Consider the following 57,263-nt stretch of genomic DNA (forward strand, 5'->3'; position numbering starts at 1 on the left):
GCCCCCCCCCCGGCCGGGGTGCCGCCCCCCCCCCCCCCCCCCCCCCCCCCCCCCCCCCCCCCCCCCCCCGCCCCCGCCCCCCCGGCCCCCCGGGGGCCCCCCCCCCCCGGGGGGGGGGGGGGCCCCCCCACCGCCGTACGTCCGCTCAATGCGCCGGGACCGCTTCCGGGGCCGCGGTCTGCGCCGCGCCCTGCCTGCTGCCCAGGTGATTGAAGGCCAGGTTGAGCGCGATCGCCACCACGCAGCCCGTGCTGATCCCGGAGTCGAGGACGACCAGCAGGTCCTTCGGGAAGGCGTGGTAGAAGGTCGGGGCCGCGATCGGGATCAGGCCGATCCCGAGGGAGGCGGCGACGATCAGGGCGTTCTCGCCCTTCTCCATGGCCGCGCCCGCCAGGGTCTGGATGCCGCTGGCCGCGACCGAACCGAAGAGGACGATGCCCGCGCCGCCGAGCACCGGCAGCGGGACCAGGGCGATCACGGACGCCGCCATCGGGCACAGGCCCAGCAGGATCAGGATGCCGCCGCCGGCCGCGACGACGAACCGGCTGCGCACCTTGGTCATGGCGACCAGCCCGATGTTCTGGGCGAAGGCGCTGCACATGAAGCCGTTGAAGAGCGGGCTGATGGCGCTGCCGAGGGTGTCGGCGCGCAGTCCGCCCTCGATGGTCCTCGCGTCCGCGGGGCGGCCCACGATCTTGCCCAGGGCCAGGATGTCGGCGGTGGACTCGGTCATGCAGACCAGCATGACGATGCACATCGAGATGATGGCGGCGACCTGGAACTGCGGGGCCCCGAAGTGGAACGGGGACGGGAAGCCGACCAGGTCGGCGTTCTTGATGGGGGCGAAGTCCGTCATGCCGAGCGGGATCGCGATCAGCGTGCCGACGACCAGACCGAGCAGGATCGCGATCTGCTGGAGGAAGCCGCGCAGGAACTTGCGCATCAGCAGGACGACGACGAGGGTGACGGCGGCCATCCCGATGTTCCGCATCGAGCCGTAGTCGGTGGCGGTGCGGTTGCCGCCCTGGGACCAGTTGAAGGCCACGGGCAGCAGCGATACGCCGATGAGGGTGATCACCGTACCGGTGACGACCGGCGGGAAGAAGCGGACCAGCCTGCCGAAGTAGGGGGCCGCGAAGAAGCCCAGCAGACCGGCGACCATGATCGCGCCGAATATGACGGGTATGGCGTCGGCGCCCTCGCCCTTGCCGATCGCGATCATCGGGGTCACACCGGCGAAGGAAACGCCGTTGACGAAGGGGAGTTTGGCGCCGATCTTCCAGAACCCGAGGGTCTGGAGGAGGGTGGCGAGTCCTGCGGTGAAGAGCGAGGCGCCCATCAGGAAGGCCGTCTCGGTCGGGGAGAGCCCGACGGCCGGACCGACGATCATCGGCGGGGCGACCACACCGGCGTACATGGCGGCCACGTGCTGGAGACCGCTCGTGAACATTTTCAGCGGAGGCAGGGTCTCGTCGACCGGGTGCTTCTCCTCCGCTACTGCGACTGCGTCTTTGCGAAACCTGGGCATTGCGGCCACGGCTTCCTCCGGTCGGTTAAACACGTCGGCAGGGACGTGGGTGTCTTGGAGGTGGTGCGAAAGCTGTGCGAGTCGAGCCTGTGAACCGTGTGGAGTTATGGGGGGGGTGGCGGAGGGCTGGAGGTGCCGTGGCAGTGGCGCGGGGTGCGCGCGGTGGGGAGAGCGGAGCGAGTGGCACGAGTCACCGTCCCCGGGGGCGCCGAAAAGAAGGCGGCACCACCCGGGAGCGGCTGCCGCGGACCCCGCTCGGGTCCGCGGCGACCGGTCGAGGGCCGTCCCCCCCGACCGGACTCCGTGGGTCAGGCCTGCGCGGAGATCCGCGCGAGGCGCTGCGCCTCTTCACGGGTGGACACCGCGATGGCGTCCTCGTCCGCGAAGAGCAGTCGGTTGTTCTCGACGATCTGCTTGCCGTTGACGAACGAAGCCGTCACGGGGGCCGCGGCGCCGAAGACCAGCGCGGTGACCGGGTCGGCGATCGAGGAGTGCAGGAAGGTGCTGAGGTTCCACATCACCAGGTCGGCGCACTTGCCGACCTCCAGCGAACCGATGTTGTCGGCCCGGCCGAGGACCTGGGCGCCGCCGTAGGTGCCCAGGCGCAGGGCCTGGCGCGCGTTGAGGGCGCGCTCGCGGTGGACGGTGTTCAGGCGGTTGATGAGGAGCGCGTTGCGCAGCTCGGTGTGCAGCTCGCCCGACTCGTTGGAGGCGGTGCCGTCCACGCCGAGGCCGACCGGAACACCGGCGGCGAGCATGTCCGGGACGCGGGCGATGCCCGCGGCCAGGCGCGCGTTGGAGGACGGGCAGTGCGCCACGCCGGTCTTGGTACGGGCGAAGGCGGCGATGTCGGAGTCGTTCATGTGGACGCTGTGCGCCATCCACACGTCCTCGCCGAGCCAGCCGGTCGACTCGAAGTAGTCGGTCGGGCCCATGCCGAACAGTTCCTTGCAGAACTGCTCCTCCTCGACGGTCTCCGAGCCGTGCGTGTGCATGCGCACGCCAAGGCGGCGGGCCAGCTCGGCGCCCTGCTTCAGCAGCTCGGTGGAGACCGAGAAGGGGGAGCAGGGGGCGACGGCGACCTGGGTCATCGCGTCGAAGGAGGCGTCGTGGTACTTCTTCACGGTCGCCTCGGTGTCGGCGAGCGCGCCTTCGAGGGTCTCGACCGCGTGGTCCGGCGGCAGGCCGCCGTCCTTCTCGCTGCGGTCCATCGAGCCGCGGGCGAGGGTGAAGCGGACGCCCATCTCGGACGCGGCGCGGATGATCGAGCCGGAGAGGTCGCCGGAGCCCTTGGGGAACACGTAGTGGTGGTCCATGGCGGTGGTGACGCCGCCCTTGGCCATCGCACCGAGGGAGCCCTGCGCGGCCGTGTACGTCATCTGCTCGTCGATGCGCGCCCAGGTCGGGTACAGCGCGACGAGCCAGTTGAAGAGGTTGTGGTCGGTGGCCAGACCACGCGTGATCCACTGGTAGAAGTGGTGGTGCGTGTTGACCAGACCGGGGGTCACGAGGTGCCCGGTGCCGTCGATCCGACGGACGACGTTCTCGAGGTTCTCGGGGGCCTTGCCCGCGCCGATGGACTCGATCTTGTTGCCGGCGACGACGACGTGGCCCGAGGCGTACTCGGTGTCCTTCGCGTCGACGGTCGCAATCGCACAGTTCTCGATGACGATGCGCTCTACCGCGCCGTCAATGGCTGCCGATGCTGCCATGGGACTTCCTCGTGCTTTCAGTGGCGGTACGGGCACGGCAAAGCCCAGGGTTTTGAGTGCCGGAGCCGGGGGCCTTGACAGCTGACAGTACTGCCGCCCCGTGTGGTGCGTCCGGGTGCCGATTCAGGAAGTTGAAGGGTGTCGCGCGGTCCCGGGGCCACTGCGGAGCCCCGGGACGCGCGTGCCGCGTCAGAGGTTGGTCATGTCCACGGGGATGCGGGCGTCGACGCCGTCCCGGAGGACCGTCGCCTCGATGAGACCGTACGGGCGGTCCGCGGCGAAGTAGACCTCGTTGTCGTTCTTGAGGCCGAAGGGCTCCAGGTCGACGAGGAAGTGGTGCTTGTTCGGGAGCGAGAAGCGGACCTCGTCGATCTCCGAACGGTGGTTGATGATGCGCGAACCCATCTGGTACAGGGTCTGCTGCAGCGACAGGGAGTAGGTCTCCGCGAAGGCCTGCAGCATGTGCTTGCGGGCCTCGGCGTAGGACTTCTCCCAGTTGGGCATCCGCTGCTCGTCGTCCGACCAGTTGAAGCGCCAGCGGGCGGAGACCTGGGTCGCCAGGATCCGGTCGTAGGCTTCCTTGAGGGTCGTGTACTTGTCCTTCACGTAACCCCAGAACTCGGAGTTCGTGGAGTTCATGACGGTCAGGTCCTTGAGGCCGGAGATGACCTCCCAGTTCTGACCGTCGTACGTGATCTGGGTGACCCGGGTCTCCTGGCCCTCACGGACGAAGGAGTGGTTCACCTCGTCGGAGCCGATGAACTTCGAGTTGGCGTCCGAGGTGGCGATCCGGCTCCAGGAGTACTCCTCGATCCGGATCCGGGCCTTCTTGATCGGCTCCTGGCTGTTCACGAACCAGCGCGCCAGGTGGATGCCGAACTGCTCGGCGGACTCGATGCCGTGCTCCTTGGCGAACGCGTACACCGTGTTCTTGGTGGTGTCCGTCGGAAGCACGTTGGCGTTCGAGCCGGAGTAGTGGACGTCGTCCATGTCGCCCGAGAGGGCGACCGAGACGTTCAGGTCCTTGATGTGGTGCGTGTCGCCGTCCCGCGTGATCTTGACGACGCGGTTCTCTGCTTTGCCGTACTGGTTCTGGCCCAGAATCGTGGCCATGACTAGCTCCCTCGGTAAACGGAGTAGCCGAACGGGTTGAGCAGCAGCGGTACGTGATAGTGCTCGCCCGGGTTGACCGCGAACGTGATGGTCACCTCGGGGAAGAACGCACCGCTGTCCCTTACGCGGGGGGCGTCCTGCTGCGCCTCGGCTTGCTTCTTTGCGAAGTACGTCTCGGTCTCGAAATCGAGGCGTACGTGGGTGGTGCCCTCCGGCAGAGCCGGCAGGTCCTTGCAGCGGCCGTCCACATCGGTGGCGGAGCCGCCCAGGGCGGTCCACGCGCCGTCGAGGCCCGTACGGGCCGACAGGGCGATGGCCACGCCTTCGGCGGGGCGGCCGATGCTCGTGTCCAGGATGTGCGTGGACACGGAAGCGGTGGTGTCGGTGCTCATGCGCTCTCTTCCTCGGCGAGTCGGGTCAGGCGGATCCGGTTGATCTTCACCAGTTCGCCGCGGGCGATCTCTCGCTCCTGCTCCGGCGAGTGGGCGATCCGGGTCTTGACCGCGTCCCGCATGAACTCACCGGTCGCACCGGTGGCGCAGATGAGGAAGACGTGTCCGAACTTCTCCTGGTAGGCCAGGTTCAGTTCGAGCAGCTCGGTCTTCAGCTCTTCGGAAGCTCCGGCCATCCCCCGCTGTTCGCGGGCGGAGGTCGGGTCACCAGGCTTCGGCCGGCCGATCGGCGCGTGTCCCCCCATCGCCTCGCCCAGGTCCTCGGCGGTCAGTTCCGCCATGGCGGACTCGTTGGCCGAGAAGAGGGTGTCGACGGTGGCGAAGGGGCGCTGGGCGAGCATCTTGCTCCCCCAGGCCGAGCTGGCGCACACCTCGTGCAGCTCAGCCGTGGCCGCGCTGTCGTCCAAGGTGTTGATCCGGGTGAGACCCGGGGTCGGACTCGAAGTCACGGTAGGCCTCCGTGGCCTTGTTGCTTAACGGGCTGGGCATAGCTAACGCCCTCGACAACACGGCGTCAACACTTTGTTGAAACTTCCCGTACACAAAAGCCGCCGCCCGGGTGAATAGGGCGGCGGCTCGTCACTGTGGGTCAAGCGACGTTCACTCCGGGGTCGGCTTGCCGGCCGCTTTGGGAGGGTTCGACTCCCTGTTCAAGTAGTTGTAGACGGTGAAGCGGCTGACCCCGAGGGCGCCCGCGACCGTCTCCACGCCGTGCCGGACCGAGAAGGCGCCGCGCGCCTCCAGTATCCGCACGACGTCCTGCTTGGTCTTGCGGTCCAGCTGCGACAACGGTACGCCGTGCCGGCGCTCCAGCGCCGACAGGATGTGGTCCAGCGAGTCGGACAGCTGCGGGAGCCGCACGGCGAGCAGGTCCTGGCCCTCCCAGGCGAGCACGACGTCGTCCGGCTGGGCCAGGGCGGGATCCATCAGCTCGCCGCCCATCGCGTCCACCAGCGGCTTGACCGCGGCGACGAACGGGTGGTCGCGGGGTTCGGTCACGGCGTTCCCTCCCCGATGACATTGACCTGGAGGGACACCCGCGTGGCGCCGGCGCCGAGCGCGTCGCGCAGCAGCGCAGTGACCGCGTCCAGCACGGCGTCCGACTCCCCCTCGGCGGTATTGCCGAAGGGACCGACGTCCATCGCGTCCAGGTGCGCCCGCCGCATGACCTCGCGAGCGGCCACGGCATGGGCAGGAGCCTCTTCGAGATCGAAGGGCTCGGTCGTGAACTCCACTCTCAATCGCACGCGGTCAAGCTACCCCGCACTCGGGATTTTTCGGGAGTCCGCACTTGACAGCCACGCGAACCTCGATGCAGTCTTCCATCAAGCAGAAAACAACTTCCGCGATACGGAAGGAGCGCACACCCCTCATGGGATACACGGACCAGCGCTTCGATGTGAACCTCTCGATCCTCTTCACGGAACTCCCGCTCCTGGAGCGTCCCGCGGCTGCCGCCGCGGCCGGCTTCACCGCGGTCGAGCTGTGGTGGCCCTGGATCGAAACCCCCACTCCCGCCCAGTCGGAGCTGGACGCCCTCAAGAAGGCTCTTGAGGACGCCGGCACCCAGCTGGTGGGCCTGAACTTCTACGCCGGCCAGCTGCCCGGACCGGACCGCGGTGCGGTATCCGTGCCGGGCGAGGAGTCGGACCGCTTCAACGCCAACATCAACGTGGCCGCGGACTTCGCCGCCTCGGTCGGCTGCAAGGCCCTGAACGCCCTCTACGGCAACCGCGTCGAGGGTGTGGACCCGGCGGTCCAGGACGAGCTGGCCCTGGAGAACCTGGTCGTGGCGGCCCGCGCCGCCGACCGGGTCGGAGCGATCCTCCTGATCGAGACGCTCAACAAGCCGGAGTCGCCGCTCTACCCGCTGGTGAGCGCCCCCGCCGGCATCGAGGTGGTGGACAAGGTGAACGAGGCCACCGGCCTCGGCAACGCCAAGTTCCTGCTCGACCTGTACCACCTGGCGATGAACGATGAGGACCTCTCCGAGGTCATCGAAAAGTACGCCGCCAAGACCGGGCACGTCCAGATCGCGGACAAGCCGGGACGCGGCGCCCCCGGCACCGGCGAGCTTCCCCTGGAGGAGCTCCTGGACCAGCTGAAGAAGGCCGGATACGAGGGCTACGTAGGCCTCGAGTACAAGGCCGCCGACGCCGCCGCGTCCTTCGAGTGGCTGGCCGCCGAGGCCCGCGCCGCGAAGTAGGCGGACAAAGTCCGGGCGATCGGCCAGGCACGCCACACACTTTTCGTACAAAGCATTAAGAGAAGGACCCTCATCATGAGCAACCTCCCCAAGCTCGCTTGGATCGGCCTCGGAATCATGGGCTCCCCCATGGCCGAGAACCTCCTGAAGGCCGGTTACTCGGTCACCGGCTTCACGCTGGAGCAGGACAAGCTGGACCGCCTGGCCGCCGCCGGCGGCAGCGCCGCCGGCTCGATCGCCGAGGCCGTCAAGGACGCCGACGTCATCATCACGATGGTGCCCGCCTCCCCGCAGGTCGAGGCCATCTCGTACGGCCCGAACGGCATCCTCGAGAACGCCAAGTCCGGCGCGCTGATCATCGACATGTCGTCGATCACCCCGCAGACCTCGGTCGACCTGGCGAAGAACGCTGCCGAGAAGGGCATCCGCGTCATCGACGCGCCCGTCTCCGGCGGCGAGGCCGGTGCCATCGAGGCCGTACTGTCGATCATGGTCGGCGGCGAGCAGGCCGACTTCGACGAGGCGCTCCCGGTCCTGGAGACCCTCGGCAAGACCATCGTGCTCTGCGGCCCGCACGGCTCCGGCCAGACGGTCAAGGCCGCGAACCAGCTCATCGTCGCGGTGAACATCCAGGCGTGCGCCGAGGCCGTCGTCTTCCTCGAGAAGTCCGGCGTGAACCTCCAGGCCGCCCTGGACGTCCTCAACGGCGGTCTGGCCGGCTCCACGGTCCTGACCCGCAAGAAGGACAACTTCCTGAACCGCGACTTCAAGCCCGGTTTCCGGATCGACCTGCACCACAAGGACATGGGCATCGTCACCGACGCCGCCCGCAACGTCGGTGCGGCCCTCCCGGTCGGCGCGGTCGTCGCCCAGCTGGTCGCCTCGCTGCGCGCCCAGGGTGACGGCGGCCTGGACCACTCCGCGCTGCTGCGCGCGGTCGAGCGCCTCTCCGGCGCCCAGATCTGAGCCCGCGGCCCGCACGCCGGGCCGCCGCTCCCTCCCCTTCGGGGGACCTGAGTTTCCGGATGGTGCCGGTGCTGACACCTGTCCTGTCGCGCCCAAGCGCCGGCACCGTCCGGATCACCTCACCTCCAGCCTTTCTTCATCTTTCTTCAACAAACTGTTGACGTTGAGTTCTTGCCGAAATTAGGCTCCTCCGCATGACGGAAGACTCTTTCCGCCAGCAGTTACCCGTACGGAAGGTCACCATGTCGAAGCGCACGCTGACGACCGAGTCCGGCGCCCCGGTCGCCGACAACCAGAACTCCGCCACCGCCGGCGTCGGTGGCCCGCTCCTGATTCAGGACCAGCAGCTCCTTGAGAAGCTCGCCCGCTTCAACCGCGAGCGCATCCCGGAGCGCGTGGTGCACGCCCGCGGCAGCGCCGCGTACGGCCACTTCGAGGTGACGGACGACGTCACCGCGTACACCAGCGCCGCGTTCCTGAACACGGTCGGCAAGAAGACCGAGACCTTCCTGCGGTTCTCCACCGTGGCCGACTCGCTCGGCGGCGCGGACGCCGTGCGCGACCCCCGCGGTTTCGCCCTGAAGTTCTACACCGAAGAGGGCAACTACGACCTCGTCGGCAACAACACCCCGGTGTTCTTCATCAAGGACCCGATCAAGTTCCCCGACTTCATCCACTCCCAGAAGCGCGACCCCTTCACGGGCAAGCAGGAGCCGGACAACGTCTGGGACTTCTGGGCGCACGCCCCCGAGGCGACGCACCAGATCACCTGGCTGATGGGTGACCGCGGCATCCCGGCGTCCTACCGCCACATGAACGGCTACGGCTCCCACACGTACCAGTGGACCAACGCCCAGGGCGAGTCCTTCTTCGTCAAGTACCACTTCAAGACGAACCAGGGCATCCGCTGCCTCTCGGGCGAGCAGGCCGCCGAGCTCGTCGGCTCGGACGCGAACTCGCACCAGACCGACCTGCTCCAGGCGATCGAGCGCGGCGTGAACCCGAGCTGGACGCTCTACGTCCAGATCATGCCGGCCGCCGAAGCCGCGGACTACCGCTTCAACCCCTTCGACCTCACCAAGGTGTGGCCGCACACCGACTACCCGCTGCAGCGCGTGGGTCGCCTGGTCCTCGACCGCAACCCGGACAACGTCTTCGCCGAGGTCGAGCAGTCGGCGTTCTCCCCGAACAACTTCGTCCCGGGCATCACCGCCTCGCCGGACAAGATGCTCCAGGGTCGCCTCTTCGCCTACGCCGACGCCCAGCGCTACCGCCTCGGTGTGAACCACACCCTGATCCCGGTGAACGCCCCGAAGGCGACGAAGGCCGACAACTACGGCCGCGACGGCGTCATGGCGCTGCGCAACGGCTCGCGCCACGACAAGAACTACGAGCCCAACTCGCACCAGGGTCCGGCCGAGACCGGCCTGGCGCTCGGCGCTCCGCTCGCGGTCAGCGGCTACACGGGCACGCACGAGGCCCCGGCCCACACCAAGGACGACGACTTCTTCCAGGCCGGCGAGCTCTACCGGCTGATGTCCGAGGACGCCAAGCAGCGTCTGGTGGCGAACATCGCCGGTGGCCTCTCGCAGGTCACCCTGGAGGACGTCATCGAGAAGAACCTGGCTCACTTCCACGCCGCGGACGCCGACTACGGCAAGCGCGTCGAGGAGGCCGTTCGCGCCCTGCGCGAAGGCTGAGAGCCCACAGGCTGCGTCCGGAATTTGACGGGAGGTCAGATTCCGGGTGCTGAGCCCGCACCGCGAAACCGGATGAGGGGTGGTACGCGGTGGGGGCAGGACGAGGACCGCGGTGGTGTCGAGCCAGTGCGGTGGTAAAGGCCCAGCGGCTTGTCTCTTGACCTGAGGGAGACGAAGCCAAGGTGTCCTGTCGCCACCACCGCGGTCCCAGCCACTCCTCTCCTTCTCCTTATATATAGGGGGCCACGCACAGAGCCCCCTGTGGACCAAGGAGAACGAGCAGGACCACCTCCCCCTAGACCCCGCCCGTCGGAGTCACAGCAGTGCCCCACATACCCCGCCCGGCGGGTGCGAATGTCCTGTCGCGCCAGCCTCGTCCCGTCGGGCGGTAACAGACCAGAGCGCCGAGTCACGGACGGTCCCGTGACTCGGCGCTTTGTCGTGTCCGCAGCGCCCGGTACCGGCTGTACGGGCTGTACGGGCTGTACGGGCTCTCAGCCGGTCCGCTCGGTGAGCTGGCCGTAGAGCTCCGGGCGCCGGGTCTGCATCAGGCCGAACTCCAACCAGTCCCGGCGCTGGTCGAGGTCGAGGTCGGCGACCAGGACGGCCGGGCGGTCGCGGGGGGCGCGGAGCACGACCCGGCCGTAGGGGTCGGAGATGAACGAGGACCCGTAGAAGGTCGAGCGGCCCTCGGTGCCGATCCGGTTCGGCACGATCATGAAGAGGGCGTTGGCCAGGCCGTTGGCGCTGATCGCGTGCTCCCACATGGGCCGGGTGTCGAAGTCCGGGAGGTCCACCTCCGAGCCGATGGCCGTGGGGTGCACCAGGATCTCCGCCCCGTGCAGACCGTAGGCCCGGGCCAGCTCGGGGAACCACTCGTCCCAGCAGGTCGGGAAGCCGAAGCGGGCCCCTTCGAGGCCGACCACCGGGAATCCGCTGTCGCCGGGGCGGAAGCACAGGTCCTCGCGGTAGCCGGGGAAGGCCGGGATGTGGTTCTTGCGGGTGCGGGCGATCAGCTTGCCGTCCGGGTCCACGCAGACGGCGGTGTTGTAGCCGAGGCCGCCGTCCTCGGCCCGCTCGTAGAGCGAGGCGTGCACGGTGATGCCGAGGCCGGTGGCCAGTTCGGTGATCAGCCGGACGGTCGGGCCGCTCTCCACGTCCTCCAGGTAGCGGGCGGCGCCGTCGGCCATGGGGTCGTCGGTGTTGCAGAAGTAGGGGCTGCGGGTCAGCTCGGGCAGGCAGACCACCTTCGCGCCCTCGGAGGCGGCCAGCGCCACGCCCTCGCGCAGCCGCTCGTCGTGCTCGGCCTCGTCGGCGTACCAGCGCATCTGGACCAGACCGACGCGCAGCGCGGGGCGCTCGGCGGGCTGGAACCGGGCCGGGGAGCCGAGCGGGGAGCCGTAGCAGGTGTGGAGCTCGTACCCGTCGGCCGACGCCGTGGCGGTGACGGTGCCCGTACCGGCGGCGGGGGCGGCGGTGCTCATGCGGTGAGGTCCTTCGGGATCTGCTGCGTGATGCAGTGGACGCCGCCACCGCCGTAGGCGAGGACCGGGGCCGGTACGCCGACCACCTTGCGGCCGGGCAGGGCCTCGGCGATGACGGCGAGGGCCGCCTCGTCCGCCGCGGTGCCGCCGACCGGGACCACGCAGCCGCCGTTGGCCAGGTAGAAGTTGAGGTAGCAGACCTCGACCGGGGCGCCGTCCACCTCGCCGTAGACGGTCTGCGGGACCTTGACGATCTCCAGGGCGCGGCCGCGGGCGTCCGTACTGGCCTCCAGGACGGCGAGGTTGGCGCGCATCCGGGCGTAGTCGGGGTGCGCCGGGTCCTCCGGGAGGGAGACGACCACCTTGGCGGGCGCGGCGAAGGCGGCGACGCCGTCGACGTGTCCGTCGGTCTCGGTGTCCTCCAGGCCCCCGTAGGGCAGCCAGATCACCTTCTCGACGCCGAGCCGGCGCTTCAGCTCGTCCTCGATCTCGGTGCGGCTCATCCGCGGATTCCGGTTGGGGTGGAGCAGGCACTGCTCGGTGGTGATCAGGGTGCCCTCGCCGTCCACGGTGAAGGCGCCGCCCTCCAGGATCATCGAGGAGTGCACGCGCGGGATGCCGAGGCGGTCCAGCAGCAGCGCCGAGAGCTTGTCGTCGGCGGCCCAGGGGTGGTGCTTCTCGCCCCACGCGTTGAACCGGAAGTCGACGCCGACGCGGGCGCCGTGCTCGTCGTAGGCGAAGATCGGGGCGGAGTCGCGGAGCCAGGAGTCGTCGAGGGGCAGCTCGGTGACCTCGATGCCGGGGTCGTCGCCGCAGAAGGCGCGGGCCTCGTCGGCGCGGCCGGGTGCGGCGATCATGATGACCGGCTCGAAGGCGGCGATGGCGCGGGCCACGGCGGCGTACTCGTGCTTGGCGGCCTCGAAGGCGGGGCCCCACAGGGACGGACGGGTCGGCCAGGCCATCAGGCAGGCTTCGTGCTCGGCCCACTCGGCGGGCATGCGCGGGTTCATCGGAGTACTCCCTCGGTGCGGCGGGCCCCGGCTCCTTTCGGCTGACTAAATTTTCAGTCAGAACGATTCGCCTGAAAGGCGGGTCAGGAAGGCCGGTGAGGGCTATCGTGATACCTGACTGAAAGGTCAGTCAAGGGGTAACCGACCGGAAGGTGCGATCCGCGTGGCAGATCGTCAAGTGCTGATCCTCGAAGCAGCGGTACGGGTCATCGCGCGCAGCGGCGTCAGGGGCCTGCGCGTCGAGGAGCTGGCGGCCGAGGCCGACGTCTCGACCGCGCTGATCTACTACCACTTCAAGGACCGCGCGGGCCTGATCCGGCGCACCCTCGACTTCATCAGCGCCCGTGCCACCGGCTACACCGACGAGGCCCACAGCAGCGCGCAGGACCCCCGCGCGCTCCTCCTCCAGCTCCTGCTCGGCGAGCTCCAGGACACCGCCCGGGTCCGCGAGAACAGCATCGCGTGGGGCGAGCTGCGGGCCAGCGCCATCTTCGACGACGACCTGCGCGAGACCCTGGCCCGATCCACGCGCACCTGGTGCCGCGACACCGCCGACTCGGTCGCCGATGCCCAGGCGGCCGGACTCGCCGACCTGCGGGCCGACCCGGAGGACGTCGCGGAGCGGCTCACGGCGCTGGTGGAGGGGTTGAGCGAGCGCTGGCTGAGCGGCTCGCTGACGGTCGAGCGGGCCCGCGCCCTGCTCTCCGGCGCGGTGGACGCGGAGCTGGGCCGGCGCCCCGCCGAGCCCCTCTAGGGCCCGGGCCCGCCCGTCGGGGGGCGGGCGGGACCGGGCCGTCCGGTGGAACGGGGGCGGGACCTGGGGCCCGGATGTGACGCGGAACGGCCCCCGTCCCTCCTGGAGGAGGGACGGGGGCCGTTCGGTGCTGCTAGACCGGCCTGGTGGAACCAGGCGTGGAACTAGGCGGAGATCGGGCGGATCGCGGTCGGGGCGTGACCCGGCTCGGTCGCGAGCTCTTCGAACTCGGTGACGTCGCTCATGTCGACCGTCTTGCTCATCGAGATGTTGGTGATGCGCTCCAGGATGGCCTCGACGACGACCGGGACGCTGAACTCGGCGGCCAGCTTCTTGGCCTCCTCCAGGGCGGCACCCAGCTCGTTCGGGTCCGTGACGCGGATGGCCTTGCAGCCGAGACCCTCGACGACCTTGACGTGGTCGACGCCGTAGACGCCCAGCTCGGGGGCGTTGATGTTCTCGAATTCGAGGTTGACCTCGAAGTTGATGCCGAGACCACCCTGCGCCTGACGGATCAGGCCCAGGTAGGCGTTGTTCACCAGGACGTGGACGTACGGGATCTTGTGCTGCGCACCGACGGCCAGCTCCTCCAGCATGAACTGGAAGTCGTAGTCGCCGGACAGGGCGACGACGGGGGTCTGCGGGTCGGCGGTGGCGACGCCCAGCGCGGCCGGGATGGTCCAGCCGAGCGGGCCGGCCTGGCCACAGTTGATCCAGTGGCGCGGCTTGAAGACGTGCAGCATCTGCGCACCGGCGATCTGGGACAGACCGATGGTGGTGACGTAGCGGGTCTCCGGGCCGAAGGCCTTGTTCATCTCCTCGTAGACGCGCTGCGGCTTCATGGGGATGTTGTCGAAGTGCGTGCGGCGCTGCAGCGAGCCCTTGCGCTCCAGGTGCGAGGCGACCCAGGCGCTGTAGTCGGGCAGCTTGCCCTCGGCCTTGAGCTCCTTGGCGACCTCGATGAAGATCGTCAGCGCGGCCTTGGCGTCGGAGACGATGCCCAGGTCCGGGGCGAAGATCTTGCCGATCTGGGTGGGCTCGATGTCGACGTGGACGAACTTGCGGTCGCCGCGGTAGGCGTCCAGGTTGTAACCGGTGTGGCGGTTGGCCCAGCGGTTGCCGATGCCCAGGACGAAGTCCGACTCCAGGAACGTCGCGTTGCCGTAGCGGTGCGAGGTCTGGACGCCGACCATGCCGGCGGCCAGCTCGTGGTCGTCCGGGATGGTGCCCCAGCCCATGAGGGTGGAGATGACCGGGACGCCGACGAGCTCGGCGAACTCGACCAGCAGGTCGGAGGCGTCGGCGTTGATGATGCCGCCACCGGCGACGATCAGCGGACGCTCGGAGGCGAGCAGGTACTGGATCGCGCGCTCGGCCTGCTTGCGGGTCGCGGCCGGCTTGTGCACCGGCAGCGGCTCGTACAGGTCGGGGTCGAACTCGATCTCGGTCAGCTGGACGTCGATCGGGAGGTCGATGAGGACCGGGCCCGGACGGCCGGAGCGCATCAGGTAGAAGGCCTCCTGGAACACGCCGGGGACCTGCGCGGCCTCCAGGACCGTGGTGGCCTTCTTGGTGACCGGCTTGGCGATCGACGCGATGTCGACGGCCTGGAAGTCTTCCTTGTGGAGCTTGGAGACCGGGGCCTGACCGGTGATGCACAGGATCGGGATCGAGTCCGCGATGGCCGAGTACAGGCCGGTGATCATGTCGGTACCGGCGGGGCCGGACGTACCGATGCAAAGGCCGATGTTGCCCGGGGTCGTGCGGGTGTAGCCCTCGGCCATGTGCGAGGCGCCCTCGACGTGGCGGGCGAGGGTGTGGGCGATGCCGCCCACGTTCTTGAGCTCGCGGTAGAACGGGTTGATCGCAGCGCCGGGCACGCCGAACGCTTGCGAAACGCCCTCGCGCTTGAGGATCTCCACTGCAGCGGCGGCGGCTGTCATACGAGGCATCGAGTTCTCCTGCGGGTCTGACGGTCAGGCTTTTCCGTAATCCGGAAGTTTTGTTCTACTATACGGAACAAGCTAAGCGGCGGCCTCCCGCACGTCAAGGCGGTGGGGAACCCCGGAAAGCACCAAAAGCCGCGATCTTCTCGGTGAGTTGTACTAATGACCGGGTCCGGGGGCACGGCGGTGGTGGAGCATGGACCCACCCGCGGGGGTGCGCGGCGACGGAGGGGGCACACGGCCATGGCGGAATCGGTCCCGGTGCGCTGCCCGGCGTGCCTGCGCGAGAACGGCTACACCGCCCCCGCCTTCCCCTGCGCCTGCGGGAGCCCGGTCACACCCCCGCTGGACCGCTCGGCGGCACCCCGGCCGCTGACCCGGCGCACCTGGTCGGAGGCCTGGGTCGCGGTGCGGTGCGGGGCCTGCGGGCGGGTGGGCGAGTGGCCGCACCCCGAGGTGGGCTGCGGGTCGTGCGGGACGGTGTGCCGGGTGCCGGTGCACCCGGTGGATTCCGTGGGCCCCGGGGATCCGGGACGTCCCCGGCACCAGGGGCACGCGGTGGATCCGGGGCACCTGGCGGATCCGCGGGCCGCGCACATCCCGCTGCCGCCGACCGCGCCCGCGCCGCGGCCCGCCTTCCGGCCGGTGACCATCCGTACGGCCCGGGACGCGGTGTCGACGGCCGCCCTGTACCTGCGCTGGCTGGGCTTCACGGACGTGCGCCAGCCCGACGGGCCTGCGCTGCCCGCCGCGGCGGTGGACCTGCGGGCGCCCGGACTGGTCGCCCAGGTGGATCCGACGACGGCGCCGACCGGGCTGCGCGCGGTGGAGTGCGTCTGGCTGAACGGCCTGACCGCGTCCTCGTCCTGCGCCTACTTCTCCCTGGCCGGGTACACGCAGGACGCCAGGGAGCGCGCGGACGACCTGGGCATACCGCTCTTCGTGATGGACCTGACCGGAATGCCACAGCCGGTCAACGACCCGGCGGACGAACTGGTGGGGACGGGGGCCCGGGGCTGAGCCCGGCGGGACGCCCTAGGGTCGGACGGAACGCGGAACGCGGAACGCGGCGGAACACGTCGTTCGCGCGCGTTGTTGCTCCCTCTGTCAGTCCTGCCCTTCCAAGGAGAGCGCCTTGAGCCTGTACGACATCCCCCTGAACACCCTGTCCGACGAGCCCACCAGCCTCGCGGCGCACAAGGGCAAGGCGATCCTGCTGGTGAACACCGCCTCCCAGTGCGGGCTGACCCCGCAGTACTCGGGACTGGCCCGCCTCCAGTCCAAGTACGCCGAGAAGGGCTTCACGGTCATCGGCGTGCCGTGCAACCAGTTCGGCGGCCAGGAGCCCGGCACGGCGGACGACATCCAGACGTTCTGCGCCACCGGTTTCGGCGTCACCTTCCCCATGCTGGAGAAGTCCGAGGTCAACGGTGAGAACCGGCACCCGCTGTACACGGAGCTGGTGAAGACCGCCGACGCCGAGGGCGAGGCGGGCGACATCCAGTGGAACTTCGAGAAGTTCCTGATCTCCCCCGCGGGCGAGGTCGTCGGCCGCTTCCGTCCGCGCACGGAGCCCGAGGCCCCCGAGGTCCTCGCCGCCATCGAGGCGCTGCTCCCCGCCTGACCCACCGCAGCCGGCCCGGCCGGGTCCGTCCCGGCCGGGCCCCGGCCTGCGGGCGGGGGCCGCGCGGGGCGTCGTAACCGGCTGAAACCCGCCCCTTCCCGGGCAGGACGGTCGTAGCCTCGCGCCATGACCACTCCTTTGCAGACCCCCGGCACCGACGGCGCGGCCTACGCGCTCCGGGCCGCCCGGCCCGAGGACGCCGAGGCCATCGAGGCGCTCGACGGGTCCTTCACCACCACGAGCGTCTTCCGGGTGGCCGTCACCGCCGACGGCTTCGCGCTGCGCGAGGTCCCGGTGGACCCGCCCCTGACCAAGGTCTTCCCCGAGGATGACGGCAGCGGCGGCGCGGACGGTGAGGACGGCGAGGAGGAGGACGGCGAGGAGGACGGCGACCACACCGTCGTGGCCGTCGGCGCCGACGGCGGGCTCGCCGGCTTCGTCACCGTCTCCTACAACCCGTGGAACCGCCGGCTGACCATCGAGGACATCGAGGTCGCCCCGGAGCACCGGGGCCGTGGCGTGGGCCGGGCTCTGATGGGGCGCGCGCGGGACGTGGCGCGCGAGCGCGGCGCCGGGCACGTCTGGCTGGAGGTCACCAACGTCAACGCCCCGGCAGTGCACGCCTACCGCCGGATGGGCTTCGCCTTCTGCGGCCTGGACACCACCCTCTACCAGGGCACCGAGTCGGAGGGCGAGCACGCCCTCTACATGAGCGCTCCCTGCCCCTGAGCCGCGAGCAGCCGGTGGACGCCGGGGGCGGCCCCGTCGCCCGGCGCCACCTCGACGGTCAGCAGCCAGGCGGCGGCGTCCGGGCCGGCGTCCGGCGCGTACCACTCGACGCGCGCGTCGAGCAGGCGGTCTCCGGCCTCGCGGCGCCGCGCGTACCACTGCCGGAACTCCGCGCTGCGCCACACCGCCAGCGGTACGGAGCGCTCACCGCCGGCCCGCTCCTCCCCCGGGCCGGCGACGCGCAGGGCCGCGGCGGCGGCGCCCCCGACGGTCCGTTCCACGGGCACGCCCAGCGCCTCGGCGAAGTGCAGCAGGTACGCCATGCGCTCGGCCCGCGGCGGCGCGCCGAGCACGGCGCGGCCGGAGGCGCACCAGGTGCCCCACTTGATGTTCGAGACCAGGCCGGGCAGCCGCTCCATGTCCCGGGGGATCCAGAAGAGGATCGCGTCCGAGCGGCGCATGGCCTCCTCCTCCCAGGCGATCTGGTCCGCGTACGGGGGGTAGCCGCCACCGGGTGCCGGCTCGGGCAGAAAGACCACCAGCCTGCCGGTGCCCGACCACGCGGCCCGCAGCGCGGCCACGGCGTCCGGGCGCCAGGAGGGCTCGGCGGGGTCGACGGGGGTGGGGCCGCACAGGTACACGGCCGCGGCCCAGGAGCCGGGCGCCTCCTGGCCGACGTACACGACGTCCACGCCGGGCGCGGTGGCGGGCGCGGTGGCGGGCGCGGTGGCGGGTTCGGTGGCGGGTTCGGTGGCGGGGGCCGTTTCAGTGGACACGGGCTGCTCCGGGGTCGGTCGGGGTCAGGGTGGCGAGGAAGTCCAGCAGGAGGGCGTTGAAGGCGGCGGGCCGTTCCAGGAAGCCGAGGTGGCCGGTGTCGGGCAGCACCGTCCAGCGGGCACCGGGGATCGCCCCCGCCACCTCCCGGCCCAGCGGCGCGGGCGCCAGCAGGTCGTCGGCGAAGCCCACGACCCGCACCGGTGCGGTGATCCGGGCGTAGTCGGCCAGCCGGTCGCGGTCCGGCGCGGCGGGGCCGTGGAGGGTCGCGGGGGCGGTCAGCGCGGCGATTTCGAACAGGTCGAGCCATTCCTCGACCGCGCCCCCGTCGGCCAGGGTCCGCGGCGAGAGGTTCTGTCCGAGGCGGACGAAGGCCTCGTACGCGGGCGGCAGCCGGCTGCCGCCCGCGTCGGCGAGGGCCGCTTCGGCGCGCGCCATCGCCCGACCGACCGGATCGGGCCGCCCCCGGGTCGCGGCGAGCAGCGCGCCACTGGCCAGCCGCGGCTCCTCCAGGAGCAGCTCCTGGACGGCGAGGGCGCCGAGGGAGTGGCCGACCAAGGGGCAGGGCGGCAGGCCCAGGACGCTCACCAGCTCGCTCACCGCGCGGGCGAGTCCGGCCGGTCCGCCCGCCCCGGGCGGGTGGTCGAAGGTCACCACCCGGTGCCCGGCCGCGGTCAGCGCGGGCACCTGGTGGTGCTCCCAGATCCGCCCGCTGCCGCCCGCCCCGGCGACCAGCACCACCGGTGCGCCCCCGGCACCGGCCGGGGCGTGGAGGGTGTACGCCGCTCCCCCGGGCGTGCGGCCCGTCGTACGGGCCGGCATGCGGTCCGGCATGCGGTCCGGCTCCGCACCGGCGGGCCCGGTCACGGCGCCATCCGGGTCAGCGCCGTGCGCACCCAGGCGGGGCGGCCGGTGTCCAGGCCGCGCAGGGCCACGTGCACCCACAGGAACGAGGCCCGTGCCAGGACGTGCGCCCGCATGCCGGCGCGGACCTCGCCGCCCGCCGCCCGGTAGGCGTCCAGGAGGCGGTCGAGGACCTCGGTCCCGCCCGCGTAGAGCATGTCGACGAAGTCGACCGCCGGGTCGCCCACGGCGGCGTTGGCCCAGTCCAGCAGCCCGGACAGGACCGGCGGCCCGGCCGGCGGGCGGACCACGAGGGTGTGCCCGGGGTGCACGTCACCGTGTACGAGCGTCAGCCGGCGCGGCCACAGGTCGTCGTCGTCGAGCCAGCTCTCCCAGCGCCGGATCCCCCGTGCGGGGAGCGGGAGTTCGGCCCGGGCCCGGGCGAGCCGGGCCGCGATCGCGGTGCGCACGGCATCGGGTCCGGCCGGGGCCGGGCCGGGCAGGAGCGGGGCGCCGTCGGCTCCTTCCAGCGCGGTGGCGTGCACCGCGACCAGGGTCCGGGCGAGCGGCTCCAGGTAGCCGGCCGGATGGGCGAGCGGGTCCGTCGACCAGCCGTAGACCAGAGTGTCGGGGTCCTCGCCGCCGGCCGGTTCGCCGGGCAGTCGGGGATAGGCGACCAGGTCCGGGGCGTGCAGGCGCCAGTCGGGCACCGGGACCGGAACGCGGTCGCGCACGGCGGCCAACACAGCTCCCTCCACGACGAGTTGGCGCGCGGCCTCGGGCCGCCGCGGGCTGCGCAGGATCCAGGGGGTTCCGTCGACGGCCCGGATGTGGGTGACCCGGAAGTCCCAGCCCGTGTCGTCGGGTCGGGCGCTCGCCGGGTCGAGTTCCACGCCGAGCTGCCGGGAGGCGCGGGCGGCGAGGGCGGCCGTGTCCTCGCCGGTGTCGGTGGGGGTGTTGGCGACTGTGTCGGTCATCGGTGCGCCCCCGCGGTCGGCACGTGCCGGTCACGGGTGGCGTCGCGGTCCACCTTGCCCGTGTGCGTGCGTTCCAGCTCCGCGACCGGGACGAGGAGGCTCGGCACCAGGTGCGGGGGCGCGGTGCGGGCCAGTCGGGCGCGGACCGCCGCCGCGACGGCGCCCGGGTCGTGGTCCGGCAGCGGCACGAAGAACGCCGCCAGCGTGCTGTGTTCGGCCCGTTCCACCCGGGCCGCGGCGACGGCCAGCACGCCCTCGCAGCCGCCGACGAGGGCCTCCACCGCGATCAGGTCCACCCGGTGGCCGCGGATCTTGACCTGGTGGTCGGAGCGGCCCCGGAAGACCACGGCGCCGTCGGCCGTCTCGGACACCAGGTCACCGGTGCGGTACCAGCGGGTTCCGTCGCGCTCGGCGAACCGGGCGGCGGTGCCCGCCGGGTCGCCGTGGTAGCCGAGGGCCAAACCCGGCCCGGACAGGTGCAGTTCACCGGTGGTGGCGTCGACGTACTGGCCGACGTGCGGCAGCGGTCGCCCGACGGGCAGGTCGCCGTCGGGGTCGGCGAGTGCCGGTGCGCCCGGCCCGGCCAACTGCACCGCGTGCGTCACCAGCGCGGTCTCGGTGGACCCGTAGGTGTTGAGCAGCCGCACGCCGGACGCGCCGAGGCGCTGCCAGCGCCGGAGCATGTCGGCGCGTACGGCCTCGCCGCCGATCACCACCGTGTGCAGGGACGGCGGGAGTTCGGCGCCCCGGTGGAGCAGGTCGCCGGTGAGGGCGTACCAGAAGCCGGTGGGCAGGACGGCGACGGAGACCTGCTGGTCCTCGACGACCTCGGCGAAGCGCTCGCGCGCCGCGTCGTCGATGACGAGGGTCGCGCCGGCGGTCAGGGTCGGGAGGATCTCCTCCAGGCTGGTGTCGCCGCCCGCGCCGTGGAAGTGCAGCACGCTCTCGCCCGGTCCGACGCCGTACAGGTCGCGCAGGAGCGGCACCACGGCGGCCGGCGCCCGGTGCGGCACCACCACGCCCTTGGGCTCGCCGGTGGAGCCCGAGGTGAACAGCACGTACGCGGGGTCCTCGGGGCCCGCGCCGGAGCGGGGGTGCGCGGCGGCCTGCGCGGGGGTCACCGGCGCGGGCGTCCAGCGCGGGCGGTGCACCACCGGGACGGGGGGCTGCCAGCCGGTGTCCGCGGTGGCGACGGCCTCGCGGACGCCGAGCCGGTCCAGGACCGCTTCCAGCCGGGCCGCGGGGTGGTCGGCCTCCAGCGGCACGTAGGCGCGGCCCGCCGCGAGTACGCCCAGGACGGCCGCCACGTCCCGGGCCGAGTGGTGCGCGACGATGCCCACGGGCGGCTGCGGCCGCCCGGTGCGCGGTGCGAGGGAGCCGGCCACCTCCAGCGCCCAGGCGGCGAGGGTGCCGTAGCCGACGGCGAGCCCGTTGTCGACGACGGCGGGGCGGGCCGGATCGGCGCGGGCCGTCGCGAAGAAGGGTTCCAGAAAAGCGATTCCGGCGGACTGCATTGTGATTGTCCTCGTCCTGTTGGAATATGAGCGGGTGCGAATATCGATAGAACACGACGTGAAAATACCCCTGCGGGACGGCACGTTATCGAGCGCCGACCTCTACCTCCCCGAATCGGCCGGCCCGGTCCCGGTCCTGATCCGCCGGACCCCCTACGGGAAATCCGGAGCACCCGGCGGCGCCTCCGTCGACGGGCTGCGCCTGGTGCGCTGCGGCTACGCGCTCCTGGTGCAGGACGTGCGCGGCCGGTTCGACTCCGGGGGCGCCTTCGAGCCGTACTGGAACGAGGCGGCGGACGGCGCGGACACCGTGGCCTGGGCGGTCGACCAGCCGTGGTGCGACGGCACCGCCGGGCTGTTCGGCCGCTCGTACGAGGCGATGGCGGCGCTGCTCGCGGCCGGCGAACGCCCGCCCGGCCTGGGCGCGGTCGTCCCGCACGTCGCCGGCTCCGGCTTCGACGAGGGCTGGACCCGCCAGGGCGGCGCCTTCCAGCTGGGGTTCCTCCTCTACTGGGTGCTGTACGACCTGCTGCTCGACGGAGCCGGTCTGGCGGCGGCCGACCTCGCCGAGGTGGCCGGGGCCGTGGACCGGATCGACGAGCTGTACCGCGACCCGGAGGCCGCCGCGGAGCTGCTGGACCGGCTGGCTCCGTACTGGCGGCAGTGGCGCGAGCACCCCGGCGGCGACCCGTACTGGCGGCGCGCCGCCCCCCGTGACGCGTACGCGGCGATCGAGATCCCCGCACTGCACCTGACGGGCTGGTACGACATTTTCCTGAACGGCGCCCTGGAGAATTACCGGGGAATTCGAGAATTCGGCGCGAATTCCCGACTGGTGGTCGGCCCGTGGTCCCACTGCGTGACCGACGGGATTTTCCCGCAGCGCCGCTACGGATTGGCCGCGGACGAAAGCCGGCTCGATGTCACCGGCCTCCACCTGGAGCATTTCGACCGGCACCTGCGGGGCCGGGGCGGCGCACCCGAACCGGAGCCCGTGCGGCTCTTCGTGACCGGCGCCGACGCGTGGCGCACCTTCCCCGACTGGCCGGTCCCGGGCACCGAGGACCTCGTCCTGCACCTCGCCGGCCGGACCCTGCGGCCGGGTCCCGCGCCGGTCCGCGCCGGCGCCGACCCGCTGCGCCACGATCCGGCCGACCCGGTGCCGACCACCGGCGGGGCGACCGCGCTGCCCGGTCAGTTCACCGGCGGCGACTGCGGGCCGCTGGACCAGCGGGAGGTGGAGCGGCGCGCCGACGTGCTGTGCTTCACCGGCGAGCCGCTCACCGCCGCGCTGACCGTGCTCGGGGACACGGTGTTGACCGTGTACGTCACCCCGGACGCCGCGGGGGCGGACGTGACGGGCAAGCTCGTCGACGTCCACCCGGGCGGCCGGGCCGAGCTGTTGTGCGACGGCATCCGGCGGCTGGATCCGGCGGGGAGCGGGGCGGTCGAGGTCACCGTGCGGTTGGGAGCCGTCGGGCACGTGTTCCGTCCGGGGCACCGCGTCCGCGTCGAGGTCGCGGCCAGCAACGCGCCGCGCTTCGACGTGCATCCGCCGGTCCCCGCGCACCACACCGTCCACCACGGCGGTGACCTGCCCTCACGCCTGCTGCTGCCGCGCCTCGCCGACTGACGGCGCGGCGGTGCCCGGGCCGGCGGCATCGGGGTGGAAGACCGACAGGTCGGCCACCTTCTCGATCCGCCGGCCCGCCTCCCAGTGCGCCCGCCGCAGGCGCCTGGCCTGGGCGCCGGTCAGCTTGGTGCTGTGCTGCGGGATCGACATCACCAGCCGGGCCCGCTTGGCCGCCGCCGGGTAGCGGTCGCGCACCTGGTAGGGGTCGTTGAGCAGGTGGTGCGCGGTGCCGACGTGGAAGGCCGCCTTCAGCAGGGCGTAGTAGGCGGCCGCGCCGACACCCTTGTCCCTGGCGCAGTGCACCAGCGTCCGCGATGCCTCGAAGAGCCGCCACACGACGGGCACGGCCGGCGTGGTGAAGACGCCGGTCTCCTGCGCGATGCCCTCGCCGACGCCGTAGCGGAAGTAGCTGCGCATGTTGGCGAAGCCGTGCTGGGCGTCGTGGAAGATGCGCGCCTGCGGCAGGTACACCACGGGGATCCCCGCCAGCTGGAGCCGGAAGTCGAACTCCCGGTCCTCGCACCAGTGGATGAGCTCGTCGAAGTGGTAGCCGCCGATGTGGTCGACGATGTCGCGGTTGTAGATCAGCGGCGGGGACAGCGCGCTGACGTAGTCCCCCTCATCGAACTCGCGCACCCGGGCGGTCAGTTGACTGAGGGTGCCGTCCGACTCCCCGTACACGACCTGCCCCTTGACCACCGGGTCGGTGAGCACCGCGCGGACCATGTCGCGGACGACGCCCGGGGCGAAGGTGCAGTCGGAGTCCATCAGCAGCAGGTACTGGCGGTCGGTGGCGGCCGCACCCGCGTTGTAGGCGGCGCCGAGGTTGCCGACGTCCTCGATCTCGGTGACCGTCAGCGGCCGGGGGTGTTCGGCGATGAGCTTCAGCACCGCTTCGCTGGGACCGTTGAGCGCGAGGACGATCTCCACATCCTCGTCGATCGAGGCGATGCAGTCGGCGATCCGCAGGTCGTCGCGCAGGGCGATGATCACGCTGGTCCGGGCGATGCCCTTGTCGACCGCGCCCTCGTCCACCGGGTCGGTGGTCATCCCGTTCTCCCTTGTCTCGGTCGTGCCGTGCTTCGTGGTGCCGTTCTCTTTCGTGCCGTGCTGTGTCGTGCCGTGCTGTGTCGTGCCGCGCTGCGTCGCGTCGTGCTGCGTCGTGTCGTACCGGTGCATCAGGCAGCCGGGGCCTTCAGGCGCAGGGGCAGGGCGCGCAGGGCCCGTTCCGCGACTGCCTCGGCCTCGGCCGGCCCCTCCGCGTGGGCGATCACCCCGGCCAGGACGTCGGCGCCGCCCCGGTAGGACGGCAGCACGGTGCCGGGGGCCAGGTCGAGGCCCCAGAACACGTCGTGCACCCCGGCCCGGCGGGCGACGTCGCGCGGGTTGCCGGCCCACTCGACCACGCCCCCGTCCGCCGGCAGGAACCGCTGGACCACGGCCCTGCTGTGCCGGGGCTCCAGTTCGGTGAGGTCCAGGGGCCGGCCGAGGGCGAGGCGGACCACGTTGGGCAGCGGGTCCACACCGGTCGCCAGCCGCATCACCTCGGTGGCGATCCGGGCACCCGTCAGTCGGGCGGTGATCTCCAGTAGGACGACCCGGCCGTCACGGGTGCGCAGGATGTCGGTGTTGATCACCGCCGGGTCCAGCCGCAGGGCGCGCGCGCCGCGCCGGACCGTGTCGGTGACCTCCTCGATCTGCTCGGTGCTCAGCAGGCTGGGCAGGGTGTCACCGCCCTCGAAGAAGTGCGGGGCGAACTCCTCCTTGCGTCCGTACTCGCGGTCCGCGAAGCCGAACCGGTGCAGTTCCCCGTCGACCATGAACGCGGCGAGGGTGTGCTCGGTGCCCTCCAGGAACTCCTCGATCACGATGCGGCCGCCCGGGCTGAGCCGCAGCGCCTCCTCGGCCAGGGGCCGCACCCGGTCGGCGCGGTCCACCTTCAGCACGCCCAGCGAACCGGTCTGGTCGCTGGGCTTGATGACCGCGGGCAGGCCGATGTCCGCGACGGCCCGCACCGCCTCGGCAACGCTCCCGGCGGTCGTGAACCGGGGCAGGTCCAGCCCGGCCGCGCGCAGGATCGCCAGCCGCCGGTCCTTGAGCGTGCAGTCGAGCGCGGTCTCCAGGGGCAGCCCCGGGCAGCCGAAGCGCCGCGCGAGGGTGCTGATCACCGGCGGGTTGTCGGCGCCCAGCGAGAACACCCCGTCGATCCGGTCGACGCCCGCCGCCGACAGCTCGGCGAGGACGGCGACGGCGTCGTTCGGGTCGCAGACCAACAGCACGTCCGCCGCGGCCCGGACCCGCTCGGTCGGCCGGTCGGTGACCACGACGAGCGTGCGCCGCGGGGAGCGCAGTTCGGTGAGCGAGCGGTCCATGCCGGAGCCGATCCCGCACACCAGGAGGTGGTCAGTCACGACCGCCCCCCGTCGCGCCGGGCGCTCCCCCATGGCCTCCGGTCAGGCTGAGCACCTGGAACACCTCCGCGTGCCCGGAGCCGGTCGTGACGGCGCCCCGGTAGCGGGCCAGGCCCCGGATGCCCTCGTCCCAGGCCGCGTGGCGCAGTTGGGAGACGTACGCCCGCATCGCCTCGACCTTGGTCTCGATCTGGCCGTCGATGTCCTCGGCGTACTGGAAGCGGGCCATCGGCGCCCACACCTCGTAGCCGAGCACCAGCCGGGGGGCGGGCATCGGCTGCGCGCCCGCCTCCTGGAAGAACTCCGACTGCGCCATCCACAGTGCCTCGGTGGTCAGTTGGTGGACCATGCGGTGCTCGACGTCGTCGTCGTTGTCGTGCGGCAGGTAGACCACCTGGGGGCGCACCTCGCGCAGTACGCGCACCAGGTCGAGGTGGACCCGCCGGCTCGGCTGGAAGTCCCGCGAGGGCTCGTCGAGCCGGATGCAGCGGTGGACACCGAGCGCCTTGGCGGCGGCCTCCGTCTCGGCGGCGAACTCGGCGTCGGTGACGGCGTCGTCGAGCGCGCTGCGCTCGCGGCCGATGACGATGACGACGCTCACCCGGGCGCCGTCGCGGACGTGCTTGGCGATCGATCCCCCGCAGCCGATGACGTCGTCGTCGGGGTGCGGGGCGACGACGAGGACGTCGGTGACGGCGCTCATGCCCCGGCCCCCGGCAGCTCGCCGGCCCAGCCGGCCCACTGGCCGGTCAGTGCGATGCCGTCGGCGAAGGGGACCCGGGCCGTGAAGCCGAGCACCCGGCGGGCCTTGGCGTGGTCGGCGCGGGCGGTGGAGCGGTAGAGGTCCAGCTCCCACTCCTGGACCGGCTCCCCCGCCTCGGTGGCGGCCGGGTCGCCCGGGCCCCGCAGGGCGCGGATCGCGTCGAAGAAGGTGCCCCAGCCGAGCTCTTCGGCGTGGCCGACGAGGAAGCGTTCGCCGGCCGCGGCCGCGGTGTCCACGGCGAGGAGCACGGCGTCGGCCAGGTCGTCCACGTACACGGCGTTGCAGGCGCCCGCGCCCGCGCCGGCCGGAAGCTGCGCGAAGTCGCTCTCGGCGCGGCGCAGTTGGGCGGTGGTCCACTGGCCGCCCCACGGCCCGTAGACCACTCCGGGCTGGAGCACCACGGTCTCCGGTCCGCCGTCGCGGGCGTGGGCGTCGAGTACGAGCCGCTCGGCGGCGAGCTTCTGCTGCTCGTACTCGCGGTCCTCGGCGGCGGCCGGCCGCGCCGGGGACTCCTCGGTCAGCGCGCCGGCGACGGCCGGGTCGTAGACGTCGATGGTGCTGAGGTGCACCACGCGGCGCACGCCGGCGGCGCGGGCGGCGGCCAGGACGTTCGCGGTGCCTTCGACGGAGGCGGCCCAGCGTCCGTCCTCGTCGCCGGAGCTGCCGAAGGCGCAGTGCACGACGGTGTCGCAGCCCTCGAAGGCCGCGCGCAGCGAGTCGGTGTCCAGCAGGTCCCCCTGCTGGAAGGCGATCCGGTCCTGCGGCAGCACGGAGAGCCGGGCCGCCCGGCCGAAGCCCCGGACGACCGGCCGGATCCGGGCCTCGGTGCCGAGGGCGAGCCGCTCCACGATCCGGCCGCCGATGAAGCCGCTGGCTCCGGTGACCGCGACGGTGTGCCCGGCGAGCGACGGGAGGCCGGCGCCGGCCGCGTCCCCCTCGCCCGCGGCCCGTGTGGTCCAGGGCTGGGCGGACTGCTCGCGGGCGGGGCCGCCGTAGCACTCCTGGATCAGCTCGACGACGCGCACGCCGTCCTCGGGGGTGGAGTGGGCGGGGGCGGCCCCGCGGACCGCCGCGGCGAAGTTGCCGAGCTGCTCGGTGAAGAGCAGCTCCCATTCGTCCTGGGCGGGGGCGACCGCGTCCACGTCGCCGCGGTGCAGCACCTCGCCGTCGGCGGTGGTCAGGACGCACTCCCCCGCCGGGAAGTCGGTGCCGATGCTGACGGACGCCTTGGTTCCGGTGACCTTGCAGGAGATGCCGAGGTCACGGAGCCGGCTGAAGTCGCAGTGCACGTCGACGGAGCCGAAGCGCAGGTGGGCGGTGGCGTCGGTCTCCACCCCGCCGAGCGAGTTGTCCTCGGCCCGGACGACCCGCACCTCGGGGCCGAGCCACCACAGCAGCGTGTCGAAGACGTGCGAGGCGGTGTCGGTGAGCACCCCGCCTCCGGCCAGGCGCCGGTCGAACATCGACCAGGAGACCGGCTCGTGGGCGTAGGGGTGGCCCTCCGACCAGTCGACGCGCAGCACGTCACCGAGGTCGCCGCCGTCGATCAGTCGCTTGACCCAGGCGTAGGCGGGGAAGAGGCGCCGCGGGTGGGCCATGGCCAGCACGGGGGCGCCGTCGGCGGCCGCGGTCGCGGCCAGCCGCCGGGCGTCCTCGGTCGAGGTGGTCATCGGCTTCTCCAGCAGTACGTGCTTGCCCGCGGCCAGCAGCGCCTCGACGATCGGCGTGTGCAGGGTGTGCGGGGCGACCACCACGGCGGCGTCGAAGGCCTCGGCGACCTCGGCCGCGTCGGTGGCGATCACCACCTGGTCGGCGTCGGCACCGCCCAGTTCGCGGTAGAGCGCGAGGGCGGCCTCGGCCTGGCGCGGGTCGCGGTCGACGAGGGCGGTCAGCCGGACGTCTCCCTTGAGCGGGGGCAGGGCGGGCAGGTGGCAGCCGCGGGCGGCGGCGCCGCACCCGACGATCGCGAGGCGTACGGCGGTCATGGTCTCTCCAGGGTTCGTCGGAAGGGGACGTGGGGGGGGGAAGTGGGGAAGGGGAAAGTGGGGGAAGGGGGAAATGCGTGGGGGGTACGGGAGGGGCCGGGGCGGGTCCGGGGGCTCGGGTCCGCCCCGGCCGGCTCACGCCGCGGCGTCGACCGGGTGGTGGACCCACACGTTCGGCTCGGCGTACGTACCGTGGCCGTCGTCGGTGACGCGCAGGGGGACGAGGCCGCCGGGGAGCGGGTGGTCCCCCGGGCCCGGCAGCGGGTACCCGAGGAACTCCGCCCAGCGGTCCACCGGTTGACGGATCACCAGGGACCGCTCCGCGATGCCCAGTTGCCGCGCGCCGAGTTCGAGGTGGGTGCGCAGCCAGGGGTCGAAGCAGCGCCCGTCGGGTCGGCGCCAGGCCGCGTACTCGGCGATCGGAACGAGCGGGTAGCGGGGCTTGCGGGTGGGTCGGACCGGAATGATCACGCCGCGCGGGGCCCGGCCGGCGGCGCGCCGCCGGACCTCGGTGAGCAACCGCTCGGCGTGTCCGGCCGCCCGCTGCGCCGGGTCCACGGAGACCGAGAGCATGCACACCGCGTCGGGCCGCTGCGGCGGCTCCCGGTCCACGGCCTCCACCAGCACCTCGTCGCTGCCGGCGGGCAGCGACGAGGCGAGGCCGTCCCAGCGGACCGGCAGCCCGTTGGCCGCCGCCACCAGGCGCCCGTCCGCGTCCACCAGGCAGAGCTGGTGGGCGGGGTAGCGGTCGTACATGCCGTGCCAGCGCCAGTTGCCGGGGGACTCCCAGCTCATGAACTCCGGCATGTTCGCGCCGATCAGGGCGTCCACCTCGGGCAACAGCCAAGGGTCCCGGGACAGATCGGTCAGGGTGAGGGTGGACGGAGCGGCGGAGAGGGGGGCCGGGGTGGGGGCGGACACTGCGCCTCAGCCCAGCAGCCGGGTCTCGGCCGTGGCCCGCATCTCGCGGGAGCGCCGCAGGTCGGCGGTGACGCACACCCGCTTCAGCCAGCGGTCGGTGCCGTCGTAGCGGGCCCGGAAGGGGAGTCGGCCGTGCACGGCGCGGTGGTTGTCGATGAAGAGCACGTCGCCCTGGTCGGCGACGACCTCCCGCATGCCGGCGTCCACCACCTTGAACAGCGCGTCGTAGGCGCGCCGGGCGTCGGCGTCGTCCTCCGGTACGGAGGTGAAGTACGGGTCGAGGCGCATGTACGGGTCCTGCCGCGAGCCGTAGAGGAGCGGGCCGAGGGGGCGCTCGTCGATCATCTTCTGGATGGCGGCGAAACGGGCCGCCTCCTCGTCGGAGTCGATCGTGTTGTTCTTCGGCAGGTGCGACTCGTCGGGGGCGATGTAGAACCGGGGCTCGAAGAGGATGTCGACGTCCTCGACGGACAGCGAGGACAGGTCCAACTCGCCGACGGTGGTGGGGACGTGGTCGGGGTTGCGGAGGGCGCCGAGGACGAGGTAGTCGCTGCGGTGGGGGTGGAAGGCGTCCTCGGTGTGCCAGGTCAGCAACTCGGCGCTGCCCATGCCGAGTTGATCGTTCTCGTGCTGGCGGATCGGGAAGATGTCGTGCACCAGGTGGCCGTCCTGCTGGGTGGCCCACCCGAAGGGCTCGCCGAGGAGCGCCGAGTACAGCATCAACAGGAGCTCCTCGGGGAACTCCGGGCCCGGCCGGGTGCGGCCCCGCCAGTGGTCGGGGGTGGGGCCGATGCGCCGCTGGTCGAAGTCGTGCCCTTGGATCACGACGTGGCCGCGACGGTCGGACAGCTGGAACTCCCGCAGGAAGCTCTGGACTCCCTCCGGCAGCCCGGCCGCGAGCCGCGGCAGGTCGTGCAGCAGGGCGGGGTCGCCGAAGGACGGGTAGGCGACGGCCAGTTCGAGGCAGAGCTCCGCGATGGCGGAGGCCTCGTCGGCCGTGAGGGCGTAGCCGGGCGTGGACTGGTCGGTGAGGTTCGACATGCCAACTCTCGCTGAGTGGTCGGGGATGCTTACTGCCCGCGGGCGGCCGGATGAGGGGCCGCGGGCCCTCGGGGTGGTACGGGTACGGGTGCGGGTACGGGTACGACGACCGGACGGCTCCGGTCACGGCGCCGATGCCGCGGCCGGCGCTCGCGCCCGGCCGGTGTCGGCCTCAGCCGGCGGCCAGGGCGGTCAGCAGGCGGGGGGTGGGCGACGCGAAGAGGGCGCTCGCGCGCAGCCCCGTGGCGGCGGGGAAGGACCCGCGCAGCCGGGTGAGCAGCCGCATGGCGAGCAGGGACTGCCCGCCGTGGTCGAAGAAGTTGTCGTCGGGGCCGAGCGCCGGGGCGCCCAGGACCTCGCGGAAGAGCTCCAGGACCGTGCGCAGGGGCTCCTCCACCGCGTCCGGAGCGGCGGCCGGGGTCGGGTGCGCGACCGGGTGCGCGGCCGGGTCCTGGATGCGGGCCGGGTCTTGGATGCGGGCCGGGTCCTGGGCCTGGGCGCGGGCCTGCTCCCGGGCGCGGGCCTGCTCCCGTACCCCGTGCGCCGCCCACGTGGCGAGCAGGCGCTTGTCGATCTTGCCGTGCGGGCTCTTCGGCAGGACCGCGACCCGGTACAGCACCCGCGGCACCGCCCAGTCGGGCAGCTGCGCCTCCAGCGGCGCGAGGAGCGCGTCCCGCTCGGCGCCGGTCAGCCGGACCGCCTCGCCGGGCAGCGGCGCCACCGCCGGGTCGGCGGGCACGGTGAACGCCCACAGGGCCGTCGCGGTCTCCGGGTCCGGGAAGACCACCGCCTGGTCCACCGCCGCCCCCTCGCACAGGGCGCGCTCCACCCGGGCCGGTTCCAGCCGGTGCCCGCGGATCTTCACCTGGTCGTCGACGCGCCCGAGGAAGACCAACTGCCCCTCGGCGTCGATCCGCCCCAGGTCACCGGTCACGTACAGGCGCCCTTCGGCGCCCCGGTCCGGGTCCGGCACGAACCGGCGCGCCGTGGCCGCCTCGTCGTCGAGGAACCCACGGGCCAGCAGCGGGCCGCCGATGTGGATCTCGCCGCTCCCGCCGTCCGGTACCGGTCGGCCGTCGCGGCGGACGCTGATCTCCACGTCCCGCAGCGCCGTGCCCAGCGGCACCTCCTCGGCGTCGGCCGGCAGCAGGCCGGTGTAGAAGGTGGAGCTGACGGTGCACTCGGTGAGCCCGTACACATGGGCCAGGGCCGCGGGCTGCCGGGCCTGCCACGCCCGGTAGGGCCGGGGGTCCATCCGCTCTCCACCGACGACCACGAGGCGCAGGGCGTCCGGGGTCGACGCACCGCTGCCGTCGAGCCAGCGGGCGTACTCCAGCCAGTACTGGGTGGAGAGTTCGACCACGGTGGTCCCGGTACGGGCCATGGCGGTGTGGAGCTCCTCGGCGTCCAGCGCCCCCGTGTCGGCCCGGCACACGACGGCCGCGCCCGCGGCGAGCGCCGGGAACACCTCCTCGATCAGGACGTCGAAGCCGAGTGAGGCCACCTGGAGCCACCGGTCGCCCGGGGTCAGCTCCAGCCGCTCGGCGACGGCGCCGGCGAAGCGGCCGAGGGCGTCGCGTTCGACCACGGTCCCCTTGGGCCGGCCGGTGGAGCCGGAGGTGAACAGGACGTACGCCATGTCCGCGCCGGTGGCCGCGGCCGCCGGCCGCGCCGGCCCGTACCCGCCGTCCGGTGGCACGTACCCGCCGTCGGCCGGCACGTGCGCGCCGTCCGGGGCGTGCCGGCCGTCGCCGAGCCACACCACCGCGGCGGTCCGGCGGACGAGCTCGGACCGGGCGGCGACCGGGAGCCGGTCGTCCAGGACGGTGAAGCCCGCCCCGGCCTTGAGGGCCGCCAGCATGCCGAGGACGGTACGGGCGGGATCGGTGAAGGCCAGGCCGACCAGGGCGCCGGGCACGGCCCCGCGCCCGACCAGGTCGGCGGCCCACGCGTCGGTGAGCCGGTCCGCGTCCCGGTACGTCAGCACCCGGTCCGGCGTCACCAGGGCGGGCGCGGCGGCGTGCGCGCGGACGGAGCGGTCCCACAGGCCGAGCACGTCGGCTTCGATGGCGGTGCTCACCCCGATGCCCCCCGCGTCCGCAGGAAGCGCGACAGCCCGTCGAGGCCGGCGCGGAAGGACTCCTGGGGACCACCGAAGCCGAGCCGGGCCCCGTGCCGGGAGCCGAAGGCCGTGCCCGGCACCAGCAGCGTGCGGTGGCGGGCGAGCAGCTCCAGGCAGAAGCGCTCCACCTCGCCCGGGCCGGCCGACGCCCGCTCCAGCTCGCGGAAGACGGGCAGCGCGCACACCCCTCCCTCGGGCGGGGTCCAGCGGACCAGCTCCGCGTGCTCGTCCATCCAGTCCGTCAGGTGCGCGAGGTTGGCCCGGGCCTCGGCGGCCCGGGCGCCGATGAGCACGTCGGCGTGGCGCACGGCCCGTTCGGCGACGAGTTCGACGAGCGGGGAGAGGAAGAGGGTGGTGCGGTCGCGCAACGGGAAGGTGGCCGTGAGGAGTTCCTTCGGGGCGATGGCCCAGCCGACCCGCAGCCCGGGCAGCCCGAAGGTCTTGGAGAGCGTGCCGTAGGACACGGTGTTCCCGCCCTCGGCCCCGGGGTCGGGCAGGACGTCCCAGCGGTGGGCGATCTCCGCGGTGGCCGCGTCCCAGACCAGCACGGCCCCGGTGGCGGCGGTCCGCGCGGTCAGTTCCTTCAGGCCGCGCGGGGAGAGCGTGACCCCGCTCGGGTTGTGCGGGAAGTTGACGATGACGGCCGCGGTGCCGGGGGTGACCAGCTCGGCCAGTACGTCCGGGTCGATCTCGCCGTCCCGGACCGAGGCCGCGGGGAGTTCGACGACCTCGCAGCCCGCCGCCCGCGGGTAGTGCCCGAGGGAGTGGTAGATGCCCTCCTGGACGACGACCCGGTCACCGGGGTGCAGCAGCGTGCTCAGGGTGAGCGCGATGGCCTCGCTGGATCCGTGGGTGACGAGCACCCGGTCGGCGTCGCCCCCGGCGTAGCGGTCGGCGATGGCCCGGCGGATGCCCGCGCCGCCCTGCGAGACGCTGTCGTCCATGACGATCTCGTCGAGGTCGGCGGCCGGGATCCGGCACAGGTCGCGGATCTCGGCGAAGGTGTACGGGTGGACACCGCTGGAGCTGATGTCGTGGATGTCGGGGCCCAGGTGCCGGCGGTACCACTCTTCGAGCACTGGGGGGTCTTCATGCCGTGGACGGAGACTGCTCATGGCTGTGCGGGTTTCCCTTCTCTGCCCCTGACGGGTCTCTACCCCTGACGGGATTCGCGCCACCAGCGCTGCCCGGAGAGCGGCAGCGTGTCGATGGGGTCGTAGTACTGGTAGGAACCGCTGTGGGCGTCCGGATCCGCCGCCTCCAGCGGGGTGAGGAAGCTCTTGGTCCAGTGCGAGACGCCGAGGTTGCGGTCGTAGGAATCGACCTGGTCCACCCAGCGCTTGCCTGCCATCGGCACGTCGCACACGATGCGCGGGGTGGCGAAACCCGGTAGGTATCCCATGATCTGACGCTGGATCAACTGAGCCCGGTGCAGCGGGACCCGCCAGTGCTCGGCGTTCGGGATCATGTCGCACATGTAGAAGTAGTACGGCGTGATCCCGGCGTGGTCGATGAGGGCGAAGCACAGGTCGAGCAGCTCGTGCGCGCTGTCGTTGACCCCGCGCATCAACACGCCCTGGTTGCGCACGTCGTGCAGACCCGCTTCGAGCAACGCCCAGGAGGCACGGGCCACTCCGGGCGTGATCTGCTGCGCCGCGTTGGCGTGGGTGTGCAGCGCGAGGCGCACGCCCCGGGACCGGGCCTTGCGGGCGAGGCGCTCGACGCCCGCCAGCACCGGAGGGGAGTTCCAGTGCTGCGGCAGGCCGATGAGGCCCTTGCTGGCGAGCCGGATGTCGCGGATCGCCTCGATGTCGAGCAGGCCGTCGACGAAGCGTTCCAGTCGCGGCCAGGGCATGTTGGCCAGGTCGCCGCCGGAGACGACCACGTCGCGGATGCCCGGAGCGGAGCGCAGGTGGGCCAGGATCCGCTCGGCCCGGTCGACCGGCTTGAGCTGCAGCTTGCTCTTGGCGACCTGCGGGGTCGAGTTCCCGACGAGGTCCATGCGCGTGCAGTGCCCGCAGTACTGGGGGCAGGTGGAGAGCAGCTCCGCGAGCACCTTGGTGGGGTAGCGGTGCGTGAGCCCCTCCACCACCCACATGTCCTGCTCGTGCAGGGAGTCGCGGCTGGCCATGGGGTGCGAGGGCCAGTCCGGGTGCCGGTCGGAGAACACCGGCAGCATGTAGCGGCGCACCGGGTCGTCGTAGAAGGCCTTGGTCAGTTCGCCCGGCCGGGCGGCGGGCGCCTCCGGGGCCATCGTGTTGACCATCTGGGGCGGCAGCAGCACCGACATGGTCGCGCGGTGCAGCCGGTCCTGCTCCCAGTCCTCGTAGAAGCGCTCGTCGAGCAGGTCTCCGACGACGGCGCGCAGTCCCTTCGCGTCCTTCACGCAGTGGGCGCGCTGCCACTGCGGGTCCGCCCACTCGGCCCCGGTGACATCGCGCCACCCGGGGAAGCGCCGCCAGTCCGGCTCCACGAGCGGACGGCTGCGGTACTCGTAGACGCCCTGGAGCGCCGCTGACCCGGTCCGGCCGTGTACGGCCGGCTCCTTCTGGCCGCGTGCCTTCGTCACCAACCCGCCACCCCTTCCCGTCGGTTCGCCACCATCAGCCGAAGTCGCTCCTCGCTCGTCGGTCGCTCCTCGCTCGACACGAACCGATCTTGCAGAGCAGCGCGGTTGTACACGAGGCCCGGTTGTACGGGGCGCAGCCCGGGTGCAACCCTGTACAACCCGGTGGCGTGCGGCGGGAAGCGGAGGCCGTCGCCGGACGTTGGGGCCGATGTACGGGGCGGCGCGTCGAACGAGGTGTCGAAATCGGACGACCCGCGCCGGAAGTGGCTGAATACCTCAGATGATGACTTGATCGATATGTCACCGGCATGTACCAATGTCCGAGAGATCCGGTGCGGAGTTCCTCCTGTCGCCTCCGGGACCTCGGACTGGTTGTACCGCCGGGCCGTACCCCGCAGATCGCGTTGTACGGCTCGACGGAGCGTGCGTTCCGTTCGCCACAATCGATCACCAGGGGAGAAGAATGCCCAGGCCAGAACGGTTACTGGACCCCAACGCGGGCCCACTGGAGAGTTTCGCGCACGCATTGCGCTGTCTGCGGAAGCAGGCCGGCAGCCCCTCTTACCGGGTCATGTCGAAACGCGCCCACTACTCGGTGGCGACCCTCTCCGAAGCCGCGCGCGGACTGCACCGGCCCTCCCTGAAGGTGACCCTCGCCTACGTGGCCGCCTGCGGCGGTGATCCGGAGACGTGGACGCGCCGCTGGTACGCGCTCGGACGCGACCAGGAAGGCGTCGGCGCCCACGCGCGCGGCCAGCCCGAACGCACGGGACTCGTGCCCGCACAACCGGGGGCCGAACGGCGCGGCGGCGAAGGGCGTAGCGGTGAGGACCGCGGTGGCGAGGGCCGTATCGGCCACGGCCGCGGCGGCGAAGGGCTCATCGCCGGCGGCCGCGCCGGCAGGCGGCGTACGGACGCGGACGCGCTGGCCGCGGACGCGCTGACCGCCGACGAACGGGCCGAACTGGCCAGTCTGCGCAGCGAGGTCGAGGAGCTGCGGCACACCAACGAGGTCCTCAAGGCGGCCTCCGCGATCTTCGCCGCGGATCTCCGCACAACCTCACAGGTCGTGTACAACTCGGCGGCCCGACAAGATCGGTTGGCGTAACCGGACGCCGTACGGCCTGGGGCCCGAGGCGGAACCGGAGGAGCCCGACCGACCTTTGGGGACTGACCATGCGTGTGCTCGGAGTCAACGGCTGGCCCGGGGCCAGCCACGACGGTGCTGCCTGCCTCGTCGTGGACGGCGACGTCATCGCCCTGGCCGAGGAGGAACGCTTCACCCGTAACAAGCACGCCTACGGGGAAGCACCGCTCAACGCGGCCGCCTACTGCCTCGCGGAGGGCGGTCTCACCCTGGACGACATCGACGTCGTCGCCCACGGGTGGGACCTGCCCACGCTGTTCGCGGACCGCGATCTGGAGTGGTTCGGCAGCGACGCCGACGCCCTGGAACACCTGCTGCCCAAGGCCCTGTTCCCGCGCTCCCGCGACCCCCGGCTGACCTTCGTCAACCACCACGTCGCGCACGCCGCCAGCGCCTACCACCTCTCGGGGCGCGACCGCGGCGCGATCCTGGTCCTGGACGGCCAGGGCGAGAACGAGAGCACCACCCTCGCCGTCGGCATCGACGGCGAGATCAAGACCCTGCGCGCCCACACCCCCGGCTGGTCGCTCGGCTACTTCTACGCCGCCGTCTGCGAGTACGCCGGCCTCGGCTCCGACAACGCCGGCAAGATGATGGGCCTGGCCTCCTACGGCACCCCCGGCGACCTCACCTTCGGCGGCGCGTTCGACTTCACCGACGAGGACTTCACCATCGGCGTCGTCCCGCCCGACCTGCGTTCGCGGGGCACCACGGACGAGGAGACCGCCACCATCCGGCACTGGCTGGAGCACCTGGAGAAGGCCCTGCCCGAGGCCCCCAACCGCTCCGTGCGCCGCTTCGACGCCCGCGCCGGGCGCTTCGCGCGGGCCACCGACCGGGACCCCTTCGAGTACCGCGACCTCGCGGCCACCGCGCAGGCGGCGCTGGAGCGGGCGGTGCTCGGCCTGGTCCGCGGACTGCTCCGGGAGACCGGCGAGACGACCCTGCTGATCGCGGGCGGCGTCGGCTTCAACGCCACCCTCAACGGCAAGATCATGCGCATGCCCGAGGTCCAGGACCTCTTCGTGCAGCCCCTCGCCGGCGACCAGGGCGTCTCGCTCGGCGCCGCGGTCTGGGTGGCCGCGCAGGAGGGCGACCGCATCCAGCCCATGACCGGGACCGTGGCCTGGGGCCCGCAGTGGAGCCCCGACGAGATCCGCCGCGTCCTCGACGCCTCCGGAACCGCCTACACCGAGCCCGCGGACATCGCCGCCGCCACCGCCGGGGTGCTCGCCTCGGGCGGGGTCTCCGGCTGGTTCCAGGGCCGCGCCGAGAGCGGACCCCGCGCCCTGGGCCACCGCAGTCTGGTCGCGGTGCCCTCGCCCGAGTCCACCCGTGACCGGGTCAACGTCCGCATCAAGGACCGCGAGGCGTGGCGCCCGTTCGCCCCGAGCATGCAGCAGGAGGCCGCCGAGGCCCTCATCGGCACGGCGACCCCGCTGCCGTACATGATCGTCACGACGCCGGTCACCGAGGCCGGCGCCGCGGCCATGCCGGCCGTCGTCCACAGCGACCGCACCACGCGACCGCAGACGGTGTCGGCCGCCGTCGACCCGCTCTACCACCGGCTCATCGGTGCGGTCGGCGGGCACACGGGCACCCCGGTCGTCATGAACACCTCCTTCAACGGCCGTGACGAGCCGGTGGTGTGCAGCCCCGCCGACGCCCTCGCCACCTTCCACCGACTGCCGCTGGACGCGCTCGCCCTGGGCCCCTTCCTCGTACGCCGCCCCGCGGGCACCCTCGGGGAGGCCGGCGCGTGACGGCTCCGGCGGACGGGTCCGCCGTCGTGGCGGGCGGCGCGGTGGGCGGTTCGGTGGGCGGTGCCGTGACGGGCGTGGTGACCGGCGTGGCCGAGGTCGCCCCGGGTACGGGTGCGGCGGCCGCGGGTGGCGCGGTGGACGCGGATGCCCGCGCAGCCGCCGGGGAGGTGTTCGTCCGGCTCGCGGAGTGGATCGCGGAGGTGGTGCTCACCGCCGGTCCGGGCCAGGAGCCGGCCCGGGGGCAGGGAGCGGACCTGGAACCCGGCGCGCCGCTGCGCGACCTCGGGGTGGACTCCCTCGACCTGATCCGCCTCGCCCGCCGCATCGAGTCCTCCTTCGGCGTGCGGACGCAGCTGCGGGAGCTGTTCGACCCGGAGCTCACGACCCGGAGCCTCGCGGCCCTGGTCACCGAGCGGGCCGCCCGCCGCGGCGCCGGCACCGAGGCCCCCGCGCCCGGCGGCGCGCACGGCCCGGTCCTGCTGGCCCCGCCCCAGGAAACGGCCTGGGAGGAGCAGGGCGCGGACCGCGCCCACTGGAACCAGGCCATGCTCTTCACCACCCGGCCCGACGTCGACCCCGCGCTCTTCGCCGAGGCGGTACGACGGCTCGTCGCCGGCCACGCGTCGCTCCGCCTCGCCGTCGAACAACGGCCCGCCCGGCGCCCCTTCCAGCACACCTCGGCCCTGGTGACCGACGGCCCGCCCGAAGCGGCCCTCGGCGACGCGCTGGACACCGTCGACATCAGCGAACTCGACGACCCCGCGCGCGCCGACGCGATCACCCTGCGGTGCTCGGTCGAGCAGCGCTCGCTGGACCCGCGGGCCGGGCGGGTCGTCCGGTTCGTGCGCTTCGACGCGGGGCCGGGCCGCCCGGGCCGCCTGCTGATCGTGGTACACCAGCTCGCGATCGACATGGTGTCGTGGTCCGTCCTCCTCGCCGACCTGGAGGAGGTGTACACCGCCCTCGAAGCGGGCCGCCAGGACGTGTGGCCGACGGAGGACACCTCGTACCCGCAGTGGTCCCAGGCGCTGGCGGCCCACGCCCGCACCCCCGAAGCGGAGGCCGAGGCCGAATGGTGGACCGAGGTGGCCCGTACCCCGGCCGCGCTGCCCCTCGACCGACCGGCGGCCGACCGGCGACGGACCGGCCACCCGGCGACCGACCTCCCGGCTCCCCCGGACCCCGGGGCCGGCCCGCGGGCCGCGAACACCGCGGCCACGGCAGCCACGCACCTGGAGGAGTTCTCCGCGGACCTCACCGCGCGCCTCCACGCGGCCGCCCGCGCCCACCGCGCCCATCCCGGTGACCTGGTCCTGCACGCCCTCGGCGAGACCCTGGCCGAGCTGCTCGGCGAGGCCGCCGTCCGGGTCGACGTACTGCGCCACGGCCGCGAGGAGAGCATCGGGGACGTCCAACTGGCCCGCACCACCGGCTGGTTCACCACCACCGTGCCGGTCCGCCTCGACCTCGCTCCGGGCACCCCGGCCGAGCGCCTCGCGCGGACGGTGGGCCACCTCGCGGCGCTGCCCGGCGGCGGGGTCGGCCACGGCGCGCTCTCCCGGCACGGCCGACCGCGGACCGCCGCCGCGCTGCGGTCCGCGCCGCCCAGCGACGTCTCCTTCGACTTCGAGGGCGACGACGCCGACTCCCTGCCCCTGGGAACCCTGCTGCCCGGACCGGCACCCGAACCGGTCGGCGACATCACGGCCCCGCACTGGGTCCGGCCGCACCTGATCGAGGTGATCGCCACGACCGACGACGCGACGCTGCGCGTCGAATGGTGGTACTCCACCGCCCTGCACGAGGAGGCCACGGTCCGCGCGCTCGCCGCCCGTCACCGGGCCGACCTCACCGCACTGCTCGGCGCGCCCCTCGACACCGCCGCGGGCCCCGCGGCCGACGCCCCCGCACCGGAGCCGCCCCGCTGAACGCGCCGGAGCCGCCCCGCCGAACCGCTGCTGCACCGCCGCTGAACCGCCGCCGGACGGACAAGAGAAGACGCCTGCCATGACCTTGCCCAGTGTGCTCGACCCCTTCTTCGCCATCGCCCGCTCGGATCCCGACCGACCCGCGGTGGTCGACAACGGGGCCACCGTCGGATACGCCCAACTGGCCCGCTGGGCCGGGGCGGTGGCCGACCTGCTCGCCACCCGGGCCGCCGGTGGGCCGCGACCGCCGGTCGGTGTCGTCGCCCACCACGGCGTCCGCGACATCGCGGCGCTGCTCGGCGTCCTCACGGCGGGCCGCGGCTACGTCCCCGTGGCCGACGGGCCGCCGGGCCACGCCGAAGCGGCGCTGCGGGCGGTCGGCTGCCGGGAGTTGGTCGCCACCGCCGAGAACGGCGACCTGCCCGCCGTCGACCGGGTGGTGCGGCCCAACTGGGGTCGGTCCGGCGCCCCCGTGCGGGAGGCCGGGGAGCCCGTACGGGCCGATGACCCGGCGTACGTCCTGTTCACCTCGGGGTCCACGGGCGCCCCCAAGGCCGCCTCGGTCCCGCACGGGGCGCTGCACGCGGTCCTGCCGCACCTGCGCGAGCGGTACGGCGTCGGGCCGGACACCGTCGCCCTCAACTTCCACCGCGCGGACGGCGACACGAGTCTGGAGGAGATCCTGCCGACCCTGCTCAGCGGCGGGCTCGTCGTGCTGGACGAGGACGGCGAGGCGGACCTCGACCGCGTGCTGACCGAGCACGAGGTGACCCTGGTCAACCTGCCCGTGGACTACTGGCACCTCTACACCGGCCATCTGCTCGATGCCGGGCGGGAGTTGCCGCGTACGATCGAGACCGTCGTGATCGGCGGCGAGGCCGTCCGGCCCGACATGCTGGAGCGCTGGCACCGGCTCGGGGCGGACCGCGCCGTGTTGCTCAACACCTACGGGTCCACCGAGACCGCGCTCGTCACCCACACCGCGGTCCTCGCCGGCCCGGGCGCCCCGGCGGACTTCCCCGCAGGGGTGCCGATCGGCCGTCCGCTGCCGTCGGTGCGCCAGGCGGTGGTGGCGCTACCGGAGACACCCGCGGGTACGGGTGAACTCTGGCTCTCCGGAGCCCAGTTGGCGACGGGCTACCGCGACGACCCGGGCCGCACCGCCGCCCGGTTCGTCGCGGCGGACCTCGGCGGCGGGACCGACCGCTGGTACCGCACCGGGGACCTGGTGGCCGAGGCGCCCGACGGCTCCCTCGTCTTCCACGGCCGCGTCGACCACCAGGTCAAGATCCGCGGCCACCGGGTGGACCTGTTGGACGTCGAGGAAGCCCTGCGCCGCTTGCCGGGCGTCAGCGCGGCCGCCGCGGCGGAACACACCAAACACGCCCGCACGGAGCACGCCCACACCACCCTGACGGCCTTCGTGGTCCTCACCCCCGGGGCTGCAGCGCGGCCGGACACCCCCACGGACGACGGGGCGGACGCCGGTACGGGCGATGGGGCGGACGCCGGTACGGACGCCGGTACGGACGCCGCGGCGGATGACGCGGCGGACACAGGAGCGGACGACGGGGCGGCCCTGCGCGCGCGGTTGCGGGAGGTGGTGCCGGCGCCGCTCGTGCCCGACGTGATCGTCGTCGTACCCGCGCTCGCGCACACCCGTACCGGCAAGGTGGACCGCGCCGCGACCCGGGACCGGTACCTGTGAGGAATCCGCTCTTCGACGCTTCCGTCTCCCCCTCCCCCTCCGCCGTCCCCGAGGCCGATGCCCGCGGCCCCTGGGCCTACCTGTGGTGGCTGGTGCGCGTCCGCCCCTGGCCGCTCGTCCTCGCCGCCGTGCTCGGCACCGTCTGGATGGTCCCGCTCGCCCTGGTCCCGCTGATCATCGGCCGGGCCATCGACGAGGCCGGGCAGGGCGCCGGGCACGCGGGCCTCTACCTGTGGTCGCTGCTCGCCCTCGCCCTCGGCCTCGTCCAGGCCCTCGCGGGCGCCGGGCTGATCCAGGCGGCCATCGGCGCCGAGGCGCACGCCGTCTCCACCACGCACCGGGTCCTGGTGCGCCACGTCGTCCGCCTCGGCGCCACCCTGCGCGGCAAGGCCCGCTCCGGGGACGTGGCCGCCTCGGCATCGGCCGACGTGGAGAGCATCGGCAACGCCTTCGAGGTCATCGGCCGCACCATCGGCGCGGTCGTCGCCGCGGTCCTGGTGGCCGTGGCCCTCACCGTCACCTCGCCCGTGCTCGGACTCGCCGTGCTCATCGGCGTCCCCGCGGCCGTGCTCGGCATCGGCCCCCTGCTGCGCCCCCTCCAGGAACGCGACGAGGCCCAGCGCGAGCAGATGGGCATCGCCACCTCGCAGGCGGGCGACATCGTGGCGGGGCTGCGCATCCTGCGCGGCATCGGCGGCGAGGCGGGCTTCGCCGAACGCTTCCGCCGCACCAGCCAACAGGTCCGACGGGCGGGCGAGTCGGCCGGCCGGATGGAGGCCTGGCTCCAGGCGGCCGGCGTCCTGCTGCCGGGACTGGTCACGGTGGGCATCGTGTGGCTCGGCGCCCGTCTCGCGCTGGGCGGCACCATCAGCGCCGGTGAACTCGTCGCGTTCTACGGGGCGTCCGCCTTCCTCACCCTCCCGGTGAGCACCGCGACCGAGGCCGCCGAAACCCTCAGCCTCGCCAAGGTCGCGGCCGGCCGGGTCTGTACCCTGCTGCGCCTGACCCCGGAGGCCGTCCGCCCCGCGGACCCCGCACCGCTGCCCGAAGGCGCCCTCGGAGTCGTCGACACGGACGCCGGCATCACCGCCGGGGCGGGCCTGCTCACCGTGGTCACCGCCCCCGCCGACCGCACCGGCGACCTGGCCGACCGGCTCACCCGCCCCGGAGCCCACTCGGGACCGACCCCCGTCCGGCTCGGCGGCGTCCACCTGGACCGGGCCGACCCGGACGAGCTGCGCGTACGGGTGCTGCGCTCGGGCCCGTCCGACACCTTGTTCAGCGGCACCGTACGGGAGGAGCTCACCGCCGGTCGGGAGTGGACCCGACAGCACCTGGAGGGTGCGCTGTTCGCCGCCGATGCCGGCGATGTCGTCGACGCCCTGCCCGGCGGGTTGGAGGCCCGGCTGGACGAGGGCGGCCGGACCCTGTCCGGCGGCCAGCGCCAGCGCCTGGTCCTCGCCCGCGCCCTGCTCGCCGCCCCCGACGTGCTGGTCCTGGAGGACCCCACCTCCTCCGTCGACGCGCACACGGAGGCGCGCGTCGTCGACCGGGTCGCCGCGCTGCGCGCCGGGCGGACGACCGTGGTGTTCAGCGACAGCCCGCTGTGGCGGAGCGTCGCCGACCGCGAACTGACCCTCCCCGCGTCCCCGGCCCACTCGTCGGCCCGGACCCCGACCTCGGCCCCGACGCACACGACCCCTACCAGCCCCACGAGCCCCACGGCCCCCACCGAGGGCGCCGGCCCCGGCACCCCCGACCGCCCCGCAGGAGTGCCCTCATGACCACCGCGCCCACCCGCTCCCCCGCGTCCGGTCCCGACGCCGGTCGCCCGGGCACCGGACCGAACGGGGGCACCGGTCCGAACGGGGGCGGCGGACCGAACGGGGGCGGCGGGAGCCCGGACACGGGCCCGGACGCCGACCCGGCATCCGGGTCCGGCGGCGGCGCACCCCGGCGGCTCCCGCTCGCCGACCGGGCGGCGGTGCGCCGCTGGATCGGCGTCTTCGTCCGGGGCGAGGCCCGCCGACTCACGCTCACCTTCGGCCTGTTCGCGGCCGCCCTGGTCGCGAGCCTGGTCGGCCCGCAGCTGCTGGGCCACCTCGTCGAATCGGTCAAGGACGGCACCACCGCGGGCCGGGTCGACACCCTCGCGCTCGTCTTCGTGGCGATCCTCGTCGGCCACGCCCTGCTCGCCCGGGCCGCCCGCACCCAGGCCACCCTGCTCGGCGAGCGCGTCCTCGCCCGCACCCGCGAGGACTTCGTGCGCCGCGTCCTCGGACTGCCGCTGTCGGAGGTGGAGTCCGTGGGCACCGGCGACCTCCTCAGCCGCGCCACCACCGACGCCGACCGCCTCAACGAGAGCATCCGACAGGCCGTTCCGCGCATCGCGCTGGCCGCGGTGACCCTCGTCTTCACCATCGCGGCGATCCTGCTCACCTCGCCGCTCCTCGCCCTCGGCCTGCTGGCCGGGGTGCCCTTCGCCGCGCTGTCCACCTGGTGGTACCGGCCGCGCGCCACCCGCGCGTACGAACGCCTCCTCGCCGAGGAGGCCGAGGTGCTGGCCGCCACGCACGAGACCACCCGGGGCGCCGCCACCGTCGAGGCCCTCGGGCTCGGCCCCCGCCAGCTCCGCCGCCACGGCGCGGCCGTCGACCGGGTGGTGCGCACCCGCCAGCGCACCACCTGGCTCCAGACCGTCTGGTTCCCCAGCCTGGACCTCGCCACCATGGTCCCGATGGCCCTGACCCTGCTGATCGGCGGCCTCGCCTACCAGCGCGGCGAGGTGGGCCTCGCGGAGCTGACCGCCGTGGTGCTCTACGTCCAGGCCCTCGGCGAGCCCCTCAACGACCTGCTGACCTGGACCGACGAGCTGCAGATCGGCAACGCCGCGCTGCGCCGGATCCTCGGCGTCGACCTGTTGCCCCGCGAGGAGCCGCGCCCGCCGGCACCCACCGACGGCCACGCCATCCGGCTGGACGGCGTCGGCTTCGACTACGGGGCGGGCCCGGAGGTGCTCGCGGGCATCGACCTGGAGATCGCCCCGGGCGAGCGGCTCGTCGTGGTCGGGGCCTCGGGGGCGGGCAAGTCCACGCTGGGCAAGCTCCTCGCGGGCGTGCACCTGCCCACCCGGGGAACCGTGAGCATCGGCGGGGCCGACCTCACCACGCTGCCGGTCGGCCAACTGCGGCGCGAGATCGTCCTCGTGACCCAGGAGCAGCACGTCTTCACCGGCACGGTACGGGACAACCTCACCCTGGCGCGCGACGGCGCGGCCCCGGACCCGGCCCGGGCCCCGGACCCGGCCGCGGCGACGGACCCGGCCTCGGACCCCGCGCCCGACCCGGTGGCGGACGCGGCGCTGTGGGACGCGCTGGAGACCGTACTCCTCGGGGACTGGGCCCGGTCCCTGCCCGAGGGCCTGGACAGCGAGATCGGGCCGGGCGCCGCGCCGGTGTCCGCGTCGCACGCCCAACAGCTGGCGCTCGCCCGCCTGTTGCTGTCCGACCCGTACGCCCTGGTGCTCGACGAGGCCACCGCGCTACTGGACTCGACCGCCTCGCGGCGCGTCGAGCGCTCCCTCGCCGCGCTGATCGAAGGGCGCACGGTCATCTCGATCGTCCACCGCCTCGACTCCGTGCGCGACGCCGACCGCATCGCGGTCATGGACCGCGGGAGCATCGTCGAACTCGGCAGCCATGACGCCCTGTTGGCCGCCGACGGGGCCTACGCGGCCCTGTGGCGCTCCTGGGACGCGGCCCGCCGCCCGTGAGACGGGTCGGACGGGCCGCACCCCGGCCCGTCCGACTCCCCACCACCCTTCACCCGCGCACCGTCAGTTGACTTCGCGCTCGAAACCGGCCCAGTACGGCTCGCGCAGCTTGAACTTCTGGATCTTCCCCGTGGCCGTGCGCGGGATGGCGGTGCGGAACTCGACGGACGTCGGCGCCTTGTAGCCGGCCATCCGCTGCTTGCAGTGGGCGATGATGTCGGCCTCCTGCGCCGCCGCCCCCTCGACGAGGACCACGAGCGCCTTGATCGTCTCGCCCCACTTCTCGTGCGGCACGCCGATGACGGCGACCTCGGCCACCGCCGGGTGACTGAAGATCGTGTCCTCCACCTCGATCGAGGAGACGTTCTCCCCGCCGGTGATGATCACGTCCTTCTTCCGGTCGGCGATCGTCAGGTGTCCGTCGGCCGCGTCGATCGTGCCGCCGTCACCGGTGTGGAACCAGCCGTCCTCCAGGGCCGCGGCGGTCTCCTCCGCCTTGTCCCAGTAGCCGTCGAGCACGACGTTCGACCGGGCCAGCACCTCGCCGGAGTCGGAGACCTTCAACTTGACCCCGAGCGCCGGCAACCCCGCCCGCGACAGCTTGCGCGCCCGCTCCTCGGCGGGCAGGTCCGCGTCGGAGGGCCGCGCGCGGTTGAAGGTGAGCAGCGGCGAGGTCTCGGTCAGGCCGTAGATCTGGGTGAACTCCCAGCCGAGCTCGTCGCCCATGCGCTGGATCGTCCGGCTCGGCGGGGGCGCACCGGCGCAGATGACCCGTACGCGGTCCCGTCCCGGGATCTCGCCCTCCCAGGTCGCCGCCGCGTCCAGCACCGAGTTCCACACGGCGGGCGCGCCGCACATCAGCGTGACGCCGTGCTCCTCGACCCGTCGCAGGATCTCGGCGCCGTCGACCTTGCGCAGGACGACCTGCTTGACCCCGAGCCCGGCCATCACGTAGGGCATGCCCCAGCCGTTGCAGTGGAACATCGGCAGGGTGTGCATGTAGACGTCGCGTTCCCACACCCGGGCGTGCAGGGCGAAGGTGAGCCCGTTGACCCAGATGTTGCGGTGGGTGAGCTGCACCCCCTTGGGTCGGGCGGTGGTGCCCGACGTGTAGTTGATCGTCGCCGTCGCGTCCTCGTCCGGGTGCGACCACGGGCGCGGTTCGACCCCGAAGCGCATCACGTGCTTCTCGGTCTCCTCGCCGAAGACGAAGCGGTGGCGGGCCTTGATGCCGGAGAGCGCCGCGTCCAGTTCCGGGTCGACGAAGAGGACCGAGGCGCCGCTCTGCCGCAGCATGTAGTCGATCTCTTCGGGCTTGAGGCGGAAGTTGACGGGCACGCAGATCCGGCCGCTCATCGGCACCGCGAACAACAGCTCCAGCATCCGGGCCGAGTTGTGGCTGACCACCGCGACCCGCTCGCCCTCGCCCACACCGAGCGCGTCCAGTCCGGCCTGCCAGGCCCGGACCCGCTCGCCGAACCGTCCGTACGTCGACAGGGGTACGGGCGGGCCCGGTTGGTCCGGCTCGTCGATCACGCCGGGGCTGGCGGCGAACCCCAACTCCGCCCGGTCGAGGAAGTCCGCGACGGTCATCGGAATGCGCATGGTTCTCTCCTGTATCGGACGCCGACTGCACGTAGGGGGAGTCTGGCACGGACCGCCCGGGTCACCGCGGGTGCGGCTCGGACATGTCCGGGAGCCGTGGCGACGGTGGCGGGAACGATCACCCGGTGAGCGACGCGAGCGACGTGAACGACCCGAAGCGCACGCCGTCCGCGCCCGTACCCTCGCCCTCACCCGTACCCTCGCCCTCGCCCTCGCCCTCGCCCGCGTCCGCGCCCATCCCGCGAAGCAGCAGCTCGCCCTCCTCCACGACGGCTCGCCGCCGCGCCCGGGAGAGGTCGGTGAAGAGCTCCACGATCAGCCCCGATCCGGTCCGCTTCCACACCCCGGCGAGGAAGCCGTCGACGAGCAGGGTGCGGTGCGCCTGGTTCCCCTTCCAGGTACGTCCCTTGAACGCGGCGGGAATCACGCGGGAGCGATCCGCGTGCGAGAGGAGGAGGTTGTCGAACTCGGGCAGGAAGCGGGGCGGGGCCGGCGTACCGGCATCGGGGCGGGGCGCGTCCGGCAGGTCGAAGAGCTCGACGCCGTTCTCGTCGCGGAAGACGAGGAGCTCGGGTCGCAGCCGCTCGAAGGCCCCGCGCAGCCGGGTGAGCCCGGCCCAGATCTGCATGTCCTTCACGGACGCGGGCCCGAAGGCACCGAGGTAGCGGAGCACCACCTCCTCCACGGGCGGCGGGGACACGTCGTCCGCGGGACGACCGAGCCAGTTCTCCACCGTGGTGAGCCGGACCTGCCCGCTACGTCCCCACACCCCGCGCGGCGTGACCTGGACCAGGGGCAGCTTGCAGCGCGCGGCGACCGCGAGCGACGCGGGGTCCGCGTCCGGCCACTCGGCGAGCAGCTCCGTACGGATCTCCCCCATCGTGCGCGGCGCGCTCTCGACGTACGCGCGCGCGATGCCGGCGAGGCGCTCCAGGTCGACCCCGACGAGCCCCTTGCGGAAGTTCCCGATCTCCCGGTCCCGGGCGGGCTGCACCAAGGGGCGCAGGGCGAGGGCGTCCGCCGCGGTGTGCGTGTGGATCGTGGACCGCATCGTCACCATGCGGACCACCTGGCGCGACTCCATCAGCCCGGCCAACTCCGTGGGACGGAAGCCGAGGAGGCGCGCGTGGAGCTGGTAGTACGGCGGCTTCACGTTCTGCGCCTGGAGCCCGAGGAGGTGCGTCACCGCGTCCCGCGCGGATCGCTCGGCGCGGTCGAGGAGCAGCTGGCGGGCGAGGGTGGCACGGTTGAGCGCGCGGGCGTCGAGCACGGGCACGCGGTCCGCCGTGGGCGGTGTCGTGGAGGCCATGGCCCCACGCTAGCCCGCCTTGCGGACAGCTTCTGTCCGCAAGCGAAGACCCACCGCCCCGCCCACCCCCTCTACACACCGATACCCGGCATATTCCGCATATCCTTCACGCACGCGCACGCACACCTTCCACCCCTCACGGAAGCGGGACCCCGATGCCGGAGCGCCCGGACCGCCGCCGCCCCACGCCCCCGCGCCCACCCGAGCCCACCCCCACGGACCCGGGCCACCGGAGCGTGGTCGACTCCGCCGTCTACCACGGAGGCCGCAGGATCGCCTCCCCCTCCAGCCTCGCCGAGACCTTCCGGCGCCTGCGCGAACAGCCCGGCGGCATGGCCTGGATCGGCCTGCACCGCCCGACGGAGGCCGAACTCCACTCCCTCGCCGCGGAGTTCAACCTGCACCCGCTCTCCATCGAGGACGCCCTGGAGGCCCACCAGCGCCCCAAGCTGGAGCGCTACGGCGACACCCTCTTCGTCGTGCTGCGCGCGGCCCGCTACATGGACGCCCTGGAGGAGGTCGACTTCGCCGAGCTGCACATCTTCGTCGGCCCCGACTTCCTGATCACCGTCCGCCACGGCGCCGCCCCGGACCTCCCCGCGGTCCGCCGCCGGATGGAGGAGACCCCGGAACTCCTGGCCCTCGGCCCGGAAGCGGCCCTGTACGCCATCCTCGACGTCGTCGTCGACGGCTACGCCCCGGTCGTCGAGGGCGTGCAGAACGACATGGACGAGATCGAGACCGAGGTCTTCCGCGGCGACCCCGAGGTCTCCCGCCGCATCTACGAACTCTCCCGCGAAATGGTCGAGTTCCAACGCGCCACCCGCCCCCTGGTCGGCATGCTCCACAGCCTGATGGCGGGCTTCGCGAAGTACGGCACGGACGAGGAACTCCAGCGCTACCTCCGCGACGTGGCGGACCACGTGACCCACACCAGCGAACGCGTAGACGGCTTCCGCCAGGCCCTGACCGAAATCCTCACGGTCAACGCCACCCTGGTCTCCCAACAACAGAACGCCGAAATGCGCGCCCTCGCCGAAGCCGGCTTCGAACAGAACGAGGAGATCAAGAAGATCTCCTCGTGGGCCGCCATCCTCTTTGCACCCACACTCGTGGGAACCATCTACGGCATGAACTTCCAGGACATGCCCGAACTCCAGTGGGCCGCCGGCTACCCCTTCGCGATCCTCCTGATGGCAGTGGTCTGCGTCAGCCTGTACGTCATCTTCAAGAAGCGCGACTGGCTGTAGACCACACAGCAGCACCATTGATTAACTGAGCTCCTGCGAACGCCGAGAAGTGGCCCGTAGGACCCCCCTGGGGAGAATCCGCGGCCCGCCCATGCCGGGCGCTCCCCCGCACCTTGGGGCCAGCCCTCCCGCACCGCCGACCACCTTCGACAGCATGCGATTGCGGAGGGTAACGACAACGGGTGGCACAGCAGATGCTGTGCCACCCGTTGTCGCGACCAGGCCTGACCTGTCTCCCCCGACGACCAAAGGCCGGCAGTCGTCCAACGACCTTGCCCGTGGGGCGTCGATGTCCGACCCCTTGTCTAGCCTGTCTCCGTGAAGCCCACCGATGACCGCCAGTTCCCCGCCGCGCTCACCACCGCGATGGCCGTTCGATTCGACTACGCCGACGGGAGGACCGGGGTCGACTTCGAGGCCTTCCCCGCCTTCCTGTCCGCTGCCGAGACCACCGACTGGTTCCAGGCATGGACCGGAAACAGCGAGCTGGACGGCAACGACTTCCGGGTGTTCGGACAGGACGGCACGGGCGGGAGCGCGGCGATCTGGCTCATCCGCCCCGGCCGACCGCTGGCCGAGCAGCCCGTGGTCTTCCTCGGGTCCGAGGGAGAGACCGGCGTCGTCGCCCGCGACCTGGGCGACTTCCTGTGGCTCCTGGCCGACGGCTTCGGCCCCTGGGAAGCCGCCACCTCCTACGAGCCCGGCTGGAAGGCGCAGCCGAATCCGGAGCTGACGGCCATCGCCGAAGGCTTCGCACCGCACCAGCGCCGGTCGGCGGCAACCGTGATCGAGTTGGCGGCCCAGGAGTTCCCCGACTTCGACGACACCATCATGGAACTCTGCCGCTGAACCCGGTGCGGTCGTTTGCGGACATTCGCCCGCGCCCCTGGCCGCGCCCGCCGCATTCGAACACCTCTGTAACCTCTGGCCATGAGTCATGAGTCATGAGTCATGAGGAAGACGAGGACGAACTGATCCTGGAGGCCCGCGCGATGCTGGCCGTCGGACGGAACGCCGAAGAGGTCTTCGTCGCACTGGCCGCGCGCAGCTGCGACTGGGAGGCCTCCGCCCTGGTCGTGTGCCTGGCCCTCGGAGTCCCCCGGACTGACGCCGAAGCCCGAATCTGCGAGGCTCGCCCCCTCTTCGAGGAGTTCGCGGTGGGCGAGGACGACCTCGTCGCCTCGGTTCTGGCCTTTGTGGATGTGTTCGTCGTGGACCGGGTGCTGGACGCTCACCAGGAGCGGATCCGCGACCTTTTGGGGACTGCGGCCGGCGCCCGCGGCGGCTTCCCCGGCAGCCTTCTCGCGTGGTTCCGTAGCGGGGAACTCACGAAGCTCTTCGTGTACTTCGCGAAAACGCGGTTCCGGGACGGGCGGGGCTCGCCCCCCGATTTCTGGGCGGCCATGGTGGCGGCCGGGGAACTACTGGTGACCGAGGACGGCCCCGACCGGGCGGAGGTGACAGCGGGGCTGGAGCACTGCCGGGCGCAGGCAAGCTCCGCAGGTGCGGGACGTCAGGCGCGGCCCTGAGAGGGGACGAGGCCCTGGGGTACTCACTCGGGCACCGTGCCGAGCAGTGCGTCGATGACCGCGCGGCCCTTGCCGCCGGCCTCCGGCATGAAGTGGGCGTAGTGGTCGAGGGTGATGGTCGGACTTGAGTGACCGAGCCACCGGGCGAGCGTCACGATGGACTCGCCCGCTTCGAGGAGGACCGAGGCGTAGGTGTGCCGGAGTACGTGGAAGCCGTCCTTGCGCGAAGCCTTCCACCGCGCACCCTTCTCCCGTACGGGAATAACTCCGGCCGCAGCGAGGGCCGGCTTCCAGGCCTCGTCGTTGAAGATGTTGGCGCGGATGGCGTTGCCGTATGTCGTCGTGAGGACGAGCGGGAAGCTCTGCTTCTCCCGGCCCGGCTCCGGTCCGCCCCAGGGGAGCTCGACGTCGACCGCCGGGTGGTCGAGGAAGTACGCGGGCAGTTCCGTGGCCACCGACCGGGGCATGTCGACGGTCCGCGTCTTGCCACCCTTGGGCAGGGCGAAATGGAGCCGCCCGGAGAGGAGTTGCACCTGCCTGCGCACCCGGATGACACCGCGTTCGAAGTCGATGTCCCTCGGCGACTGCCCGAACACCTCTCCCTGACGCAGCCCACACCCCAGCGCGAGGCGCGGAGTGCGCCGGTGGCCAGGTCGTAGAGCCGTACCCGGTCATCGGCCACGGCGAGGAGCCCTCCACTGCTGCACGCAACCCCGCGCGGAGCGCCGATCCCGTCGATGGCACGGGGAAGGCCGCGGCTGCCGACGAGGGCCCCGGCAGCCTCGGCGGTCGGAGCGAGCCGGTAGGCCTGGACCAGCAGTTGGCGGGCCAGGTCGGGCTGAGTGTCGCTGATCGACGAGGCCTCCGCGACGAGTTGGCGGGACTGCGCGATCAGGGCCTGGGACCGGGCGGCGTTGCGCTGCTGGTACGCCGTGACGCCCCCGGCGATCGCGACCAGGAGCAGAGCGGTGAGCACGGCGACGGTCGACCACACCAGGCGCACCGTCCGGCGGTGCTGCCGGACGTGGTCCCCGATCACCTCGTCCTTGGACCTGCCCGTGATCGGGGCCGCGAACTCCGCCAGGCACTCGATCAACCGAGGGTCGGCCGCGCCGGCCTGTCCCGGGCCGTGCAGCCAGCGCAGGTCGACCCAGCGGGGCTGCTGGTCGAAGACGCCGTCCATCTCCTCGCGCGGGAGGGCGTCGGTCCTCGACCAGTCGAACGACGTCCGTGAGTCGTCCCAGACGAGTGTTCCGTCGGTCCAGGCGATGAGGAACGTGTCCGCCGACCGGTGGGTGAGCCACCAGCGGATCTCCTTGCGGACCCAGGGGGAAGCTGCGGCAGCCGGGCTGGCCATCAGTACGAGCCACCGGGACCCGGTGAGTCCCCGCTCGATCTCGCGCCACAGACGGGGGCTTGCCGCCAGGTTGGTCTCGTCGCGGAACAGCTTGAGGCTTCTCGACCTGTACCAGGGCCGGTTGAAGGCCTGCAATCGGCTCTGGAAGGCCTTGGTGAGCTTCCTGTCCCAACTGTGGCTGTAGGAGATGAAGGCGTCGTATCCGGTCGGCTCCCGGGCCTCACGCTCCACGCCCGTGGCGGTACCGTCGCCCGCGGTCTCCGGGGCGTTCAGCGCGGGCGCCGGGTGCTGTCCGCAGAGGGACCGGCGCTCCTCTCGGACCGGTCGTCCGGGGCACGAGGTGCGGGAACCTGGCCGATCATCGACTCGGCTTCCCGTACACCGGCCAGGCGGGCGAAGCCCACCGCATAGGCGTGGATGTCACGCTGCACCCGCTGCAACTCCGCCCGGCAGGCAGCGTTGTCGGCCCAGCCGGACTCCGGGCCGTCAGGATGCGCATCCCACCCGCGAACCGGGTTCTGGATTGCGCTAAATGGTCGCTCATCATCTCCTCCGTCCCCCGTCGTGCTCCGCTGTAGGAAGAACATAGCCTCCGAGGGGTCAACGCGGGCAGAGCGGCTGGAAAGCAGGGCCCGCGGGTACGTATTCGCGCCACCGGCCGGCGTTGAACGCGCCCCTCGCCCACCGGCACAGCGAGTCCACCGGGTCCACCGTCGCCTCGGAGTCCCACAGCCGTAGCGTGTCGTCCTTGCCCCAAGCGACGATCGTCTTGCCGCCCGGGCCGAATCCCACACCGGTGACGTCGGCGCTGTGCCCTTCGAGCGGGGCGCCGATCTGCTGCCTGGTGGTGACGTCCCAGAGCCTGACCGTGTGATCCATGCTGCCGGTGACCAGCGTCCTCCCGTTCGGACTGAAGGCGACGGACGTCACGCCGCCGCGATGAGCGGTCAGCGGCTCCCCGATCTCTTCGCGCGTGGCCACGTTCCAGAGGCGGACGGTACTGTCGCGGCTCGCCGTCGCCAGGATCGTGCCGTCAGGGCTGAAGGTGACCGCGTTGATCTGCGCGGTGTGGCTCGGGGGCGTCTCGCCGATCCGGCGCTGCGTGGCGACGTCCCAGAGGGCCACGGTGTCGTCATCGGTGTTCGTGGCGAGGGTGCGGCTGTCAGGGCTGAAGTCGAGTCCGAACGAGCTGACGGCGAGTTCCTTGCCGATCCGGCCGTGCGTCGCCAGATCCCACAGGCGCACGGAACTCCCGCCGGACGTGGCGAAGCTCTTGCCGTCGGGGCTGAAAGCCATCGCACGGATGTTGCCGTCACCGGCGGGCAGTGGTTCGCCGATGCGGCGGTGCGTCGCAATGTCCCAGAGCGTCACCGCGTAGCCGCTTGCGAACGAGGTGGTCGCGAGCACGGTGCCATCGGGGCTGAGAGCAAAGGGAGAACCCGTGTCCACGTCGCGGGAGACCAGTGGCTCACCGATTCGGCGACGTGAGGCGATGTCCCAGAAGCTCACCGTGAAGGCGGATCCCCCCACGGCGAGGACATGCCCACGAGTGCTGAACTCCGTCTCCCCCTGATCCCCGGTACCGACCGATGTGCCGATCTGCCGTTGTGCGCGGACGTCCCACAGCCGGACCGTGGTGTCGTCGCTCGCACTGGCCAGGGTCGAACCGTCCGGGCTGAAGGCCACGGCCCGGGCGTTGCTGATGTGGCCGGTGAGCGGAGCTCCCACCTGGGTATGCCCCACGATGTCCCAGAGCCGCACGGTGCCGTCGGCGTACGAGGCGGCGAACACCTCACCGTCGGGGCTGAAGGCCACGGAGTCGACCCATCCGGCATCGACGGTGAACGGCTTCCCGATCGGGGCCCGCGTGGCGGTCTCCCAGAGCTGGACCTTGCCGGCGGTATCGGAGGCGGCGACGGTACGGCCGTCACCGCTGAAGGAGACGGACGACAGCAGGTCGTCGCTGATCGTCAGTGCCTTGCCGAGAGGGGCATGGGAACCGGCGTCCCAGAGCTGTACCTCGTTGCCGGCACCGGTTGCGAAGGTCTTGCCGTCGGGGCTGAAAGCCACGCTGGCCGAGCCTTTGGCGCGACCTTCCAGCGGATCGCCGATCCGGCGGTGCGTCGCCACGTCCCACACCTGTACGGCCCCGGAGACGCCGTCGCCCACCAGGACGAGAGTCTTTCCGTCCGGGCTGAGGGCGGCCGAGGAGATCACCCCGGTCCGGGCATCGAGGGCGTCACCGATCTGCTTGTGGTCGGCGATGCTCCAGAGCCGGACAGTGCCGTCGAGTCCCGAGCTGATCAGGGTCTCGCCACTCGGTCCGAAGGCCACCGATGTGACGGCCCGGTGGTGCCCGATGTACGCGTCCCCGATCTTCCGCTGAGTGGCCGCGTCCCAGAGCCGCACGAGGCCGTCGTCGCTCCCGGTGGCGATGGTCTTGCCGTCCGGGCTGAAAGCCACTGATTTCACGGGCCAGGAATGGGCGAGCAGTCCGGATGCCGGGTTGGCGGTGGCGTTGAGCATGGCGAGGCGGGATTCCGGGGTGGGATCGATGCGCCATGCCGCCAAAGCCTTCAGCCGGGCGCCGAACGGATCACGGGTCGCGAGAGAGGAACTCTGGCCGATCAACTGCTGGGCCACGGCGTGGTCCCGCTGGCGGACTGCCTCGGCCTGCGCGATCCGTGCGACGACGAACATCGTACTGGCGACCAGGAGGAGCAAGCCGAGTACGGCGGCGGTGATCCTGGCCGCCCGCAGATTGCGCCGGGTGTCGCGGATGCCCTCCGACCTGAGGTCCTCCTCCGCGAGGCCGCGTACGACGGATGCGATGCCGAGTGCGACGCCGTCCACGTCCGGCACGGGACCGGTGCCGTTCTCGGGTTGGCGCAGGGCCAGGGATTTCCAGACGGGTTGCTGCGTGAACCGTCCCAACAGGCGGGCGGGCAGCGCCGTCGAGAGTTCGGGATCCCAGTCGCCGCGCTGCTCGTCCCATACCAACAGCCCCCCGGTCACGAGGAGCAGGATCGTGTCGACCGACTTGTGCCTCAACCACCATTCGATTTCCCGGTCGACCCACACCGAGGCCTTCGACTCCGGCGACGACATGACCACGAGCCAGTCCGAGCGGGCGAGGCCGGCCTCGATCTTTCCCCAGAGCTGGGGACCGATCGAAATGCTGCTGTCATCGAGGAACACCCTGATCCGAGGCGGCTTGTACCAGGGGCGGGACTGCTTTTCGATAGCCCGCCGCAGATGCGGCAGCCATCCCCGGTCGCGCTCCCCGCTGTAGGAGAGAAAGGCGCCGTACCCGAGTTCGGCCCTGGGCCGCCGGCGGCGGGCCATGTGCCACGTCCTCATCCGGTCGGCAGGTATTCGTGGCCGTTCCAGTGCAGCGTGACGTTCGAGGTGGCGCCGTCGGCACAGCTGGGGTTGCACGAGTTCTGGGACTGGATGATCGTGTACCGACCGTCTGCGCCGGGGCCGGCGAGCCGAGCGTTGTAAAAGGCGTACCTGCCGCCGCGATAGTGGATGTCCGGGTCGGTCCACCTGACGTCCTCGAAGCCGTCCTTGGCGGGTACGAGCACCAGCACCCCGTTATAGCGTCCGGGGTTGTAGAGCACGAAGGTGTTCTTGGTGGCGTCGGATTCCGGCGAGGCGAAATGCAGGTCATTCTCGTAGATGTCCACCTCGATGGATGCCAGTGCTTTGCCGCTGCCGGTGACGGACGCGACGCATCCGGTGGGAGCGCCGGAACCGGTCCGCCGGATCAGGAATACGCGGACCGCCCCGAGGTCGGGATGGCTGATGTCCCGGTGATCCAGGATCGCGCCCGGGCAGTGGGCGGCCTCCGGCGGAGCGGAGGGGAACGAGGCGGGGGGCGGTGCCGCCGATCGGGTCGATCCGTTCGTGCCGCGTGTGCTCTTGCCGTCCGCGTTCGCGCACCCGCTGACGAACACCAGCGCCAGAGCCGGGACCAGCACCGCGATCCGCTGCACGGCCGAGCCGCGCGTGCACCGCGGTAGTCGCCGACGTGAAGACCGTTGAGCGCTGGGAGGCATGGCATTCCCCCTGTGCCGGAAAAAGACTGATCGACCGGGAAACAGGGCCGAATGCTATCCAGGCGCATACCTGCAAGGGACGGCTTCCACGAAACCCGACCATCCGGAACCAGAACCACCGCGTCATGATCCTGGGCCCTCGAACTGCGGGGGTCGGCATCCACGTGCCCTGCCTGCCTCGCAGCCCCGGAAACGCAGAAGAACCCCACCGAAGTGGGGTTCCTGCTGATGTCCTGGCTCCACTCCTACGCGGGCGCGCTCGGCGGGATGTTCTGGTTGAGCGCGAAGACGTTGTCGGGGTCGTACGCGTCCTTCAGCGCCACCAGCCGGGCGAACTTCTCCGGGCCGAAGGAGCTCCGCAGTCGGGTCGCGGGGTCGTCCGCGGCAATGAAGTTCGCCGGCGGGGCGGTGATCACCGCCAGGGCGCCGCCGACCTCGTCGGGGGCCTGCCGCATGAAGTCCCGGTAGAAGCGGGCGAGGGACCTGGAGGCCGAGGCCGGGTGCAGGATCATGCCGCCGAGCACGATCGGCCCGACCGGGTGCAGGCGGAACTCGAACTCGGTCACCACTCCGAAGTTCCCGCCACCACCACGCAGGCCCCAGAGCAGGTCGGCGTTCTCGTCCGCGGCGGCGCGGACCGTGCGGCCGTCCGCGGTCACCATCCGGGCGGAGAGCAGGCTAGCGGGCGTGGGTCCGCAGGCGCGCTCCAGCCAGCCGGAGCCGCTGCCCAGCGTCAGGCCGCCGACACCCGTGTGACTGACCCGCCCGCCGGTGACCGCCAGCCCGAACTGCTGCGTAGCGCCGTCCAGTTCGCCCCAGGTGAGACCGGCACCGAAGCGGCCGGTGCGCGCCTCGGCGTCGATCTCGACGGACTTCATCGGGCTGACATCGACCATCACTCCCCCCTCGCTGGAGGAGTAGCCGGCGGAGGAGTGCCCGCCGCCCCGGACCGCGACCTCCAGGCCGTTCTCGCGCGCGTGGTGGAGTGCGGCGGCCACGTCCCGGGCGCCCGTGCAGCGGGCGATCAGGGACGGGCGCTTGTCCACGTCCCCGCTGA

At 72.5% G+C, this 57,263-nt stretch carries 46 protein-coding genes and 1 pseudogene (1 of these 47 cut by a window edge); 17 read left to right on the forward strand and 30 right to left on the reverse strand.

The window, feature by feature from the left end; all coding sequences use genetic code 11:
- Positions 1–145: 145 nt before the first annotated feature.
- The 7 genes from ACIQWR_RS16000 to ACIQWR_RS16030 form a co-directional block, all read right to left on the reverse strand.
- Positions 146–1,537, reverse strand: coding sequence for a nucleobase:cation symporter-2 family protein (locus ACIQWR_RS16000; protein ID WP_404009171.1), 1,392 nt, complete (start codon positions 1,535–1,537; stop codon positions 146–148).
- Positions 1,538–1,836: 299 nt separating this feature from the next.
- Positions 1,837–3,240, reverse strand: a complete 1,404-nt coding sequence (locus ACIQWR_RS16005) for an 8-oxoguanine deaminase (RefSeq protein WP_404009173.1) — start codon at positions 3,238–3,240, stop codon at positions 1,837–1,839.
- Between the two features lie 189 nt (positions 3,241–3,429).
- Complete coding sequence (gene pucL / locus ACIQWR_RS16010) at positions 3,430–4,353, reverse strand: factor-independent urate hydroxylase (RefSeq protein ID WP_404009176.1); 924 nt, start codon at positions 4,351–4,353, stop codon at positions 3,430–3,432.
- Positions 4,354–4,355: 2 nt separating this feature from the next.
- Positions 4,356–4,745 carry a hydroxyisourate hydrolase gene (uraH, locus tag ACIQWR_RS16015; RefSeq protein WP_399260365.1) on the reverse strand — a complete coding sequence of 130 codons (390 nt, stop codon included), beginning with the start codon at positions 4,743–4,745 and terminating at the stop codon, positions 4,356–4,358.
- Positions 4,742–5,254, reverse strand: coding sequence for a 2-oxo-4-hydroxy-4-carboxy-5-ureidoimidazoline decarboxylase (gene uraD, locus ACIQWR_RS16020; protein ID WP_404009179.1), 513 nt, complete (start codon positions 5,252–5,254; stop codon positions 4,742–4,744). Before uraD ends, uraH begins: the two co-directional genes overlap by 4 nt.
- 151 nt (positions 5,255–5,405) lie before the next feature.
- Positions 5,406–5,804: a helix-turn-helix domain-containing protein gene (locus tag ACIQWR_RS16025; protein WP_399260369.1), complete on the reverse strand. Its 399-nt coding sequence runs from the start codon at positions 5,802–5,804 to the stop codon at positions 5,406–5,408.
- On the reverse strand, positions 5,801–6,052 hold the full coding sequence (locus tag ACIQWR_RS16030) for a hypothetical protein (protein WP_354383872.1): 252 nt from the start codon (positions 6,050–6,052) through the stop codon (positions 5,801–5,803). The genes ACIQWR_RS16025 and ACIQWR_RS16030 overlap by 4 nt, the downstream gene beginning before the upstream one ends.
- Positions 6,053–6,177: 125 nt before the next feature.
- Here ACIQWR_RS16030 and ACIQWR_RS16035 point away from each other — a divergent pair, with 125 nt between their 5' ends.
- The 3 genes from ACIQWR_RS16035 (at position 6,178) to ACIQWR_RS16045 (ending at position 9,677) form a co-directional block, all read left to right on the forward strand.
- Positions 6,178–7,011, forward strand: a complete 834-nt coding sequence (locus tag ACIQWR_RS16035) for a TIM barrel protein (protein ID WP_404009183.1) — start codon at positions 6,178–6,180, stop codon at positions 7,009–7,011.
- 75 nt (positions 7,012–7,086) lie between these two features.
- Complete coding sequence (locus ACIQWR_RS16040; protein ID WP_404009186.1) at positions 7,087–7,977, forward strand: 2-hydroxy-3-oxopropionate reductase; 891 nt, start codon at positions 7,087–7,089, stop codon at positions 7,975–7,977.
- Positions 7,978–8,219: 242 nt separating this feature from the next.
- Positions 8,220–9,677, forward strand: coding sequence for a catalase (locus tag ACIQWR_RS16045; RefSeq protein ID WP_404009393.1), 1,458 nt, complete (start codon positions 8,220–8,222; stop codon positions 9,675–9,677).
- Between the two features lie 494 nt (positions 9,678–10,171).
- Here the strand turns inward: ACIQWR_RS16045 and ACIQWR_RS16050 are convergent, their stop codons facing one another.
- Positions 10,172–11,161, reverse strand: coding sequence for a nitrilase-related carbon-nitrogen hydrolase (locus ACIQWR_RS16050; protein WP_404009189.1), 990 nt, complete (start codon positions 11,159–11,161; stop codon positions 10,172–10,174).
- Entirely contained in the window at positions 11,158–12,171 is a 1,014-nt protein-coding gene (locus tag ACIQWR_RS16055; protein WP_404009192.1) for an agmatine/peptidylarginine deiminase, read from the reverse strand. Before ACIQWR_RS16055 ends, ACIQWR_RS16050 begins: the two co-directional genes overlap by 4 nt.
- A gap of 163 nt (positions 12,172–12,334) precedes the next feature.
- Between ACIQWR_RS16055 and ACIQWR_RS16060 the strand changes: the two genes are divergently transcribed.
- Positions 12,335–12,925, forward strand: coding sequence for a TetR/AcrR family transcriptional regulator (locus ACIQWR_RS16060; RefSeq protein WP_404009195.1), 591 nt, complete (start codon positions 12,335–12,337; stop codon positions 12,923–12,925).
- Between the two features lie 164 nt (positions 12,926–13,089).
- Here ACIQWR_RS16060 and gcl read toward each other — a convergent pair whose 3' ends face one another.
- On the reverse strand, positions 13,090–14,877 hold the full coding sequence (gene gcl, locus ACIQWR_RS16065; protein WP_404009198.1) for a glyoxylate carboligase: 1,788 nt from the start codon (positions 14,875–14,877) through the stop codon (positions 13,090–13,092).
- A 237-nt stretch (positions 14,878–15,114) separates the two neighbouring features.
- Here gcl and ACIQWR_RS16070 point away from each other — a divergent pair, with 237 nt between their 5' ends.
- From ACIQWR_RS16070 to ACIQWR_RS16080, 3 genes are all read left to right on the forward strand, one after another.
- Positions 15,115–15,891: a hypothetical protein gene (locus ACIQWR_RS16070; protein WP_404009201.1), complete on the forward strand. Its 777-nt coding sequence runs from the start codon at positions 15,115–15,117 to the stop codon at positions 15,889–15,891.
- A gap of 115 nt (positions 15,892–16,006) precedes the next feature.
- Positions 16,007–16,495: a glutathione peroxidase gene (locus tag ACIQWR_RS16075; RefSeq protein ID WP_404009204.1), complete on the forward strand. Its 489-nt coding sequence runs from the start codon at positions 16,007–16,009 to the stop codon at positions 16,493–16,495.
- Between the two features lie 126 nt (positions 16,496–16,621).
- Positions 16,622–17,224, forward strand: coding sequence for a GNAT family N-acetyltransferase (locus tag ACIQWR_RS16080; RefSeq protein WP_404009207.1), 603 nt, complete (start codon positions 16,622–16,624; stop codon positions 17,222–17,224).
- On the opposite strand, the gene ACIQWR_RS16085 is transcribed toward ACIQWR_RS16080, so the two are convergent.
- Genes ACIQWR_RS16085 through ACIQWR_RS16100 form a run of 4 tightly spaced genes read right to left on the reverse strand, consistent with a single transcriptional unit; the run spans position 17,200 to position 21,332 of the window.
- Positions 17,200–18,000, reverse strand: a complete 801-nt coding sequence (locus ACIQWR_RS16085) for a nucleoside 2-deoxyribosyltransferase domain-containing protein (protein ID WP_404009210.1) — start codon at positions 17,998–18,000, stop codon at positions 17,200–17,202. The genes ACIQWR_RS16080 and ACIQWR_RS16085 overlap by 25 nt on opposite strands.
- The gene (locus tag ACIQWR_RS16090; RefSeq protein ID WP_404009213.1) at positions 17,990–18,832 is read right to left on the reverse strand and encodes an alpha/beta fold hydrolase; all 843 of its coding nucleotides are present in this window, start codon (positions 18,830–18,832) and stop codon (positions 17,990–17,992) included. The genes ACIQWR_RS16085 and ACIQWR_RS16090 overlap by 11 nt, the downstream gene beginning before the upstream one ends.
- A gap of 29 nt (positions 18,833–18,861) precedes the next feature.
- Entirely contained in the window at positions 18,862–19,818 is a 957-nt protein-coding gene (locus ACIQWR_RS16095) for a macrolide 2'-phosphotransferase (RefSeq protein ID WP_404009216.1), read from the reverse strand.
- Positions 19,815–21,332 (reverse strand): AMP-binding protein, encoded by a 1,518-nt coding sequence (locus tag ACIQWR_RS16100; protein ID WP_404009219.1) that lies wholly within the window; start codon positions 21,330–21,332, stop codon positions 19,815–19,817. Before ACIQWR_RS16100 ends, ACIQWR_RS16095 begins: the two co-directional genes overlap by 4 nt.
- 58 nt (positions 21,333–21,390) lie before the next feature.
- On the opposite strand from ACIQWR_RS16100, the gene ACIQWR_RS16105 reads away from it, so the two are divergent.
- The gene (locus ACIQWR_RS16105; protein WP_404009223.1) at positions 21,391–22,965 is read left to right on the forward strand and encodes a CocE/NonD family hydrolase; all 1,575 of its coding nucleotides are present in this window, start codon (positions 21,391–21,393) and stop codon (positions 22,963–22,965) included.
- Here the strand turns inward: ACIQWR_RS16105 and ACIQWR_RS16110 are convergent.
- The 9 genes from ACIQWR_RS16110 to ACIQWR_RS16150 form a co-directional block, all read right to left on the reverse strand.
- On the reverse strand, positions 22,933–24,015 hold the full coding sequence (locus ACIQWR_RS16110; RefSeq protein WP_404009226.1) for a glycosyltransferase: 1,083 nt from the start codon (positions 24,013–24,015) through the stop codon (positions 22,933–22,935). The two genes, ACIQWR_RS16105 and ACIQWR_RS16110, sit on opposite strands and share 33 nt — an antisense overlap.
- 128 nt (positions 24,016–24,143) lie before the next feature.
- The gene (locus ACIQWR_RS16115; RefSeq protein ID WP_404009229.1) at positions 24,144–25,376 is read right to left on the reverse strand and encodes an acetyl-CoA carboxylase biotin carboxylase subunit family protein; all 1,233 of its coding nucleotides are present in this window, start codon (positions 25,374–25,376) and stop codon (positions 24,144–24,146) included.
- On the reverse strand, positions 25,369–26,079 hold the full coding sequence (locus ACIQWR_RS16120; RefSeq protein WP_404009232.1) for a PIG-L deacetylase family protein: 711 nt from the start codon (positions 26,077–26,079) through the stop codon (positions 25,369–25,371). Before ACIQWR_RS16120 ends, ACIQWR_RS16115 begins: the two co-directional genes overlap by 8 nt.
- Positions 26,076–28,124, reverse strand: a complete 2,049-nt coding sequence (locus ACIQWR_RS16125; protein WP_404009235.1) for an NAD-dependent epimerase/dehydratase family protein — start codon at positions 28,122–28,124, stop codon at positions 26,076–26,078. Before ACIQWR_RS16125 ends, ACIQWR_RS16120 begins: the two co-directional genes overlap by 4 nt.
- 135 nt (positions 28,125–28,259) lie before the next feature.
- Positions 28,260–29,045 (reverse strand): hypothetical protein, encoded by a 786-nt coding sequence (locus ACIQWR_RS16130; RefSeq protein ID WP_404009238.1) that lies wholly within the window; start codon positions 29,043–29,045, stop codon positions 28,260–28,262.
- 6 nt (positions 29,046–29,051) lie between these two features.
- On the reverse strand, positions 29,052–30,086 hold the full coding sequence (gene vioC / locus ACIQWR_RS16135) for an arginine beta-hydroxylase, Fe(II)/alpha-ketoglutarate-dependent (protein WP_404009241.1): 1,035 nt from the start codon (positions 30,084–30,086) through the stop codon (positions 29,052–29,054).
- A gap of 172 nt (positions 30,087–30,258) precedes the next feature.
- Positions 30,259–32,166 carry a non-ribosomal peptide synthetase gene (locus tag ACIQWR_RS16140; RefSeq protein WP_404009243.1) on the reverse strand — a complete coding sequence of 636 codons (1,908 nt, stop codon included), beginning with the start codon at positions 32,164–32,166 and terminating at the stop codon, positions 30,259–30,261.
- Positions 32,163–33,287 carry a capreomycidine synthase gene (vioD, locus tag ACIQWR_RS16145; protein ID WP_404009246.1) on the reverse strand — a complete coding sequence of 375 codons (1,125 nt, stop codon included), beginning with the start codon at positions 33,285–33,287 and terminating at the stop codon, positions 32,163–32,165. Before vioD ends, ACIQWR_RS16140 begins: the two co-directional genes overlap by 4 nt.
- A gap of 74 nt (positions 33,288–33,361) precedes the next feature.
- Positions 33,362–34,681: a KamA family radical SAM protein gene (locus ACIQWR_RS16150; protein ID WP_404009396.1), complete on the reverse strand. Its 1,320-nt coding sequence runs from the start codon at positions 34,679–34,681 to the stop codon at positions 33,362–33,364.
- A gap of 667 nt (positions 34,682–35,348) precedes the next feature.
- On the opposite strand from ACIQWR_RS16150, the gene ACIQWR_RS16155 reads away from it, so the two are divergent.
- The 6 genes from ACIQWR_RS16155 to ACIQWR_RS16180 all read left to right on the forward strand — a co-directional run bounded on the left by ACIQWR_RS16155 (position 35,349) and on the right by ACIQWR_RS16180 (position 45,095).
- Positions 35,349–35,885, forward strand: a complete 537-nt coding sequence (locus tag ACIQWR_RS16155; RefSeq protein WP_404009249.1) for an XRE family transcriptional regulator — start codon at positions 35,349–35,351, stop codon at positions 35,883–35,885.
- A 68-nt stretch (positions 35,886–35,953) separates the two neighbouring features.
- On the forward strand, positions 35,954–37,687 hold the full coding sequence (locus ACIQWR_RS16160; protein WP_404009251.1) for a carbamoyltransferase: 1,734 nt from the start codon (positions 35,954–35,956) through the stop codon (positions 37,685–37,687).
- Positions 37,684–39,615, forward strand: a complete 1,932-nt coding sequence (locus tag ACIQWR_RS16165; protein ID WP_404009253.1) for a condensation domain-containing protein — start codon at positions 37,684–37,686, stop codon at positions 39,613–39,615. Before ACIQWR_RS16160 ends, ACIQWR_RS16165 begins: the two co-directional genes overlap by 4 nt.
- Positions 39,616–39,694: 79 nt before the next feature.
- On the forward strand, positions 39,695–41,323 hold the full coding sequence (locus ACIQWR_RS16170; protein ID WP_404009256.1) for an AMP-binding protein: 1,629 nt from the start codon (positions 39,695–39,697) through the stop codon (positions 41,321–41,323).
- Positions 41,320–43,107, forward strand: coding sequence for an ABC transporter transmembrane domain-containing protein (locus tag ACIQWR_RS16175; RefSeq protein ID WP_404009259.1), 1,788 nt, complete (start codon positions 41,320–41,322; stop codon positions 43,105–43,107). Before ACIQWR_RS16170 ends, ACIQWR_RS16175 begins: the two co-directional genes overlap by 4 nt.
- Positions 43,104–45,095 carry an ABC transporter ATP-binding protein gene (locus ACIQWR_RS16180; protein WP_404009261.1) on the forward strand — a complete coding sequence of 664 codons (1,992 nt, stop codon included), beginning with the start codon at positions 43,104–43,106 and terminating at the stop codon, positions 45,093–45,095. The genes ACIQWR_RS16175 and ACIQWR_RS16180 overlap by 4 nt, the downstream gene beginning before the upstream one ends.
- A 63-nt stretch (positions 45,096–45,158) precedes the next feature.
- Here the strand turns inward: ACIQWR_RS16180 and ACIQWR_RS16185 are convergent, their stop codons facing one another.
- Both ACIQWR_RS16185 and ACIQWR_RS16190 read right to left on the reverse strand, forming a co-directional pair.
- On the reverse strand, positions 45,159–46,700 hold the full coding sequence (locus ACIQWR_RS16185; protein WP_404009264.1) for an AMP-binding protein: 1,542 nt from the start codon (positions 46,698–46,700) through the stop codon (positions 45,159–45,161).
- Between the two features lie 118 nt (positions 46,701–46,818).
- Positions 46,819–48,009 carry a winged helix DNA-binding domain-containing protein gene (locus ACIQWR_RS16190; RefSeq protein ID WP_404009266.1) on the reverse strand — a complete coding sequence of 397 codons (1,191 nt, stop codon included), beginning with the start codon at positions 48,007–48,009 and terminating at the stop codon, positions 46,819–46,821.
- Positions 48,010–48,164: 155 nt separating this feature from the next.
- On the opposite strand from ACIQWR_RS16190, the gene ACIQWR_RS16195 reads away from it, so the two are divergent.
- From ACIQWR_RS16195 to ACIQWR_RS16205, 3 genes are all read left to right on the forward strand, one after another.
- Positions 48,165–49,259 (forward strand): magnesium and cobalt transport protein CorA, encoded by a 1,095-nt coding sequence (locus ACIQWR_RS16195; RefSeq protein ID WP_404009268.1) that lies wholly within the window; start codon positions 48,165–48,167, stop codon positions 49,257–49,259.
- 318 nt (positions 49,260–49,577) lie between these two features.
- The gene (locus tag ACIQWR_RS16200; RefSeq protein ID WP_404009270.1) at positions 49,578–50,108 is read left to right on the forward strand and encodes an SMI1/KNR4 family protein; all 531 of its coding nucleotides are present in this window, start codon (positions 49,578–49,580) and stop codon (positions 50,106–50,108) included.
- A 95-nt stretch (positions 50,109–50,203) separates the two neighbouring features.
- Positions 50,204–50,788 carry a hypothetical protein gene (locus ACIQWR_RS16205; protein WP_404009273.1) on the forward strand — a complete coding sequence of 195 codons (585 nt, stop codon included), beginning with the start codon at positions 50,204–50,206 and terminating at the stop codon, positions 50,786–50,788.
- 23 nt (positions 50,789–50,811) lie between these two features.
- Here ACIQWR_RS16205 and ACIQWR_RS16210 read toward each other — a convergent pair whose 3' ends face one another.
- The 5 genes and pseudogenes from ACIQWR_RS16210 to ACIQWR_RS16230 form a co-directional block, all read right to left on the reverse strand.
- The gene (locus ACIQWR_RS16210) at positions 50,812–51,384 is read right to left on the reverse strand and encodes a tyrosine-type recombinase/integrase (RefSeq protein WP_404009275.1); all 573 of its coding nucleotides are present in this window, start codon (positions 51,382–51,384) and stop codon (positions 50,812–50,814) included.
- Between the two features lie 758 nt (positions 51,385–52,142).
- Positions 52,143–52,376 (reverse strand): annotated as a pseudogene (locus tag ACIQWR_RS16215) (hypothetical protein); the annotation flags it as partial.
- A gap of 369 nt (positions 52,377–52,745) precedes the next feature.
- The gene (locus tag ACIQWR_RS16220) at positions 52,746–55,490 is read right to left on the reverse strand and encodes a TIR domain-containing protein (protein ID WP_404009278.1); all 2,745 of its coding nucleotides are present in this window, start codon (positions 55,488–55,490) and stop codon (positions 52,746–52,748) included.
- An 11-nt stretch (positions 55,491–55,501) separates the two neighbouring features.
- Positions 55,502–56,143, reverse strand: coding sequence for a hypothetical protein (locus ACIQWR_RS16225; RefSeq protein ID WP_404009280.1), 642 nt, complete (start codon positions 56,141–56,143; stop codon positions 55,502–55,504).
- A 308-nt stretch (positions 56,144–56,451) separates the two neighbouring features.
- A protein-coding gene (locus ACIQWR_RS16230) for an FAD-binding protein (RefSeq protein ID WP_404009283.1) crosses the window boundary here: on the reverse strand, positions 56,452–57,263 show its 3' portion. 94 nt of this gene lie beyond the right edge of the window; only the last 812 of its 906 coding nucleotides appear in the window; its start codon lies beyond the right edge, outside the window; it ends in the stop codon at positions 56,452–56,454.

Source organism: Streptomyces sp. NPDC098789, assembly GCF_044759975.1.
In the GTDB taxonomy this organism is placed as follows: Bacteria; Actinomycetota; Actinomycetes; order Streptomycetales; family Streptomycetaceae; genus Streptomyces.

What these genes read in the sequence shown, in the direction of transcription:
- ACIQWR_RS16095 (WP_404009216.1), bottom strand. Translation starts at nt 19,818, where the DNA reads ATGACCGACACAGTCGCCAACACCCCCACCGACACCGGCGAGGACACG.
- pucL (WP_404009176.1), bottom strand. Translation starts at nt 4,353, where the DNA reads ATGGCCACGATTCTGGGCCAGAACCAGTACGGCAAAGCAGAGAACCGC.
- ACIQWR_RS16195 (WP_404009268.1), top strand. Translation starts at nt 48,165, where the DNA reads ATGCCGGAGCGCCCGGACCGCCGCCGCCCCACGCCCCCGCGCCCACCC.
- ACIQWR_RS16120 (WP_404009232.1), bottom strand. Translation starts at nt 26,079, where the DNA reads ATGAGCGCCGTCACCGACGTCCTCGTCGTCGCCCCGCACCCCGACGAC.
- ACIQWR_RS16035 (WP_404009183.1), top strand. Translation starts at nt 6,178, where the DNA reads ATGGGATACACGGACCAGCGCTTCGATGTGAACCTCTCGATCCTCTTC.
- ACIQWR_RS16100 (WP_404009219.1), bottom strand. Translation starts at nt 21,332, where the DNA reads ATGCAGTCCGCCGGAATCGCTTTTCTGGAACCCTTCTTCGCGACGGCC.
- ACIQWR_RS16170 (WP_404009256.1), top strand. Translation starts at nt 39,695, where the DNA reads ATGACCTTGCCCAGTGTGCTCGACCCCTTCTTCGCCATCGCCCGCTCG.
- ACIQWR_RS16045 (WP_404009393.1), top strand. Translation starts at nt 8,220, where the DNA reads ATGTCGAAGCGCACGCTGACGACCGAGTCCGGCGCCCCGGTCGCCGAC.
- ACIQWR_RS16110 (WP_404009226.1), bottom strand. Translation starts at nt 24,015, where the DNA reads ATGACCACCGACCCGGTGGACGAGGGCGCGGTCGACAAGGGCATCGCC.
- ACIQWR_RS16190 (WP_404009266.1), bottom strand. Translation starts at nt 48,009, where the DNA reads ATGGCCTCCACGACACCGCCCACGGCGGACCGCGTGCCCGTGCTCGAC.
- ACIQWR_RS16055 (WP_404009192.1), bottom strand. Translation starts at nt 12,171, where the DNA reads ATGAACCCGCGCATGCCCGCCGAGTGGGCCGAGCACGAAGCCTGCCTG.
- vioC (WP_404009241.1), bottom strand. Translation starts at nt 30,086, where the DNA reads ATGTCGAACCTCACCGACCAGTCCACGCCCGGCTACGCCCTCACGGCC.
- ACIQWR_RS16050 (WP_404009189.1), bottom strand. Translation starts at nt 11,161, where the DNA reads ATGAGCACCGCCGCCCCCGCCGCCGGTACGGGCACCGTCACCGCCACG.
- ACIQWR_RS16185 (WP_404009264.1), bottom strand. Translation starts at nt 46,700, where the DNA reads ATGCGCATTCCGATGACCGTCGCGGACTTCCTCGACCGGGCGGAGTTG.
- ACIQWR_RS16155 (WP_404009249.1), top strand. Translation starts at nt 35,349, where the DNA reads ATGTCGAAACGCGCCCACTACTCGGTGGCGACCCTCTCCGAAGCCGCG.
- ACIQWR_RS16160 (WP_404009251.1), top strand. Translation starts at nt 35,954, where the DNA reads ATGCGTGTGCTCGGAGTCAACGGCTGGCCCGGGGCCAGCCACGACGGT.
- gcl (WP_404009198.1), bottom strand. Translation starts at nt 14,877, where the DNA reads ATGCCTCGTATGACAGCCGCCGCCGCTGCAGTGGAGATCCTCAAGCGC.
- ACIQWR_RS16125 (WP_404009235.1), bottom strand. Translation starts at nt 28,124, where the DNA reads ATGACCGCCGTACGCCTCGCGATCGTCGGGTGCGGCGCCGCCGCCCGC.
- ACIQWR_RS16070 (WP_404009201.1), top strand. Translation starts at nt 15,115, where the DNA reads ATGGCGGAATCGGTCCCGGTGCGCTGCCCGGCGTGCCTGCGCGAGAAC.
- ACIQWR_RS16205 (WP_404009273.1), top strand. Translation starts at nt 50,204, where the DNA reads ATGAGTCATGAGGAAGACGAGGACGAACTGATCCTGGAGGCCCGCGCG.
- ACIQWR_RS16180 (WP_404009261.1), top strand. Translation starts at nt 43,104, where the DNA reads ATGACCACCGCGCCCACCCGCTCCCCCGCGTCCGGTCCCGACGCCGGT.
- ACIQWR_RS16220 (WP_404009278.1), bottom strand. Translation starts at nt 55,490, where the DNA reads ATGGCCCGCCGCCGGCGGCCCAGGGCCGAACTCGGGTACGGCGCCTTT.
- ACIQWR_RS16005 (WP_404009173.1), bottom strand. Translation starts at nt 3,240, where the DNA reads ATGGCAGCATCGGCAGCCATTGACGGCGCGGTAGAGCGCATCGTCATC.
- ACIQWR_RS16090 (WP_404009213.1), bottom strand. Translation starts at nt 18,832, where the DNA reads ATGCCGGACCGCATGCCGGCCCGTACGACGGGCCGCACGCCCGGGGGA.
- ACIQWR_RS16080 (WP_404009207.1), top strand. Translation starts at nt 16,622, where the DNA reads ATGACCACTCCTTTGCAGACCCCCGGCACCGACGGCGCGGCCTACGCG.
- ACIQWR_RS16040 (WP_404009186.1), top strand. Translation starts at nt 7,087, where the DNA reads ATGAGCAACCTCCCCAAGCTCGCTTGGATCGGCCTCGGAATCATGGGC.
- uraH (WP_399260365.1), bottom strand. Translation starts at nt 4,745, where the DNA reads ATGAGCACCGACACCACCGCTTCCGTGTCCACGCACATCCTGGACACG.